Source organism: Streptomyces sp. MA5143a (assembly GCF_900290235.1).
Classification (GTDB): Bacteria; Actinomycetota; Actinomycetes; order Streptomycetales; family Streptomycetaceae; genus Streptomyces.
The window spans coordinates 1-57,671 of record NZ_OLMK01000061.1; the positions used below are offsets into that span (position 1 = coordinate 1).

The 57,671-nt window shown below is 72.2% G+C and carries 36 protein-coding genes and 6 pseudogenes (1 of these 42 running past the window's edge); 16 read left to right on the forward strand and 26 right to left on the reverse strand.

Annotated elements, in window-relative coordinates; genetic code table 11:
- The 3 genes from SMA5143A_RS24185 to SMA5143A_RS24195 form a co-directional block, all read left to right on the forward strand.
- A partial coding sequence (locus SMA5143A_RS24185) for a type I polyketide synthase (RefSeq protein WP_146193946.1) occupies nucleotides 1–2,858 on the forward strand: 2,858 nt, incomplete at its 5' end.
- A gap of 2 nt (nucleotides 2,859–2,860) precedes the next feature.
- Nucleotides 2,861–3,688, forward strand: coding sequence for an arylamine N-acetyltransferase family protein (locus SMA5143A_RS24190; protein WP_181361990.1), 828 nt, complete (start codon nucleotides 2,861–2,863; stop codon nucleotides 3,686–3,688).
- 83 nt (nucleotides 3,689–3,771) lie between these two features.
- The gene (locus tag SMA5143A_RS24195) at nucleotides 3,772–6,408 is read left to right on the forward strand and encodes a helix-turn-helix transcriptional regulator (RefSeq protein ID WP_258193706.1); all 2,637 of its coding nucleotides are present in this window, start codon (nucleotides 3,772–3,774) and stop codon (nucleotides 6,406–6,408) included.
- Nucleotides 6,409–6,479: 71 nt separating this feature from the next.
- On the opposite strand, the gene SMA5143A_RS24200 is transcribed toward SMA5143A_RS24195, so the two are convergent.
- Entirely contained in the window at nucleotides 6,480–7,238 is a 759-nt protein-coding gene (locus tag SMA5143A_RS24200) for a thioesterase II family protein (protein ID WP_107464957.1), read from the reverse strand.
- 318 nt (nucleotides 7,239–7,556) lie between these two features.
- On the opposite strand from SMA5143A_RS24200, the gene SMA5143A_RS44595 reads away from it, so the two are divergent.
- Both SMA5143A_RS44595 and SMA5143A_RS24210 read left to right on the forward strand, forming a co-directional pair.
- The gene (locus tag SMA5143A_RS44595) at nucleotides 7,557–10,256 is read left to right on the forward strand and encodes an AAA family ATPase (RefSeq protein WP_181361992.1); all 2,700 of its coding nucleotides are present in this window, start codon (nucleotides 7,557–7,559) and stop codon (nucleotides 10,254–10,256) included.
- Nucleotides 10,257–10,405: 149 nt separating this feature from the next.
- Complete coding sequence (locus SMA5143A_RS24210; protein ID WP_258193724.1) at nucleotides 10,406–11,407, forward strand: 3-dehydroquinate synthase family protein; 1,002 nt, start codon at nucleotides 10,406–10,408, stop codon at nucleotides 11,405–11,407.
- Nucleotides 11,408–11,548: 141 nt separating this feature from the next.
- Here SMA5143A_RS24210 and SMA5143A_RS24215 read toward each other — a convergent pair whose 3' ends face one another.
- The gene (locus SMA5143A_RS24215; protein WP_107464960.1) at nucleotides 11,549–12,559 is read right to left on the reverse strand and encodes an ABC transporter permease; all 1,011 of its coding nucleotides are present in this window, start codon (nucleotides 12,557–12,559) and stop codon (nucleotides 11,549–11,551) included.
- Between the two features lie 40 nt (nucleotides 12,560–12,599).
- Entirely contained in the window at nucleotides 12,600–13,640 is a 1,041-nt protein-coding gene (locus SMA5143A_RS24220; protein WP_375136538.1) for a substrate-binding domain-containing protein, read from the reverse strand.
- A 174-nt stretch (nucleotides 13,641–13,814) separates the two neighbouring features.
- Here SMA5143A_RS24220 and SMA5143A_RS24225 point away from each other — a divergent pair, with 174 nt between their 5' ends.
- Nucleotides 13,815–14,576 carry an ATP-binding cassette domain-containing protein gene (locus SMA5143A_RS24225; RefSeq protein ID WP_107464962.1) on the forward strand — a complete coding sequence of 254 codons (762 nt, stop codon included), beginning with the start codon at nucleotides 13,815–13,817 and terminating at the stop codon, nucleotides 14,574–14,576.
- A gap of 255 nt (nucleotides 14,577–14,831) precedes the next feature.
- Here SMA5143A_RS24225 and SMA5143A_RS24230 read toward each other — a convergent pair.
- The 9 genes and pseudogenes from SMA5143A_RS24230 to SMA5143A_RS24270 form a co-directional block, all read right to left on the reverse strand.
- Nucleotides 14,832–15,107 (reverse strand): annotated as a pseudogene (locus SMA5143A_RS24230) (CoA-transferase); the annotation flags it as partial.
- Nucleotides 15,108–15,525: 418 nt separating this feature from the next.
- Nucleotides 15,526–16,650, reverse strand: a complete 1,125-nt coding sequence (locus SMA5143A_RS24235) for a class I SAM-dependent methyltransferase (protein WP_107464963.1) — start codon at nucleotides 16,648–16,650, stop codon at nucleotides 15,526–15,528.
- A 59-nt stretch (nucleotides 16,651–16,709) separates the two neighbouring features.
- The gene (locus SMA5143A_RS24240; RefSeq protein ID WP_107464964.1) at nucleotides 16,710–17,948 is read right to left on the reverse strand and encodes a glycosyltransferase; all 1,239 of its coding nucleotides are present in this window, start codon (nucleotides 17,946–17,948) and stop codon (nucleotides 16,710–16,712) included.
- On the reverse strand, nucleotides 17,945–18,763 hold the full coding sequence (locus tag SMA5143A_RS24245) for an alpha/beta fold hydrolase (RefSeq protein ID WP_107464965.1): 819 nt from the start codon (nucleotides 18,761–18,763) through the stop codon (nucleotides 17,945–17,947). The genes SMA5143A_RS24240 and SMA5143A_RS24245 overlap by 4 nt, the downstream gene beginning before the upstream one ends.
- Nucleotides 18,751–19,050: an acyl carrier protein gene (locus SMA5143A_RS24250; protein ID WP_107464966.1), complete on the reverse strand. Its 300-nt coding sequence runs from the start codon at nucleotides 19,048–19,050 to the stop codon at nucleotides 18,751–18,753. Before SMA5143A_RS24250 ends, SMA5143A_RS24245 begins: the two co-directional genes overlap by 13 nt.
- Nucleotides 19,047–23,714, reverse strand: coding sequence for a type I polyketide synthase (locus SMA5143A_RS24255; RefSeq protein WP_107464967.1), 4,668 nt, complete (start codon nucleotides 23,712–23,714; stop codon nucleotides 19,047–19,049). Before SMA5143A_RS24255 ends, SMA5143A_RS24250 begins: the two co-directional genes overlap by 4 nt.
- Nucleotides 23,715–23,722: 8 nt before the next feature.
- Nucleotides 23,723–30,589 carry a type I polyketide synthase gene (locus tag SMA5143A_RS24260; RefSeq protein WP_107464968.1) on the reverse strand — a complete coding sequence of 2,289 codons (6,867 nt, stop codon included), beginning with the start codon at nucleotides 30,587–30,589 and terminating at the stop codon, nucleotides 23,723–23,725.
- 425 nt (nucleotides 30,590–31,014) lie between these two features.
- Nucleotides 31,015–31,878, reverse strand: a complete 864-nt coding sequence (locus SMA5143A_RS24265; protein WP_258193708.1) for a poly(ethylene terephthalate) hydrolase family protein — start codon at nucleotides 31,876–31,878, stop codon at nucleotides 31,015–31,017.
- Nucleotides 31,879–31,901: 23 nt separating this feature from the next.
- Nucleotides 31,902–32,564: a Tat pathway signal sequence domain protein gene (locus tag SMA5143A_RS24270; protein ID WP_107464969.1), complete on the reverse strand. Its 663-nt coding sequence runs from the start codon at nucleotides 32,562–32,564 to the stop codon at nucleotides 31,902–31,904.
- Between the two features lie 314 nt (nucleotides 32,565–32,878).
- Here SMA5143A_RS24270 and SMA5143A_RS24275 point away from each other — a divergent pair, with 314 nt between their 5' ends.
- The 3 genes and pseudogenes from SMA5143A_RS24275 (at nucleotide 32,879) to SMA5143A_RS44785 (ending at nucleotide 35,230) form a co-directional block, all read left to right on the forward strand.
- On the forward strand, nucleotides 32,879–33,631 hold the full coding sequence (locus SMA5143A_RS24275; protein ID WP_107464970.1) for a TetR/AcrR family transcriptional regulator: 753 nt from the start codon (nucleotides 32,879–32,881) through the stop codon (nucleotides 33,629–33,631).
- Between the two features lie 454 nt (nucleotides 33,632–34,085).
- A complete protein-coding gene (locus SMA5143A_RS24280; RefSeq protein ID WP_258193709.1) occupies nucleotides 34,086–34,481 on the forward strand; it encodes a hypothetical protein in 396 nt (131 codons plus the stop codon).
- Nucleotides 34,482–34,532: 51 nt separating this feature from the next.
- A pseudogene (locus SMA5143A_RS44785) lies at nucleotides 34,533–35,230 on the forward strand (transposase family protein).
- A 206-nt stretch (nucleotides 35,231–35,436) separates the two neighbouring features.
- On the opposite strand, the gene SMA5143A_RS24290 reads toward SMA5143A_RS44785, so the two are convergent.
- The 3 genes and pseudogenes from SMA5143A_RS24290 to SMA5143A_RS24300 all read right to left on the reverse strand — a co-directional run.
- The gene (locus tag SMA5143A_RS24290) at nucleotides 35,437–36,147 is read right to left on the reverse strand and encodes an SDR family oxidoreductase (RefSeq protein WP_107464971.1); all 711 of its coding nucleotides are present in this window, start codon (nucleotides 36,145–36,147) and stop codon (nucleotides 35,437–35,439) included.
- A gap of 152 nt (nucleotides 36,148–36,299) precedes the next feature.
- Nucleotides 36,300–36,479 (reverse strand): annotated as a pseudogene (locus SMA5143A_RS24295) (IS6 family transposase); the annotation flags it as partial.
- Between the two features lie 65 nt (nucleotides 36,480–36,544).
- Nucleotides 36,545–36,637 (reverse strand): annotated as a pseudogene (locus SMA5143A_RS24300) (NAD-dependent epimerase/dehydratase family protein); the annotation flags it as partial.
- A 203-nt stretch (nucleotides 36,638–36,840) separates the two neighbouring features.
- Here SMA5143A_RS24300 and SMA5143A_RS24305 point away from each other — a divergent pair.
- Nucleotides 36,841–37,749: a LysR family transcriptional regulator gene (locus SMA5143A_RS24305; RefSeq protein ID WP_107464972.1), complete on the forward strand. Its 909-nt coding sequence runs from the start codon at nucleotides 36,841–36,843 to the stop codon at nucleotides 37,747–37,749.
- 78 nt (nucleotides 37,750–37,827) lie between these two features.
- Nucleotides 37,828–38,144 (forward strand): annotated as a pseudogene (locus SMA5143A_RS24310) (IS6 family transposase); the annotation flags it as partial.
- A gap of 38 nt (nucleotides 38,145–38,182) precedes the next feature.
- Here the strand turns inward: SMA5143A_RS24310 and SMA5143A_RS24315 are convergent.
- Nucleotides 38,183–39,420 (reverse strand): annotated as a pseudogene (locus SMA5143A_RS24315) (IS3 family transposase).
- 142 nt (nucleotides 39,421–39,562) lie between these two features.
- On the opposite strand from SMA5143A_RS24315, the gene SMA5143A_RS43100 reads away from it, so the two are divergent.
- Complete coding sequence (locus tag SMA5143A_RS43100) at nucleotides 39,563–39,718, forward strand: hypothetical protein (RefSeq protein WP_181361993.1); 156 nt, start codon at nucleotides 39,563–39,565, stop codon at nucleotides 39,716–39,718.
- A 159-nt stretch (nucleotides 39,719–39,877) separates the two neighbouring features.
- Here the strand turns inward: SMA5143A_RS43100 and adh are convergent, their stop codons facing one another.
- The 5 genes from adh to xylB all read right to left on the reverse strand — a co-directional run bounded on the left by adh (nucleotide 39,878) and on the right by xylB (nucleotide 46,601).
- Nucleotides 39,878–41,401: an aldehyde dehydrogenase gene (gene adh / locus SMA5143A_RS24320; protein ID WP_107464973.1), complete on the reverse strand. Its 1,524-nt coding sequence runs from the start codon at nucleotides 41,399–41,401 to the stop codon at nucleotides 39,878–39,880.
- 193 nt (nucleotides 41,402–41,594) lie between these two features.
- Entirely contained in the window at nucleotides 41,595–42,872 is a 1,278-nt protein-coding gene (locus tag SMA5143A_RS24325) for a GAF domain-containing protein (protein ID WP_181361994.1), read from the reverse strand.
- 101 nt (nucleotides 42,873–42,973) lie between these two features.
- On the reverse strand, nucleotides 42,974–43,573 hold the full coding sequence (locus tag SMA5143A_RS24330) for an N-acetylmuramoyl-L-alanine amidase (RefSeq protein WP_107464975.1): 600 nt from the start codon (nucleotides 43,571–43,573) through the stop codon (nucleotides 42,974–42,976).
- A 282-nt stretch (nucleotides 43,574–43,855) separates the two neighbouring features.
- Nucleotides 43,856–45,064 carry an ROK family transcriptional regulator gene (locus SMA5143A_RS24335; RefSeq protein ID WP_107464976.1) on the reverse strand — a complete coding sequence of 403 codons (1,209 nt, stop codon included), beginning with the start codon at nucleotides 45,062–45,064 and terminating at the stop codon, nucleotides 43,856–43,858.
- 91 nt (nucleotides 45,065–45,155) lie between these two features.
- Nucleotides 45,156–46,601 (reverse strand): xylulokinase, encoded by a 1,446-nt coding sequence (xylB, locus tag SMA5143A_RS24340; RefSeq protein ID WP_107464977.1) that lies wholly within the window; start codon nucleotides 46,599–46,601, stop codon nucleotides 45,156–45,158.
- Between the two features lie 146 nt (nucleotides 46,602–46,747).
- Here xylB and xylA point away from each other — a divergent pair, with 146 nt between their 5' ends.
- Nucleotides 46,748–47,914 carry a xylose isomerase gene (gene xylA, locus SMA5143A_RS24345; protein WP_107464978.1) on the forward strand — a complete coding sequence of 389 codons (1,167 nt, stop codon included), beginning with the start codon at nucleotides 46,748–46,750 and terminating at the stop codon, nucleotides 47,912–47,914.
- Between the two features lie 150 nt (nucleotides 47,915–48,064).
- On the opposite strand, the gene SMA5143A_RS24350 is transcribed toward xylA, so the two are convergent.
- Both SMA5143A_RS24350 and SMA5143A_RS24355 read right to left on the reverse strand, forming a co-directional pair.
- Nucleotides 48,065–49,336 carry an SWF or SNF family helicase gene (locus SMA5143A_RS24350; RefSeq protein WP_107464979.1) on the reverse strand — a complete coding sequence of 424 codons (1,272 nt, stop codon included), beginning with the start codon at nucleotides 49,334–49,336 and terminating at the stop codon, nucleotides 48,065–48,067.
- A complete protein-coding gene (locus SMA5143A_RS24355; RefSeq protein WP_107464980.1) occupies nucleotides 49,333–52,233 on the reverse strand; it encodes a DEAD/DEAH box helicase in 2,901 nt (966 codons plus the stop codon). The genes SMA5143A_RS24350 and SMA5143A_RS24355 overlap by 4 nt, the downstream gene beginning before the upstream one ends.
- A 262-nt stretch (nucleotides 52,234–52,495) precedes the next feature.
- Here SMA5143A_RS24355 and SMA5143A_RS24360 point away from each other — a divergent pair, with 262 nt between their 5' ends.
- Nucleotides 52,496–52,684: a hypothetical protein gene (locus tag SMA5143A_RS24360; protein WP_055521015.1), complete on the forward strand. Its 189-nt coding sequence runs from the start codon at nucleotides 52,496–52,498 to the stop codon at nucleotides 52,682–52,684.
- Between the two features lie 60 nt (nucleotides 52,685–52,744).
- Here SMA5143A_RS24360 and SMA5143A_RS24365 read toward each other — a convergent pair whose 3' ends face one another.
- The 3 genes from SMA5143A_RS24365 to SMA5143A_RS24375 all read right to left on the reverse strand — a co-directional run bounded on the left by SMA5143A_RS24365 (nucleotide 52,745) and on the right by SMA5143A_RS24375 (nucleotide 54,784).
- On the reverse strand, nucleotides 52,745–53,590 hold the full coding sequence (locus tag SMA5143A_RS24365; RefSeq protein WP_107464981.1) for a hypothetical protein: 846 nt from the start codon (nucleotides 53,588–53,590) through the stop codon (nucleotides 52,745–52,747).
- 136 nt (nucleotides 53,591–53,726) lie between these two features.
- Nucleotides 53,727–54,023: a hypothetical protein gene (locus tag SMA5143A_RS24370; RefSeq protein WP_107465082.1), complete on the reverse strand. Its 297-nt coding sequence runs from the start codon at nucleotides 54,021–54,023 to the stop codon at nucleotides 53,727–53,729.
- Nucleotides 54,024–54,184: 161 nt separating this feature from the next.
- Nucleotides 54,185–54,784, reverse strand: a complete 600-nt coding sequence (locus SMA5143A_RS24375; RefSeq protein ID WP_107464982.1) for a class I SAM-dependent methyltransferase — start codon at nucleotides 54,782–54,784, stop codon at nucleotides 54,185–54,187.
- A 152-nt stretch (nucleotides 54,785–54,936) separates the two neighbouring features.
- Between SMA5143A_RS24375 and SMA5143A_RS24380 the strand changes: the two genes are divergently transcribed.
- Nucleotides 54,937–55,713, forward strand: coding sequence for an MHYT domain-containing protein (locus SMA5143A_RS24380; protein ID WP_107464983.1), 777 nt, complete (start codon nucleotides 54,937–54,939; stop codon nucleotides 55,711–55,713).
- Between the two features lie 54 nt (nucleotides 55,714–55,767).
- Nucleotides 55,768–57,671, forward strand: the 5' portion of a protein-coding gene (locus SMA5143A_RS24385) for a sensor histidine kinase (RefSeq protein ID WP_107464984.1). The gene runs 634 nt beyond the window's last position; 1,904 of the gene's 2,538 nt are visible here — the first part of the coding sequence; it begins with the start codon at nucleotides 55,768–55,770; its stop codon lies off the right edge, out of view.

Here is a 57,671-nt window from a genome sequence, read left to right on the forward strand (position 1 = left end):
AGGCGGTCCGTACCCTCGCCGACCAGGGCGTGACCACGTTCCTGGAACTCGGCCCGACCCCGCACCTGACCTCGGCAGTCAACGACATCCTCGACACGACCGCCTGCGTGCCCACCCTCCGCCCCGACGACCGCGAAGCGCGCGCCCTGTTGACCGGTGTCGCCACTCTCCACACCCGCGGCTCCAGCCTCGACTGGCCCGCGCTCCTGCCGGGCGGCAAGCACGTCGACCTCCCCACCTATGCCTTCCAGCACCAGCCGTACTGGCTGGACACGGCACCCCGGACGTTCGACGTGACGTCCGCAGGGCTCTCGGCGCCCGAACACCCCTTGCTGCAGAGCAAGCTCGACCTGCCGGGCTCGGGCGGGGCCGTGTTCACCGGGGTGATCTCCAGGAAGTCCCAGCCGTGGCTGTGCGACCACTCCATCGCGGGTACGGTCCTCATGCCCGGCACCGGTTTCGTCGAGCTCAGCCTGCACGCCGCGCAGGAGACCGGGTACGCCGGCGTCGACGAGCTCATCATCGAGGCGCCCCTCGTCATCCCCGAGCACGGTGCGGTCCAACTCCAGGTCGCCGTACAGGCGGACGGGGGCCTGACCGTCCACTCACGGTCCGAGGGGGACGACCCCGGAATTCCCTGGACCCGCCACGCGAGCGGCACCCTCACGACCACGGCGGAGCCCGCGGACTTCGACCTGGCCGTCTGGCCGCCCAAGGACGCCCGGCCCCTCTCCCTCGACGCGGCGTACGAGGCGGTCGCCGCGGCCGGGTACCACTACGGGCCCGTGTTCCGGGGGCTCACGGCCGCGTGGACACGCGGTGACGAGGTCTTCGCGGAGGCCGCGCTGCCCGAGGAACACCACGAGCAAGCCGCCCGCTACGGCATCCACCCCGCGCTGCTGGACACCGCCTTCCACGCGTCGATGCTCCACGGCGACCACGAAGGAGGGGAGGGGCGGACGGTGCTGCCGTTCGCGTGGAACGGAGTCACCCTGCACGCGGCCGGCACCCCGCACATCCGCGTCCGTGTGGTCCGGTCCGGCAGCGGTGCCACCACGGCCCAGCTCGCGGACTGCACCGGCGCCCCCGTGGTCAGCATCCGGTCCGTCGTCGCCCGACCCGCGGCCACCGACCGGCTCGCCGCGCCCGCCCCGGGCGCCGAGTCCCTCTACCGCGTCGAGTGGCACAAGGCCGTCACTCACCCCACGAAGGAGGAACCGGCCACCGTACGTGTCAGCGGCGCGCACGACATCGCCGAACTCGTGGCGGCGTCGGCCGACGGATCGCCCGTACCCGAGCTGATCGTCCTCGACGTCGCCCGCGCGGCAGCGGAGAACGACGGTGGTACGGAAGGCCCGGCAGCCGTACACGCGCTCACCTCGCACGTCCTGTCCGTCGTGCAGACGTGGCTCGCGGAGCCCGCTCTCGACGGCACCCGGCTGCTCGCCCTCACCCGGGGCGCCGTCGCCGTCGACGCCCACGACCCCGTCAACGACCTGGCCGCCGCGGCCGTGTGGGGCCTGCTGCGGGCTGCCCAGTCGGAGCACCCGGGCCGGGTCGTCCTGGTCGACGTGGACGACGAGTCGGTCGACCAGGTGCCGGCCGCGTTGTCGAACGGAGAACCCCAACTCGCCCTGCGCGGCGGTACCGCGTACGTCCCCCGGTTCGTCCGGGGTGCCACGGACGCCGGGGCCGGCCGCACCGGCGGCGAGCGGGACACGACACCGAGGACCCTCGATCCGGACGGCACTGTCCTCGTCACCGGCGGCACAGGCTCCCTCGGGGCACTCGTCGCCCGCCGGCTGGTCACCGAACACGGCGTCCGCCACCTCGTCCTGACCAGCCGCAGCGGGCCCAACGCCCCCGGAGCCCCCGAACTCGAGGCCGAGCTGACCGCACTGGGCGCATACGTCCGCGTCGAGGCCTGCGACGTCACCGACCGCGCCGCGCTCGCCGCGCTGCTGGACACCATCGCGCAGAGCGCGCCGCTCACGGCCGTCGTCCACACGGCGGGTGTGCTCGACGACGGTGTGCTCACCGCTCTCACCGCGGAGCGGCTGTCGACCGTCCTGCGGCCGAAAGTCGACGCGGCCTGGCACCTCCACGAGCTCACCAAGGACCTGGACCTGGCCGCGTTCGTGCTGTTCTCGTCCGTGTCCGGGCTCATGGGCGGCGCCGGGCAGGGCAACTACGCCGCAGCCAACGCCTACCTCAACGCCCTCGCCCACCGTCGACGCACGGAGGGCCGGGCCGCGCTCACCCTGGCGTGGGGACTGTGGGACCAGGCCGGCGGGATGACGTCCGGGCTCACCGAGACCGACCGCAAGCGGCTGTCACGCGGCGGACTCGCGCCGCTCGGCCCGGACGAGGGCCTCGCCCTGTTCGACGCGGCGCTGGCCGACGCGGCACTGCGCGGGGGTGACACCCTCGCCGTGCCCGTACGGCTCGACTACACGGCCCTGCGCGCGCAGGCGGCCGACGGGACGCTCCCGCACCTGCTGCACGGGCTCGTCCGGCGCGTCCGCCGGGCCGCGACCGCGCCCCTCACCGGGACGGAGGTCGAGGAACCCCTCGCGGCCCGGCTGGCCGGGCTGTCGGCCGACGAGCAGGAAGAGATCCTGCAGGCGCTGATCAGGAGCACCGCCGCCCAGGTCCTCGGACTGCCCGCCGCGGAGAGCTTCCCCGCCGACGCGTTCTTCTTCGAGGCGGGCTTCGACTCGCTGACCGCCGTGGAACTGAGGAACCGGCTGAGCGAGGCCACCGCCGTACGGCTGTCGTCGACGTTCGTGTTCGACCACCCGACCCCGCAACTGCTCGCCGAGCAGCTGCGGCTGGAACTCACCACACAGGAGGCATAGGCGTGTTCGACGTGGATCGGTACCTGCGGACCCTGGGTCACGCGGGACCGGCGACGGCCACCCTGGAGACGCTCACCCGGCTGCACCGCGGGCATCTGGAGGCCATCCCCTACGACAACGGCCATGTCGCCGAGCTCGACCTGGACAACATCGCCGTCCTCGACGTCGACGAGACGTTCGAGACGGTGGTGTGCGGCAGGCGCGGCGGAATCTGCACCCAGCTCAACGGCATGTTCCGGCGGCTGCTCGCGGAGCTGGGCTTCGAGACGGACCTCATCGCGGCCAGCACACTGTTCCCCGGCAACGTGTTCGGTCCGCCGATCGAGCACATGCTCGTCCGGGTCCGGCTCGACGGTGACGACTGGCTGGCCGACGTCGGGTTCGGCGGGCTGTCCTTCGTCGAGCCCCTGCGGGTGTGCGACGAGGTGCAGACGCAGGACGGCACCGACTACCAGCTGGTGCGCGAGGGCGAGTACCACGTGCTGCGGTACCGCAACCGTGACGCGGACTGGCGGACCTCGTACCGGTTCGTGCCGAAGCCGCGCACGGTGGACGAATGGGAGGGCGCGTTCGACGCCATGGTCGGGCCGGACGCACCCCGGGGAGCGGTCGAACCGATCATCCGGAGGCGGCGCCTGGTCGGTGATGAACAGCTCACCCAGACCGGCAAGTTGTGCTCGACCGTGCGGGACGGGCGGGAGCGGATCGCGCACGCCATGGTGCACCGCGACGAGCACGAGAGGGTCGTGGCTGCCATCACGGCCCCCGCCAACCCTGGGCAAGACCTTTCTTGCAAAAGAAAGGACCAAGAAACAATGGATGTTCGGTGATCGCTTTGTCAAAAGGGTTAGGAAAGCATTAAGACACAGCGACAGTGTGCGCTTCTGCACGGCGCGGGCTCATAGGCTCGTGGGTGTGGAACAAAGCTGCGATAGCAGCCTTCAAAGGTGTTTCTGCGTGTAAGGAAGAGTCGGCGCACGGTTCCGGTCTCAGCAATGTCCTTCAGGCCAGGGTCGCGCGAAGCGGCCTCCTCGGCTCGCTCATCGAGCGCACGGACGCCGTGGCCGAACTCAACCGGCTCCTGGCCGACGCCGAGGCGGGCCACTCCAGGCTTGCCGTCATCCAGGGCGCCCGTGGTACGGGCAAGAGCCGACTGGTCCACGACTACCTCGACGCGGTCTCGGGGCCGGGTGTCCGCACCGTCGCCATGACAGCCTTACCGGACGACGCCGAGGTGCCCTTCGGGGTGCTGAGGCAGGTCGGCGTCGGCACCCCGCTGCCCACCCCGCTGTGCGACCGGCGGGAGGCGTGGCCCGAGGAGGAGGCGGCGGCGGACGCGCACCGTGTCGCCAGGGAGATCACCGCACTGGCCGAGCACGAGGTCCTGGTGATCTCGGTCGACGACATCCACTACGTCGATCCCGAGTCCCTGGACTACATCGTCCACGTCATGTCCCGGCTGAGGTCCGCCCGCGTCCTCGGGATCGTGACCCACGACGCGGGCCGCGGTCCCGCGGTACAGCGGCTCCTCCCGCTGTACCGCACGCCCGGTCTCGGACACATCACCCTGCACCCACTGTCCCTGGACGGGGTGGCCAGGCTCGCCGCCCGCCACCTCGGCGACACCACCGCGTACCCGCACACGGCGGAACTCTTCCTCCGCAGCGGCGGCAACCCGCTGGTCCTGCAGTCCCTCCTGCTCGGCCGGGGCGAGGCGGAGGGCGACACCGTGTCGATACCCGGCGGTGGCCGCGAGGCCGCCACGCACGGCGACCGCGTCGCCGCACCACAGGACGAGAGTCTGCCGGCCTCCGAGGCGGCGGCCCTGCACGTACGGATGGCCGAGTGCATGTTCGAAGGTGGGGCGCCGGCCCGGTGCATCGCGAAACATCTCCTCAGCGCCGCCTGGTCGGACGCCCCCTGGGCCGTGGCCAACCTCCGAGCCGCGGCGCGGGACGCGGTCCGGGAAGGGCATCTGTCCCAGGCCCTGCGCTACCTCGACCTGGCGCTCGGCGGCACCACCGACGCGCGGGAACGCGCCGCCCTCCGTGCCACCGCCGCCCGGCTCGAATGGTGCCACTCACCCGCCTCCGCCGCCCGTCATCTCGCCGCCCAGCAGGCCGACTTCTTCGCGGGGCACCTCGGGAACACGGAAGTGAGCGACCTTGTCTGGCGGCTGGCCTGGTACGGGCAGGTGGACGACGCGGTGGCGGTGCTCGCGGCGCTGCCCGGCACGCACCCGCAGCACCGGGACCTCGCCGACTGGCTGGGGGCCGTGTACCCGGAGCACGCCGTATCCATCGAAGCACCACCACCACCGACGCCGCGGTCGGACGGCGAGGAGACCGGCGATCCGTGCTTGGCGCTCGCCGCCGACCTGGTCCGCATCCTGGCGACCGGCCCCGACCGGCAGGCGGCCTCCGCTGCCGAACTCGCCCTCCAGACCGGCTGCCTCGACGCGGACTCGGTGTGGAGCGGTGTGGTCGCGCAGACGGCGGTCGTGGTGCTCATCCAGGCCGACCGCCTGGACACCGCCCAGGCATGGTGCGACAAACTGCTCGGCGACACGGCGCTCGACGGCACCGGCCTCACCTGGCGTGCCGTGTTCACCGCGCTGCGCGGCGAAGTGGCCCTGCTCCGGGGCGACCTCACCACCGCGCATGACGACGCGCGCCGCGCGCTCGACCTCGTTCCGCCCCAGGGATGGGGCGCCACGATCGGCCAGCCCCTGGGGTGCGCCGTCCGCGCGGCCATCCGGCTCGGCAGGATCGGCGACGCCGACGCGTACATGAAAACCGGGGTACCGGACGCGATGCTGCAGAGCCGCTACGGGCTCTGCTACCTGTACGCGCGCGGCGAGCACCGCCTCGCGACCGGCCGGGGACACGCCGCACTGGCCGACTTCCGCGCCTGTGAGGCGCTGCCCACGCGCCTGGGCCCCGGCCTCACCGGACGCGTGCCCTGGCAACTCGGCGCCGCTGCCGCGTGGTTGCAGCAGGGCGACAGGAAGGAGGCCCGGCTGCTGCTGCGGCCCCTGCTCGACCGCCACACGCTGAGCGGAAGGGACCGAGGCGCCGCCCTTCGGCTGCTCGGCCGTGCCACCCGCCCCGAGCGCGGCGTCCATCTGCTCGCCCAGGCAGTGGAGACCCTGGAGGACTACGGGGACAAGTACGAGCTGGCCGCCGCCCTGGCCAACCTCAGCGAGGTGCACGAGCGGCTCGGCAACCAGCGCGCGGCACGGGACACCGCCCGCAGGGCCTGGCTGTTCGCGAGGGAGGCGGGCGCGCTGTGGCTGTGCCGCCTGATGATCCCCGAGGGCGCACCACCGGAGCCGTCCCCGGGCCGGGCCGCGGCGCTGACCGAACAGGAACGCCGGGTGGCCGCCCTCGCCGCGGTCGGCTCCACCAACCGGGAGATCTCCGAACGCCTGCACATCACGGCGAGCACGGTCGAGCAACACCTGACCCGCGTCTACCGCAAGTTAGACGTCAGCGGGCGCCGTGAACTGCCCCCGTGGCTTGCGGCGGACAATGGCGCCGGGCCGAGGTGAGGCGGTAGCGGGTGCCGTTCGGACCACCTCGCGTCCCGAGCCGAGCTGGTCCGAACGGCACCCCCTCGCGGTCACGAGCCCGTCGATGCGTCCTGACCTCCGCGAGCCGCCCGCTCGACGAGCGCCGCGATCTCCCTGAGGTGCGGCGCCAGGAAGAAGTGCCCGCCGCGATACGTCCGCACATCGCACCGCGCCGTCGTGTGCGTCCGCCACGCGGCGGCCTCCTCGGCCGTCACCTTGGGATCCCGGTCGCCGGTCAGCACGGTGATCGGGCAGGACAACGGCTCGCCCGGATGGTGCCGGTAGGTCTCGGCGGCCTTGTAGTCGCTGCGTATCGCGGGGAGCGTCATCCGGACCAGCTCCTCGTCCGGTATCTCCATGTCGTCGCCGGCCAGCCGGAACACCTCGGCGATCAGGGCGTCGTCGTCCAGCAGGTACGTCGACTCCTCGCGGTGCGTGGAGGGCGCCCGGCGGCCCGACGCGAACAGCTCCAGCGGTACGACACCCCGTCGCCGCAGTCGTGTCGCCACCTCGAACGCGACCGTCGCCCCCATGCTGTGCCCGAACAGCACCAGCGGCCGGTCGAGCCACGGCACCAACTCGTCCACCACGAGGTCCGCGAGCTTGCCCAGTTCGTCCACACACGGCTCGGCACGCCGGTCCTGCCGCCCCGGATACTGGACGGCCAGGACCTCCGACGACGGCGCGAGCGCCCGTGACAACGGAAAGTAGAAACTGGCCGAGCCTCCGGCATGCGGCAGGCAGACGACACGCGCCGCCGCCCCCTCAGCCGGATGAAACCTGCGAATCCATGGTGATCCTGCCGACATGACCGCCCTCACTCCCGGGTGCAACCGCGTCAGCCTTCACCAAGACCACCGTCCGCCGCCAGCGGATCGGACCGAATTCTCGGGTGGTTAGGGGGGTGTTCAAGGGACGGCGTCCGAAACCGCCAGCGATATAGGGCGGTGTTGCGGAGGGCGGCGTGAATCACCGGCACATAGGGGTCTATTAAGGGGGGTGCAAGGGCTTGAGTAATGCGAACCTGGCGGATGTACCCACTCGGTGGAAAGCGGCGGAGACAGTGCGGTCCCCGTTGCCGCCGAGCGTCGGTGAGCTCGTTTTGTGAATGTCTGGGCAGGTGGCACATGAAACTGGTCGAGCGGGACGGAAGCGTCTTGCGGCTCCGTACCTTCTTCGAGGAGTGCGCGAGAGGGCAGGGACAGCACGTCCTGCTCGACGGTCCCCCGGGCAGCGGCCGGACCGGGCTCCTGCTCGACCTCGTCCGGTACGCCGAGCAGTCCGGCGCGCTCGTGCTGCGCGCCGAAGCGACACCCGTCGAGAAGACCCTCCCCTTCGGTGTACTGACCCAGCTGTTCGACAGCCCCGGAGTGCCCGCGGACATGAACGCCCTGCTGGCCGCCCTGTCGGGGCTGCCGGACACCCCCGAGAGCCACAACGAGATCCACCACGCGTTCCGCCGCCTCGTCGGTGACGGCCACCCGATGGTGATAGCCGTCGACGACCTCTCTGCCGGCGACGAGCCCTCGTTGCGCTGCCTCTCCCATCTCGCCCGCAGGATGAAGGCGCTTCCCATCCTGCTGCTGGTCACCGACCACGCCGAGACCCACGGCACCCAACCGGTGCTGTGCGCCGAGCTGTACCGGCAGCCGGCCTTCCACCGCATCCCCGTCAGGCCGCTCACCCGCGAGGGCGTACACCGGCTGCTGGCCGCTGAACTGGGCGAGCACGCCGCCGACCGGTTCGCCGCCGACTTCGGCGATCTCAGCGGCGGCAACCTGCGGCTGCTGCACGCGCTGATCCACGACGCACGGGCTGGGAGCGCTCCCCATCAGGCCTACGCCCGCGAGCTGCTGCGGTGTGTACGCCGCGGGGAACCCGAAGTCCTCGCCGTCGCCCGCGCCCTCGCCGTCCTCGGGGACAGCGCCCGTCCCCAGCACATCGCCCGCCTCACCGGTCTGGGCACCGGCACCATCACCGGCACCCTCGACACACTGACCACGGCCGGACTTCTCGACGGCACCCGCTTCCGGCACCCCACCGCCGCCCGCGCGATCATCGACGACCTGCCGGTCGACCAGGCGGGCGACCTGCACCGCCGGGCCGCCGAACTGCTCCACCAGGACGGCGCGCCCGCCACTGTCGTCGCGGACCGGCTCGCCCGCGCCGGGGAGGCCCAGGAGAGCTGGGAATGCGACGTGCTGCGCGAGGCCGCCCGCCAACTCCTCGCCGAAGGCAGGGCACGCGAGGCCGTCGACCACCTGACGATGGCCGAGGGATCCTGCCGAGAACCCACCCTGCGCGCGACCGTCCGGGCCGAACTGGCCGACGCCCAGTGGCAGGTCAACCCGTTCGCCGCGGCCGGGCACCTCGCACCGTCGGTCGCCGCCGTGCTCGCCGACCGGCTCGGCACCCGCGAGTGGACCGACGTCGTACGCCGCCTCGCCTGGCACGGCCGGGCCGACGAACTGGCCCGCGTTCTCACCCATCTGAAAAGCCGCCAGATCGTCGCCGAGAAAGAGGAGTTCCGCGACCTGTCGACCTGGCTGGCCTGCACCCACCCGGGCCTCGTCCACCCCACCCAGCCCCGGGTGACGGCCGACACCAGGCGCTTCACCACCGAACCCTCCCTCTCGGCCGCCGCCGAGGTCGCCGGGCACCTCATCAGCGGACTCGGCCGGGACTCCCTGCCCCGCATCCACGGCATCATCGGCGACTTCCGCTGGTCCGGCGACTCACCCTGGGGCGGCGAGGCCTGCCTGCTGGCCCTGCTGGCGCAACTCTACGGCGGGCAGGCCCAGCAGGCGCTGGACTGGTGCGACAAGCTCCTCGCCGACCCGCGCTGCGCAAACACCCCCGCCTGGCAGGCGGCCCTCACCGCCGCCCGCGCGGAGGCCTGTCTGCGCCTGGGCCACCTGGTCCAGGCCGCCGAACAGGCCGAGGAGGCGCTGTCCCTCATCACCCCGGAGAGCTGGGGTGTCGTCATCGGCCTGCCGCTGGGCACCGCGATCACCGCCGCCGTCCGCATCGGCAGGCTCGAACTCGCCGCACGCCACGTCAACCGGCCCGTGCCCGACGCGCTGCTCCAGACCCGCTACGGACTTCACTATCTGCACGCCCGCGGCGAGTACGCGTCCGCCGCGGGCCGCCACCGGGCCGCGCTCGCCGACTTTCTGCTGTGCGGCGAGCGCATCCGGGCCTGGGGACTGGGCGGCGCCCAGATCGTTCCCTGGTGCACCAGCGCCGCGGAGGCCTGGCTACGGCTCGGCAACCGCGACCAGGCCAAGTGGCTGCTCGACGAACACCTCGCACGGCTCGGCGGCGGTGACTCCCCGCACCGCGGCCTCGCGCTGCGCGTGGCCGCCGCGCTCGGCCCGGCGGGCCGCCGTACGAAACTGCTCGGCGAGGCCGCCGACATCCTGAGCCGGCACGGCGGCCGGTACGAACTCGCCCTCGTGCTCACCGAACTGGCCGACGCGCACACCACGGCGGGCGAACGCCGCAGCGCCCAGCGCGTCGTCCGCCGTGCCTGGCACGTCGCCAAGTCCTGCGGCGCCGAGCGGCTCTGCGAGCAACTGCTGCCCGAGGGCAACCCCGCACAGCTGGAGCGGTCCGCGGCCACCTCACTGACCATGGCCGAGCGCAGGGTCGCCGGGCTGGCGGTCGTCGGGTACACCAACCGGGAGATCGCCGCCATGCTTCACGTCACCCCCAGTACCGTCGAACAGCACCTGACCCGTGTCTTCCGCAAACTCGATGTCAGGCGCCGGGAGGACCTGCCCGCCGAACTCCACGCCCGCCATCCGGACACCCGCCTGGTCGGCTGACCACCACCGAGCCACCCTCGTCACCGCACCCCCCGGCCCCAGGAGCACCCGTGCAGAGCGACACGAGAGACAACAGCAGTGAACGCGGCAAGAGCAGCGAGCACAGCAGGAGCGACCAGGGCGGCGGACCCGGCCGCGTCCGCGTCGAGCTGGGCGAGCGCTCCTACGACGTGCACATCGGCGCCGGCGTCCGCCACCGGCTCGCCGAAACAGTGGCCGAACTGGGCGCGGGCAGGGCCGTGATCGTCTCGGCGCGCCCCGCCGACCTCGTCCCCGACCCCGGCGTCCCGTACCGGCTGATCGAGACGCGGGACGGGGAACCGCACAAGACGCTGGCCACGGTCGGCGAACTGTGCCGCCGGTTCGCCGACGCCGGCCTGACCCGAGGCGACGTCGTCGTCTCGTGCGGCGGCGGCACCACCACCGACACCGTCGGTCTGGCCGCCGCGCTCTACCACCGGGGCGTCCCCGTGATCCACCTGCCGACCTCCCTGCTCGCCCAGGTGGACGCCAGCACCGGCGGCAAGACCGCCGTCAACCTGCCCGAGGGCAAGAACCTGGTCGGTACGTACTGGCAGCCCAAGGCGGTGCTCTGCGACACCGACCACCTCGCCACCCTGCCCGAGCGCGAATGGCGCAACGGCTACGGCGAGATCGCCCGCTGCCACTTCATCGGCGCCGGCGACCTGCGCGGCCGTACCACCGTCGAACAGATCACGGCGAGCGTGCGGCGCAAGGCCGAGATCGTCTCGGCCGACGAACGCGACACCGGACCGCGCCACCTGCTCAACTACGGCCACACCCTGGCCCACGCGCTGGAGACGGAGACCGGCTTCGACCTCCGCCACGGCGAGGCCGTCGCCATCGGCACGGCCTTCGTGGGGCGGCTCGCGGGCGCCCTCGGCCGCATCGACCAGGCCCGGACGGACGAACACCTCGCGGTCGTACGGCACTACGGGCTGCCCTGGCGACTTCCGGGCTCGGCGGACATCGACCGCCTCATCGCCCTGATGCGGCTCGACAAGAAGGCCGCGGGCACCGCGCCCGGCCGGCTCGCCTTCGTCCTCGACGGCCCGGACGGCGCCGAACTCGTGCCCGACGTGCCGGAGGAGGCGGTGAAGGACTGCCTGGCCGGCATGGACCGCGACTGAGCCGTGCGCCGGCCCGGCTTCCTCGGGGATGCTCGGCTCACCTCGGCGGGGCCTCACCAGTCGCGTGGTGACGGCCTTGTGTGGAGACCGCGTCCGAAGAAGGACAGGGGAGCCACGACAGGCACGGCCTGGACCCCGGCATCAGCGTGAACCGCTTCGCCGCAGGACCTGGTCGACGCCGACCGCGACGACGACGAGGGTCCCGGTCGCGACATCCTGGTAGAGACTGTCGATGCCCGCCTGAGTGAGGCCGGAGCGGAGCACAATGACGATGAGGGCCCCGATCAGCGTGCCGATGATGCTGCCCCGGCCGCCGAACAAGCTGGTGCCGCCGAGCACGACGGCGGTGATGCTCTCCAGGTTGGCCGTCTGGTAGGCGTTCGGGTCGGCGTTGGCGATCCGGCCGAGGGCCTGCCAGGCGGCGATGCCGTAGAGGAATCCGGCGGTGACGTAGACCGAGAGGACCGTGCTCCACACGTTGATGCCGGTCAGGCGGGCGGACTCGGGTGCGTCGCCGACGGCGTAGACGTGCCGGCCCCAGGCGGTGTTGGCGAATACGTACCAAAACAGCCCGTAGAGGCCCACGAGCAGGAACGTCCCCCAGGTGAGGCGCATCGCTCCGAGCTGGATGCCGTACCCCCAGAACAGGAGCAGATCAGAGGTCACCTGATAGCTGCGCGAATCGGAGTAGAGCCTGCTCACCGCGAAAACGACGGTCAGGGCGCCCAGGGTCACGATGAAGGGGGGCAAGCCCAGCCGGGCGACGAGCAGGCCGTTCACCAGTCCCAGGAACGTCGCCACGGCCAGGCCGAGAAGCAGAGCCCCCCCGGGGTTGCCACCTTCGAAGGCGAGTTTGGCCATGACGATCGTGCCGAGGACCGCGATGGCGCCGTTCGAGAGGTCGATGCCGGCGGTGAGGATGATCAGGGACTGGCCCAGTGCCAGAGTGCCGATCACGATGGACTGCTGGAGCACCAGCGAGAGGTTCTGCGACGTCAGGAACGTATCCGTGATGATCGAGAAGACCACCACGGCAATGACCAGAGCAGTGAGAGGGCCGATGGCCGGCGTGCGCAGGGCGTACCGGAGTCTCTCCCGGAGCCGGGCGTGCCGTTCACTGCCGACGGCGTGGCCGGTGACAGATGTTCTCATCGGTCAGCCTGATCCCCTTCGACCGCTCGACGTCGGTACGTCATCCCCAGCAACGCTTCAGTCCCCAGTCCGTATTCTGAGACGCCAGTCCGTCCACCGGCTTGTCGGTGATGAGCACGGTGCCCGTGTCAGAGAGTCCGTGCGGCTTCTTGCCGCTCTTGGCGTACTCGATGACCGCGTCGACGCCTCGCGTGGCCATCCTGACCGGGAACTGCATGACCGTGGCCGCGTACTTACCGGACCGGACGTCGCGGACGCCGTCGCACCCACCGTCGATGGAGCCGATGGTCACCTTCTGGGTGAGGCCGCGGGCCGCCATGGCCGCGGAGGCGCCGCCCGCCACCGGCTCGTTGATCGTGTAGACCGTGTTGATGTCGCTCGTGCGCTCCAGAAGGTTCTCCGTCGCAGCCTGTGCCGGATTGCGTTCTCCATTGGTGTTCGCCTGTCCGCGAATCGCCGGGGAGTCGCTCGCGATGCCGAAGCCCTTGAGGAACCCCTCGTGACGCTGCTCGCTGACGGTGGAGTCGTCAGTGCCGTCGAGCATGATCACCTTGGGCGGCCGACCGGCGAGAGCGGCCCTGAGGTAGGCGCCCTGGAGGCGTCCCGCCTCGACGTTGTCCGTCGCGTAGGTGGCGTCGGTCGCGCTCGGCGGCTCGGTGGTGGAGTCCAGCGCGATCACCACAATGCCCTGCCGACGGGCCTCCGCGATGGTGCTCAGGAGCCCCGTGCCGTTCGAGGGGGTGATGAGGATGCCCTTCACACCGCTGGAGATGAGACTCTCCATCGCGGCGACCTGGCCCTCGTTGTCCCCGTCGAACCGGCCGGCCAGGGCGATGAGCTCGGCGTCGTTCTCCGTCGCCGCCGCCGCGGCGGCCTCGCGCAGAGTTACGAAGTAGGGATTGGTCTCGGTCTTGGTCACCAGGCCGATCTTGACCTTCCCTGACCCCGCGCCACCGCTGTCGCTCTGCCCCCCGCCGCATCCGGCGGCCCCGAGAAGGAGACCGCCCGCCATGAGGAGCGCCGCTCCCCGTCGGCACCGCCACTGACATGCGCGCTCGCGGCTCGAACGGTCGTGTGTCATGGTCACGCCCTCCTCTGGCCGGTCCAACGCCCCACGATCCCCATCTCTGCCTCATGTGTCGAGATTATTCTGAAAGGTAACGTAAGCGTGCTTTGGCCTACCGTTGGCCACGGGGCGGATTTCCGCCGAGACCTTGCACTCTCAGCGCCGCCGCACGGAGGAGGCGAGGTACGCGTGACCGGTTCGCCGCTGCTCGCACTGCATGGCATCTCCAAACGGTTCGGTGCCGTGCAGGCCCTCAAGGACGTCGAGCTGGAGGTCCACGCGGGCGAGGTCGTCGCCCTTCTGGGGGACAACGGCGCCGGCAAGTCCACTCTCGTCAGGATCATCGCGGGCGTCGCAGCGGCCGACGCCGGCGTCATCGAGTGGGAGGGCCGGGCGGTGCAGATCAGGACCCCTCAGGTCGCCCAACACCTCGGTATCGCGACCGTGTACCAGAACCTGGCACTGTGTGACGGCCTCGATGTGGCCGAGAACCTCTTTCTCGGCCGGGAGCGGAGACGTCCCGGTGTCCTGGGCCGCCTCTTGCGGCACATGGACAAGAACAGCATGCGCGAGGAGGCACGTCGGCAGTTGGACACACTGGGCATTCGCGTCCCCGACGTGCGCACCCCCGTTGCCGCGCTGTCGGCGGGCCAGCGGCAGACGGTCGCGATCTCTCGGGCGCTCCTGGGCAAACCGAAGGCCGTCCTACTCGACGAGCCCACCGCGACACTCGGCGCACAGCAGGCGGGCCATGTCCTCGACATGGTCGACGAGCTCCGCGAACAGGGGGTCGGGGTGATCCTCATCAGTCACAACATGGGCGACGTCAAGGCCGTCGCGGACCGGGCCGCGGTGCTGCGGCTCGGCTGCAACAACGGCTTCTTCCATGTGTCGACCGCATCTCAGGACCGGATCATCTCCTCCATCACAGGGATCTCGAGCAGCCCCTGACCCGCGCAGGATCCGCAACCCCGCGCGGGACCGGAAAGCCGGTGCCGAACTTGTTTCCCACCCGGTTCCCTCATCACTCCGGGCCGGTGGAGCTCGAGCGTGGGCAGGGACGCGGGCCCCTTCGAGACCAGTCCTGCCTCACCCGCTTGGCCCACTCGCGCCGCCGACGCCGCACCGAGCGTGCGCTCGCCCGATGGCCCTCGGTCATCACCACCGAGATCGTCTCGTTCGACCGCCCGGTCTCGGCCGCTCATCATTCTGAGCGGTGCGGTCGAACACCAGGTTGCCGTGCCGGTCCCCGCGTGCGGCGGCGACCAGGGCGTAGTCGGTGGTGATCGACTCCTCCGGCACGTACTCCTCGCCGCCGAAGCTACGGACCTCCGTCGGTGGGGAGGCCAGTGCTACGGCGCCGGGCGCGTCGTAGCGCCAGGGAATGCCACCGTCGGCGATCGGAGTGCCGACCCCGGCCGGGGTGTGGAAGGCGGGAATGCCGCACGTGCCGGCCCGCAGCCGCTCGGCCAGAGTTCCTTGTCCGTCCCGCCCCAGGTCAGCTCGATGAACGCGCCGCGCTGACGCTGCTGCGGGCCGGAGATCGTGCCGGACCGAACAGATCCCCGGTGCGCGCCGAGGCGCCGACGTGACATCTGAGGTGCTTCTGCCGCCGTGCACCGGCGAGGAGTCTGCGTGGACGGGAACCTGACGCGACGGGCATCGCGGGGCTGCTCCGGCGATGCCCGTCGCGCAGTGGGACAAGGTGCCCCGGCAGAATCCGTCTGTGCAGCTCGTGCCGATCAATGCCGTTTCCTGGCTCGCATTCCCTGATGTGCTCTTGGGGCCCGCTCACCAGAGGGCGCCCTGCTCGGCTGACGGGCTGGGCGTCGGAGGTGTCGCGGTCAGGTGCACGCGCGGCGTCTTTCATCTTCTCCAGTCCCAGCTCGTGCTGGGCTGGTCACTCCTCGCGGCGGGCGATCACCCGGAAGGCGTTGGAGAAGCGGCTGCGGCGGATCAGTGGGGCGAGGAGCCGGTCCAGGGCGTACATCGGGAAGCAGAACGGTATGCCCGCCCGGAAGACCGTCTTCGTGACCGCGGCGCCGAGACGGCCCGGGGGCTCGGGCAGCCAGGGCTCGTCGCGGAACGGCAGCAGCCGCAGCACGTACAGCCCTACGAGCGCGGTGAAGTCCACGGGGATGTGGGACTCCTCACGGTCCGTCGCCACCACCGTGAAGCCCAGCTCGGTGAGGGCCCGGCGCAGGTTCCTCATGGTCACGAAGTGCTGGTGCTGAGGCTGGAACCACGGCAGCCAGTACCGGCCGAAGAGGCGGCCGAAGGGCGACTCTGGGTTGGGTACCTCGATGATCAGGTGGCCGCCGGGGCGGAGCACGGTGTGAACCGCGGCCAGTTGGGCCCCCGGGTCCGTGGTGTGCTCCAGGCAGTGGAACATGCTCACCGCGTCGTACTGGCCGGCGAGTTCGTCCGCGAGGTCGGGGAGAAAGCCCTGGTAGGCCCGCTCGATGCGCCCCGACTGCTGCGCCCCGAGCACATGGGCGCCGATGTCGAGCCCGTCGAAGGCGGTGCCGGGCAGTGCTTCCTTGGCCGCCAGGCAGAAGTCACCGCCCGCCGTGCCGACGTCCAGCCAGCGTTTCGGCTGGGCGTGCCGCCGCATGGCCACGGCCCGGTCGCGGTTGCGTTTCCTCGCGGCGTCGCTGTCCAGGGCGCCGCCGATCTTCTCGGCGTACAGGCCGTCGTAGAAGTCCCGGTAGTAGAAGTCCAGTCCGGCGGCGCTGAGCTGCGGGTTCTGGAAGGTGTGTCCGCAGTCGCGGCACTGGTCCAGGGTGAAGGTGCCGGGCTTTCGCTGCAGGTGGTCCTTGGTGCGCAGACGGCGACGCAGCTGCCGCGCGCCGCACCAGGGGCAGTCGGTGCGGCGCGGCTCGAAGAACCGGTCTATGCCGTCGGCCAGCTCTGCCTGGTACGCGGGGCGCAGGCGGGCGACGCGTTCGGCGTCGGAACCAGGGGGCGGTGGGGCGGGTGGGGCGGGTGTGTCGGGGGTGTCAGGGGGCTGGTTCGTGGTGGCCATGTCCGTGGTCTCCTCTCGTTCCACTCTTCGGCACAGCGGTCGCCCTGCCGATCGGTCGCTCACCGCTCCCGTGACTCCTGCGGCTCCCGTGACTCCTGCGGCGCCCGTGACTCCTGCGGCGCCCGTGACTCCTGCGGCGCCCGGGGCTTCTGTGCCGCGAACTTCTCCAGGTACGCAGCCGCGGCCGCCGCCCCGCCCGCCGCACGGAAGGAGTCCCCGACGCGCCGGGCCGCCGCGCGGTAGGCGGGCCCGTCGAGTACGGCGTCGAGGGCGGCACCGATCCGTCGGCGGTCGGCGCGCCCGAAGCGCACCCGCACTCCGGCGCCGGCGCCGGTGACCTGGGCGGCGATCAGTGGCTGGTCGTCCCGGATGGGCGCGACCACCAGCGGTACGCCGTGCCACAGACACTCGGCGACGGTGTTCTGCCCGGCGTGGCTGACCATCGCGGACGCCCGGCGCAGGAGCGGCAGTTGGGGGATCCGGGGCAGCACCAGGAGGTCGGCGTCGGACTCTTGGTCGAGTACCCCTCCGGGGTCGGCGAGTACCGCCTGCAGCCGCCGCCCGCGCTCCCGCGCGGCGGCCGCGCACTCGGCGAGGAAACGCGCCCCCAGGTCGGTGTTGGCAGTGCCGAGTGAGACCAGGACGGTGGCCCGGTGCTCGTCGAGCCAGTCCCAGGGGAAATCGGCGGCCGGGCGCCCGGTGAACGCCGGACCGACGTACCGCAGCTGCGGCAGCTGAGGGCCCGGGCCCGCGAGTTCGGGGGTGGTGAAGGAGAGCACCAGGTCGGGGGAGAAGCGCGGATCGTGGGTGCGCCCCGGGTCGCCGAGGCGGGCGCGCAGCTCCGCGACGAGCCCGGCGGTCCACTGAGCCACCTTCGGCATGCCGTCCAGGGCGTCGCTGAACTCCGCCGGGGTGGTCGACGCGGTGGCGTACGGCACCCCGAGGCGCTCGGCGACGAGGGCACCGGCGAGGGTCTGCTGGTCGGCGACGACGACATCGGGCCGGAACCCCTCGACCGCGCGGCGCACACCGGGCGCCATCGCCCCGGCGAGCGGCACGAGGAACTCCTCCCACAGGAAGCGCAAGGCTGCGGCACCGCGCAGGGCAGCCGGACGTTCCGGGAGCGTGGGCACGTCGCACGGGTACACCTCGGCGTCGGGCCCGGCCAGTTCCCCGACGAACCCGGGCAGTCCGGCCCAGGCGGCCCGGTGCCCGCATCTGGTCAGCTCGGCGGCCACGCTGACCGCCGGGTTGACGTGCCCGACCAGGGGCGGCACGACGAACAGAAAGCGGCTCACGGCGCGACCAGCTCCCGGTGGCCGTCCCGTAGCCAGTCGAGCAGCAGCGGGACGACCGTCTCGGGGGTGCCGACGAGCACGGAGTGCCCGTGCCCGGGCACCGTCACGGTGCGGCAGCGGGGCAGCAGCGATTCCAGCCAGGGTGCCGTGTCGGCCAGGTCGGAGGTAGCGCCGTACACCGCGCAGACCGGCACGTGCAGGCTCTGCCAGGACTCCTCGGCGGGGACGGGGCAGGACGCGATGTCCTCGGCGATGGAGGTGCCGTGCAGCAGCCGGGTGGCCCAGCGCACCAGGCGGGCCTCGTGGCGGCCGTAGGTCTCCTCGATCCACGGCAGGGTGCGCTCGTCGTGGAGCTGGTGGGCGGAGCCGGCCAGGATGCCGCTCATCTTCTTTGCCCAGGCGGCGGTCGGAGGCTCGGACTCGAGCATCAGGATGCCGGCGACCCGCTCCGGGCGGCGCAGCGCGTAGGCGAGGGCGACGGTGCCGCCGAAGGAGTTGCCGATCAGGTGGACGGGCCCTTCCAGGGCGAGGGCGTCGAGGAGCGCGTCCAGGTCGCCGCTGAAGTCCTCGATGCCGTAGCCGCGCGGGGGGCGGGAGCTGCGGCCGTGGCCGCGCTGGTCGTACATCACGACGTCGTGTCCGGCTGCGGCGAGCGCGGGCGCGATGGTGAAGTAGTAGCTGGTCAGGTTGTCGGTCGCGATGCCGTGCACGAGGACGACCGTCTGGGGCGGGCCCGGTGCCGGGATGGGTGCGCCGTTCAGCCGCTCCACGTTCAGCCGGATCCCGCCCGCCTCGATCGTGGTCACCGCAGGCATCCCGCGATGTACTGCACGAGTTGTCCGACGGTCAGTCCGATGATGTCGGAGAGTTCGAGCGAGGCGAACCAGGCGGGGAAGTCGACCCGGTCGCCGTAGCGCCCGCCCAGCTCGGCGGTGAGCGTGACCAGGTCGATGGACTCCAGGTCGAGGTCCTCCACGAAGCGGGTGTCGGAGGTGATCGGGGTGTCGTCCAGTTCGAGGTCGTCGAGGACCGTGCGCAGAGCGTCGGTGATCTCGGCGAGGACCGCGGCGTACGCGGGGCCGGTGGTGGTGGGGCTGGTCATGATGGGCTCTCCTCGGTCCAAGCGACGGCGTAGGTACGGGTGGGCAGCCCCGGCGGGTTGGTCACATCGGCGAGCCGGATGCGCCGCAGTCGGCCGGAGGGCGCCCGGACCGTGAGGGCACGGGCGCCGTCTTCGACCTCGACCGCCGTGAAGTCCCGCGGTCGGCCGCCCAGTCCGGTGCCCTCGGCCTTGGCCGCGGCTTCCTTGGCGGCCCAGAACCGGGTCAGCGGGCCGGGGCCGCCGCCGAGCCCGGTGAAGAGCGCCCGCTCGGCTGGGGCGAGGACGGCGTCGTAGGTCGTTTCGGGGCGCTCGACGATCTCCTCGATGTCGATGCCGGTGCCGGTGCCAGGGCTGTCGGCGGCGGGGTGGACGAGTGCGACGGCGGCCTCCCGGCAGTGCGCCAGCGACAGCTCCAGAGGCGGGAGTTCTCTGCCGTGTACGCCCTCGGGGCGCGGTCTGCCGCCAGGGTCGTTGGCGACCCGTATCTCGGCGGGGAAGACGGGGCCCGCGCCGTGCGCCCACAGGTGGCGGCGTACGGCGTCCTTGGCGGCGATACGGCCGAGCAGCCACTGGCGCCGGCCGCGCGGGGGGTGCCCGGCGTACTGCTCGCGCTCAGGGCCCGCGAGCTGGCTGCGCATGTATATCTCGCGGGATGCGGGGTCGGGCCAGCGTTCGAAGACCAGCTGCCAACCGCCCTCCTGGGTGACCGACAGAGTGTTGTGCTCGGGCCATCGTTTGACCGGATCGACCTCGGGCGGCGAGTCGAAGCGCCGGTCCCGCCAGCCACGGATCTCGGCCCAGACCTCGCCGTCGCGGGCGAGCTGCGCGTCAGCCACCAGGGCGGTGTCCGTCACGGTGGTGACCCTGATGTGGCAGTCGAGTGCGGTGCCCTGTTCCGGTGGCGGGCCGTGGAAACGGATCTCCTCGACGCCCGTCGGGAAGACGATGGTGCGGTCGGAGTGCGTGGCCATCAGCCAGTAGCCCAGCAGCTGACCGACGTTGTCGAGGAGCGCGCCGGGCGCGGACGGGGTGGTCAGGACACCGCGGACGTGCCGCTCGCCGAGCGCTCCGATCTCGGTGATGCCGCGGAACCGTGGCCCGTGGAACATCCAGCGGTCGTCGTACATCTGCCGCGCGGACACAGCCGGACGGCTCTCCGGGGCGTCCGGCCGCCACGGCCGTGGGCGGGGCGCGGTGTCGTGCCCGTGGGCGGTCTCGACCGTGGCGCGGGCCTGGCGCCCGAACTCCACGGCGTAACGCCCCTGTCCCTCGGGCCGGACCGTGACCGTGGCCTCGGTGGGCGGGGCGGCGACGGTCCACTGCAGGAACCGGGCGTCGTGCACGGCCACGGCCCTCCCTGGGCCGGGCACGGCGTCGATCATGTGCTGCACCAGGGTGGTGGCGGGCACCACGGGCCAGCGGTCGGCGATCTCGGGCCAGTGCGCGGGCTGCCGGAAGAAACAGTGGTCGGCGAGGTACGGCATGGTGTCGAGTGCGATGCGCAGGGTGATGGCGCAGGGGGTGACGGCAGGCGGCGGCACCGCCCTGGTCGCCGCGGGCCCGGGGGGCGGCGCCGCGGGCGCGGTGCGGCGCGGGGCCGCTGCCGCGGCGAACAGTTCCGCCAGTTCCGCTGCCGTGTCCGCCGTCTCGCCGAGCAGCGAGCGCAGTTCGGCCGCCACGGGGCTCCGCGCGGCCACGGCCGCGAGCCGGTCCATCCCGGGTGCGGGTGCCGCGCGCAGGGTGCTGCGGAGCCGGTCCCGGGTGGCGGCGTCGAGCGAGACCAGCCCGGAGCCGAGGGTGAGGGGGACGACGGTGACGGGGGCGGGGACGGGGACGGCTCGCGGGCTCTCCGCGGCCGTACGGACGGTCTCCGCCGCAGGGTCGGTCTCCGCCGTACGGGCAGGCGCCGCCGTCGACCGAGGCATGGCCCCCGCGCGCAGCGCCGCGAAGTCCGGCTCGGCACCGTGCGACCAGAGTCCGGCCGCCACCCGGTACAGCTGCGAAAGCCCGCTGTGCCGGGGCGTGTTGGCGCTGAGCGTCAGGCACGCGCGGCTGGTGAGGGTGTCGTCCACGAGAGCCGGCAGCTGGCCCTGGCCCAGCTGTACGAAGGCCCGGAACCCGGCGTCGTACAGGGCCGTGGTGAGCTGCCGGAAGCGGACCGGTTCGAGCAGGTGGCGCACGAAGAGCGCGCGCGCTGCGGCCTCGTCGGCCGGGAAGGGCGCGGCGGTCGTGGCGGACCAGACGGGCACCCGGGGCGGGTGCAGCGTGAAGCCGCGCGCGGCCTTCTCGATGGAGGTGAGGTACGGGGCGAGCATCGGCGTGTGGAAGCCGGACTCGAAGGGCAGCAGCCGACCGAGCACTCCCGCGCCGCGCAGCCGCCCGATGAGCGCCTCGACCTGGTCGTGAGGCCCGCAGACGACAGTCTGGTGGGGCGCGTTGTCGTGCGAGACGACGACGTCCGGGTACGCCACGAGCTCGGCATCCACCTGGTCCGCACCGGTGCCGAACGCGGCGAAGGCGAGCCCCGGGACGCGCAGCGCGGCCGGGTCGAAGTCCCGCAGGAAGGCGTCGACCTCGGCGTCCGCGTACATCCCGGCGACCGCCATCGCCGTCCACTCCCCCACACTGTGCCCGGCCAGCGCGTCCGGCCGGACGCCGATCCGGGCGAGCGCTCCGGCGAGCAGCCGGCCGAGGCCGACGACGGCCGCGCCGTGCCGGGCGACGTCGCCCACGCGGGCGTCCGGCCAGTGCGGCGTCGGCAGGTCGAAGTGGCGGGCGACGTCCTCGGCCCGCGGTTCGAACTCGGCCTCCAGCCCTGGGCAGAGGAAGGCGATCTTCCCGCCGCCCATGCCGAGCACCGGCCGCGGCGCGCACCAGACGTCGCTCCGGCCGCCCCATGTCCGGGCGCGGGCGACTGCCTTGCGGGCCAGGGCGAGGCGGCGGTCGGTGGGGTCCAGGACGGCGACGCGGGCGCCTCCGGCTCCCCTCGCTCCGCCCTCGGCGGCGGCCGCGCGCAGCTCGGTGTCGTCGGCGTCGAGCAGTTCGGCGAGGTCCTGCGGGGTCGCGGCGGCGAGCCGCAACAGCCGGGGCGGCTCGGCCACTTCGGCACGGCCCGAGGAGGCAGCAGGCCCGGCGCCCGGGCCGCCGGGTGCCGGGGCCGCAGGCGCGACGACCGGAGCCGATGCCGGTGCGGGAGCCGACGCCGGGGCAGGCGCCCATGCCGGGGCGGGCACGGGCTCCGGTACCGACTCCAGGACGACGTGGGCGTTGATCCCGCCGAAACCGAAGGCGCTGACCGCGGCACGTCGGACCTCCCCGTCCCAGGTCCGGGCCTGCTGGGCCGGAGCGAAGCGGGTGACGCGGAGCGCCGGGTGCGGGTCGTCGCAGTGCAGGGTCGGCAGGAGCATGCCGTGGTGCACCGCCAGGGCCGCCTTGACGAGGCCCGCCACACCCGCCGCCGGCATCGTGTGGCCGATCATCGACTTCACGGAGCCGATCACGGCGTCGGGCCCGGCGTCCGGGTCCGGCGGCCCGAACACGTCGGCCAGCGCGGCCAGTTCGGCCCGGTCGCCGCCGGGGGTCCCGGTGCCGTGCGCCTCCAGGAGGCCGAGCGACCCCGGTGCCGCCGGGTCGAGCCCCGCTTCCGCCCAGGCGAGCCGGACGGCGCGGGCCTGGCCGCCGGGGTCCGGATTGACCAGGGAGCCGGCCCGTCCGTCGCCGGCCACGCCGACGCCGCGGACCACGGCGTAGATCCGGTCGCCGTCGCGCCGCGCGTCCGCGAGCCGTTTGAGTACGACCACGCCGGTGCCCTCGCCCATCAGCACGCCGTCCGCGTCCCGGTGGAACGGGCGGATTCGTTGGGACGGCGACAGCGCCCGCAGCCGGCTGAAGACGGACCAGATCGTGATGTCGTGGCAGTGGTGTACGCCGCCCGCGAGCATCACGTCACAGCTGCCCGCCGCGAGCGCGCCGACGGCCTGGTCGAGTGCGACGAGCGAGGAGGCGCAGGCCGCGTCCACGGTGTAGGCGGGGCCACGCAGATCGAGCCGGTTGGCGACCCGGGACGCCGCGAAGTTGGGCACCAGGCCGATCACCGACTCGGGGCTCTGCTCCGCGCCGAGCGCGGCCGTGAACGCCATCCGTACCGCGTCGAGCCGCTCGCCGTCAAGCTCGGGCAGTAACTCGTGCAGGGTGCGCACCAGTTGGGCGGACGTACGCATCCGCTGGTCGAGTCGGGCGAGCCCGTCGCTCAGATAACCGCCGCGGCCGAGCACGACACCGACCCGGGAGCGGTCTTCGGGCAGTGCGGCGTCCCCCGCGTCGGCGAGCGCGGCCGCGGCGGTGCGCAGTGCGATCAGCTGGTCGGGTTCGGTGCCGGGCACGGAGTCCGGCATGAGCCCGAAGACGGTCGGGTCGAAGGCGGCGAGCGCGTCGAGCCCGTCGACGAAGCCGCCGCGGCGGCAGTAGACGCCATCGAGGCCGCGCCGTCCGTCCGGGTCGTAGTAGGTGTCCGCGTCCCAGCGGGCCTTGGGCACCTCGGAGATGGCGTCGGCGCCGGTGACGAGGTTGTGCCAGTACGCGGCCAGGTCACAGGCGCCGGGCAGGGTCACCGCCATGCCGACGATGGCGACGGGCTGCCGGTGCCGCGGGGCGGTCGGTCGCATCGTGGGGCTCACCGGCCCGACGCCGTCAGGACGACCTCGTCGGTCTCCGGCTCGCCCCAGGCCAGCTCCCGCAGCAGCGCGAGCACTCCTTCCTCCGGGTCGATCAGCTCGATGCCGCGGCGCGCGTACTCCCGGCCCAGCTCAGGGCGGACCATGCCGCCGTGCGCCCCGGCCGGTGCCCACGGGCCCCAGTGCACGGTGACGGTACGACTGCCGGTGCCGGCGCGCCAGAGGCGGCCGAGGCGGGCGAGTGCGTCGTTGGCGGCGGCGTAGTCGGCCTGGCCGCGGTTGCCGTACACCGCCGAGACGGAGCCGAACATGACGGTGAAGGCGGGCAGTTGGGGAAGTCGCCGGAGAGCCGAGAGCAGTGCGCGGGCGCCGTCCACCTTGGTGCCGTAGACCCGTTCGAAGGAGACGGGGTCCTTCTCGGCGAGCAGCCGGTCCTCGATCACTCCGGCGGCGTGTACGACCCCGTCGATCCGGCCGTACGTCGCGTACGTCTCCTTGACCGCCTGCTGCACGGCCTCCGCGTCCCGCAGGTCGAGTGCCCGGTACCTGGCCCTGCCGCCCGCGTCGTGTACCTCGGCCAGGGTCGCGGCGATCTCGCGGCGGGCCAGGACGCGGCCCGCTTCGCGGTCGATCTCTGCGGTGCTCAGACCGCCCCGGGCGGCGAGCGCCGCACGCAGCGCGGGCAGGTCGGTGGCGTGGGCCAGCTCGTGCTGGCCGCCCGCGCCGTCGTCGAGCGGCGTACGCCCGAGCAGTTCGACCCGGCAGCGTGCGGCGGCGGCAAGGGCGAGGGTGAACCGGGCTGTGATGCCGCGCGCGCCGCCCGCGAGGACGACGACCGACTCCGGGCCGAGCCCGAGTGCCGCGACTGCGGCGGCGCCGGAGGAGGCGGGCCCGGCGCCGGAGGAGACGGGCGGGCCCAGAGGGCTCTCGTACGGTACCGGGGCGCGGCGGAGCCCGCAGGTGCGCAGCACGACGGGCTCCCGGTCGGGCGCCAGCAGTTCCCCGACGAGTGCCTCGGCCTGCTCGGTGGCGGGCTCGTCGGGGTCGAGCTCCACGGCGCGGACCACGGTGTCGGGGTATTCGCGGGCCGCGGTGCGCACGAAGCCGTCGAGGCCGCTGGTGTCGTCGGGGAGGCGGGGACAGAGCAGTCGGCGCGGGCCGCGCAGCAGCAGTTCCTGGAGCACGGTGAGCTTGGCGGGCAGCAGTTGCTGTTCCGCACCCGCGAGAGCGCCCAGGTGCAGCACTCCGTCGACCGGGCCGGTGTGCCCGGCGAGCTGTGCGGTGTCCGGGCCGCCACGGGCGGCGAGCGCGCCGAGTGCGGTGAGCCGGATGACAAGTGCCCGTGCGAGTGGCGTGTCGTCCGCGACGATCAGGAACCGTTTCCCGCGCAGCTGTGCCGCGCCTTCGGCGCCGGGCACGGGTGCCGGGTCGAGCGGGGCGGGCCGCAGCAGATAACGGTGGGGAGCCCGGCCGGTGAGCGGGTCGGGGGACCCCTCGGCGACGGGGGCCGGGGTGGCGAGGGCGGGAGCCGGGTCCGGGTCGGCGAGCGCCTTGACGCGGGCCCGCAGCCAGTCGGCGATCCCGGCGGCGGTGCGCTCCCGGGTCAGCTCCTCCAGGTCCGCGTCCGGCAACGACCGCAGATCCGCACCCGAGCCCAGCAGCCGCCGTCCCAGCTCCCCGGCGATCTCCGTCCGCTTGATCGAATCCACACTCAGATCCGCCTCCAGATCCGACTCCGCCCCCACCATCTCCACCGGATATCCCGTACGTTCCGCGATCACCGCCAGCACCTCGGCCAGCACATCCACTCCCACCGGAGCGGGAGCGGGGGCCGGAGCCGCAGCGAGAGCGGCCGGAGCCGGGGCCGGAAGGGGTTCGGGGGTCGGCAAAGCCGCCTGCGGCGCGGGCGAAGCCCCGAGGTAGCCGAGGAGCACGTCCCGTTGTGCGGCCAGCATCTCCCGGCTGTTGCGCAGGAACTCCCGGAGCAGTTCTTCCCGTTCGCCCATCGTCGTCGCCTCACTGGTCCGCTCTCCGGCCCGCGGGATGCCCGAGGTGCGCCGGGCCGGGCGCAGCGCTCCCGGCACCGGCCGGCCGTCCGCCGTTCGTACGAGGTGGCCGTCGACCGTCCAGCCCGGCCGCTCCGGCACGGCGGCCGGGTCGGCGAACGCCGTGTCGCGTCCGCTGAAGAGCCGTGCGGGCGCCACCGGGACACCGGCCGCGGCGAGCCGGGCCAGGGCCTCGAGGTGACCGCGCAGGCCCGCGTCGGGGCGGGGTTCGAACGGGACGGCGACGTGCGGTCGGTCGCCGAGGATCTGGCCGACCAGACCGGTGAGCACCGTGCCGGGCCCGCACTCGACGAAGATCCGCGCCCCGGCGTCGTACATCGCCTCGATCTGCTCGGCGAAACGGACGGGGGCGGCGATCTGCTCGGCGAGGTCGGCCCGTACCCGGGCGGGGTCCGAGGCATAGCGGGTGCCGGTGAGATTGGCCCAGACCGGGAACTCGGGGGCGCGCACGGCGTACGCCGTCAGGGTCTCGGCGAAGCGGGACACGGCCCCGGCGACCAGCGGGCTGTGGAAGGCACAGGCGACGGGCAGCGGGCGGACGGCGAACCCGGCGGCGGTGAGCGCGTCGACGGCTTCGGCGACGGCGTCCCTCGGGCCCGAGAGCACGCTCTGCGTGGGCGCGTTGTGGTTGGCGACGACGACCCGCTCGGCCAGGCCCGCCCCGGCGAGCACCCGGGTCACCTGCTCGGCGGAGGCCACGGCGGCGGCCATGGTGCCGGGATCGGACCCCTGTGCGCCGATCGCGGCGAGGATCGCCTCGGCCCGCTCCCGGCTGAGGTCACCGAGCGTGTCGGGGTCGAGGGCACCCGCGGCGCAGAGCGCGACGAGTTCGCCGTAGGAGTGCCCTGCGGCCATGTCGGGGCGGACACCGACCGCGGTGAGGGTGTCGTACGCGGCGAGGCCGACCGCCCCGAGCGCGGGCTGGGCGTGGCGGGTGTCGGTGAGCCGGGCGACCTGTGCGGCGCGTTCGGCGGCGTCGAAGGCGGCGGGCGGGAAGAGGGCGGCGGCCGGGGCGTGGTACAGGTGGCGGCCGAGTTCGGGGAAGGCGGTGAACAGCTCGGCGAACATGCCGGGGCGCTGGCTGCCCTGGCCGGGGAAGAGGAACGCCACCTTGCCACCGTCGTCGCCGTCGGCCGCCACGGCGGCGGCGCCTGTGGCCGGGAACACTCCGCTTCTCCCGGGCGTGCCGTCGAGGAGGTCCCGTATCAGGTGCGGGAGTTCGGTGACGGACCCGGCGACCACGGCACCGAGGAGCGGGCCCGGGCCGGTCTCCGCGCGTTGTGCGGCGGTACGCGCCAGGTCCCGCAGCCGCCAGTGGCCGCTCGCCGCGAGGCCGGCGAGTTCCTCGGCCGCCGCGCGGGTGCGGAAGACGAACAGCTCGGCGGGCCAGACGTCGTGGCCCTGGCGCGGCGGCGCTCCGGCGTCGGCGTGGGCCCGCAGCACCACGTGGAAGTTGGTGCCGCCGAATCCGAAGGCGCTCACCCCGGCGACGCGGCGGGCGGCGGGCTCGGCCCAGGGCCGGGCCTCGCTGTGGAAGACGAAGGGGCTGTCGGGGCCGGTCCAGACGGGGTTGGGCACGTCGATGTGCAGGGTGGGCGGGCGCACCCCGGTATGCAGGGCGAGCGCGGTCTTGATCAGTCCGGCGAGACCGGCGGCGCACTTGGTGTGCCCGATCTGGGACTTGACGGAGCCCACGACGCAGTTGCCGGGCGCGGCCCCGGCGTCCTCGAACAGCCGGGTGAGCGTGCTGAGTTCGGTGCGGTCGCCGACGACGGTGCCGGTGCCGTGGGCCTCGATCAGGCCGACCTCGGCGGGCGAGACGCGGGCCTGCGCGTAGGCGCGTTCCAGGGCGGCGCGCTGGCCCTCGGGGCGCGGCGCGGTCAGGCCGAGGGAGCGGCCGTCGCTGGCGCTGCCGACGCCCTTGATGACGGCGTAGATCCGGTCGCCGTCCCGCTCGGCGTCGGTGCGGCGCTTGAGTACGAGACAGGCGACGCCCTCGCCGAGTGCGATGCCGTCGGCGGCCGCGTCGAACGTGCGGCAGCGGCCGGTGGGCGAGAGCGCGTGCGCGGAGGAGAAGAGCAGGTAGTCGTTGATGCCGTTGTGCAGGTCGGCGCCGCCGCACAGGGCCACGTCGGCGGCGCCGAAGGCCAGTTCCTTGCAGGCGGCGTCGACGGCGGCCAGGGAGGAGGCGCAGGCGGCGTCGACGGTGTAGTTGGCGCCGCCGAGGTCGAGCCGGTTGGCGATCCGGCCGGCGATGACGTTGGCGAGCATGCCGGGGAAGGAGTCCTCGGTGAGCTTCGGGAGCTGCTCCTCCAGGTCCTCGGGAAGACGGCCGATGTACGAGGGCAGGACGCTGCGCAGCGTCGCGGCGCCGGAGATGTCGCTGCCCGCCTCGGCACCGAAGACGACGCAGGTCCGCTCGCGCGGGAAGGACCGGCGGTCGAGCCCGGCGTCGGCGAGCGCCCGCCTGGCCGCCTCCAGGGCGAGGAGCTGGACGGGTTCGATGGCGGCCAGGGAGGCGGGCGGGATTCCGTAGGCCAGCGGGTCGAAGGGGATCAGAGGCAGGAAACCGCCCCACTTGGACGCGGACACGTCGTCCGCCTCGGCGTCCGCGCCGAAGTGCAGCGCGGGATCCCAGCGGGTGTCCGGGACCTCGGTGATCGCGTCGGCGCCGGCGAGCACCTGGGCCCAGTAGGCGGGCAGGTCGGCGGCGCCGGGGAACATGCCGGCCATGCCGACGACGGCGATGTCGAGCGGTTCGGGAGTGGGGGCCGGGTTCCGTGCGGGTACCGTACCGCCCGCGTCGCGTACGTCTGCGGCGAGTTCGGCGGTGCGGCGTCCGTAGAAGTCGGCGGCCCCGTCGGTGACCGCGTGGTGCAGGGCGTCCACGGTGGTGACGGCGGAGCGGAGCACGGCGACCTCGCCGGCCATGAACATGCCCGCTTCGCGCTGGCGCTCCTCGTCGACGTCGAGCAGCTCGTGGCCGACCCGCTCGACGCCCTTGCTGGCGATGCGCAGGCGGCCGACGTTGAGCCGCTCCAGCTCCTGCCAGACCTGCCGCTCGGGTATCCCCTGAGTCCGCAGCTCGTCCTTGACCTCCTGATACGTGTCGCTGAACGCGCTGGGCAGACAGCGGGTGGCGTGGCCGGGCGCGGTGCGCAGGAGCGTGGTCGACCTGGCGTCCAGGGCCGCGCGCTGGAACAGTGGCCGGATGGCACCGCACTCGACGGCCTCCTCGGTGAAGAGGTAGCCGGTGCCCATCAGAACGCCGAAGACGGCACCGCGTGTGGTGAGCGGGGCGGCGAGCGCGGCGACCATGGCGGCGGAGCGCTCGTCGTGGATGCCGCCCGCGAACAGCACCTGTACGTCCTGTGGGTCGGCGGCGGCACCGCCATCGGCGTGACCGTCGTCGGCCGCCGCGTCGAGGAAGTCCTCCAGGACGGCCAGTTGCGCCTCCCAGAGCGGGAAGCTGTTGCGCGGCCCGATGTGCCCGCCGCACTCGGCGCCCTCGAAGACGAAGCGCCGGACGCCGGCCGCCAGGAACTGGCCGAGCAGCCCGGGCGACGGCGCGTGCAGAAAGGTACGGATGCCCTCGGCCTCCAGAGCGGCCGCCTGGGAGGGACGGCCGCCCGCGATGACGGCGTGGCTGGGGCGCAGCTCACGGACGGCCTCCAGTTGGGCGGTACGTATCTCTTCCGGAACGAAGCCGAGGATGCCGACGCCCCAGGAGCGGTCGCCGAGCGCGGACCTGGTCTGCTCGAGCAGGGTGCGGGTCTGCTCGGGCCCGGCCAGGGCGAGCGCGACGAACGGCAGTCCGCCGCCGTCCGCGACGGCCGCCGCGAACCGTGCCTGGTCGCTGACCCGGGTCATCGGGCCCTGGACGACCGGCAGTGTGGTGCCGAGCGCCCGGCACATCGGCGAGCCGCCGCGCAGCACGGCGCCGTCGTTCGCCACGGCGGCGTCGATGCCCTCCCTGACGGCGGCGAGGGCGCGGTCCACGGTGCCGTACCGCTCGGCGAACCGGGCGGCGAGAAAGGCATCCTGGCCCAGCGGCAGGGGCCGGTCGCGCAGGACGGCCGGGAGACCGGGGCGGCTTCGGTCGAGCACCCGGCAGCCGTCGACGACGACGGTCTCGGTGCCGTCGGCGGCGCGCAGCAGACCGGCGACCGCGGGGGCCGTACCGGCCTCGTCGAGCAGTGCGAGCTGGATGTCCAGCACGACTCCGCGGGCGCCCGCGAGCACGGCGGCGGCCGCGGTGTGCGGCCCGATGCCGCCGCAGGCCCACACCGGCAGATCGGCCGGTACGGCGCCGAGGACGCGCTGGAGCAGCACGAAGGTGGAGTGTTCGCCGCAGGGGCCGCCGGACTCCTCGCCGCGCACGACGAGCCCGGTGACACCGTCGGCCACGGCCCGGACGGCCTCGCCGGGGCCGCGGACCTCGGCGAGCACGGCGGGGTCCGCGGCGGCGGCGCGGGCGGTGGCCCGGACCTCGGCGACGGTCCAGGGCGCGTCGGGGGCGAGGAGCACGGTGCACGGTCCGGCGGCGGCCGGGTCCGCGGCCCGCCGCGTTCCGGCGGGCGCCGGGGCCCACAGCTCTTCGGGGCGCAGCGCACAGTCGGCGGGGACCCGCACGCCGTGGCGGCCCGGGGCCCACTGCCGCAAGAGGGTCAGGGCCTCGCGGGCGGCGCGGGCGCCCGGGCCGAGGTCGAGGACACCGGACCCACCGGCCCGGCATACGGCGGCGGCGAGGCGGGGGTCTGGTGCACCCAACGGGCTGACACCGATAACGGTGTGCGTCATGGGGGGAGGCTCCTCTGTGCGATCGAGGGGGTGTGCGATCGGGACGAGCGGATTGGTGCACGCCGCGCCCTTTGGAGCTGATGACCCGTCAGATACTAATGGGTAGTCAGTTATCTGGCTGCACCCCTGACACCGATCGATGAACAGGAACCGCAATGAGTCGGACTCGGTCGCCGCAGAGCTCGGCCATGTCGTCGATGTCGGAAATCGGCTTGACCGCCGGCCGTGACCGCACGCCTTACCGCGCGGACTCTCAGCCTTGATTCACCGATCCACGGCCGGTCCGGAGCCTGGACATGAGGGTGAGCAGCCGTGGGTGTCCGATTCGCCCCTGCCTGCCGCGGTCCTGGTCGCGTTCGCGGCAGGCACGGATGACCGTGGGGGCCCGTGCCTGCCGCGCTTCCGCTGGGTTGCGTCCGCTGAAGTTACAGCGGGCAGGTGATCTGGAAGACGACCGTGTGGGGGTCGTTGGGGGTGGGGCAGAGGAACTGGTCGTAGCGGGTGTCGTTGTCGACGAAGCGCTTCAGCCAGGAAACGCTGTACTGGGCGATCGTGGTGTTCGGCTTGGCGAAGGTGAAGTGGTCGGTGTCCTTGAGCACGATGAGTGACTTGTCGGGGGCGTTGGCCAGCCCGTTGTAGAAGGGCAGGGCGAAGTCGTCGACGGAGGCGACGGTGTCACCGTCGGCGCCGAAGATCATGGTGGGGACCGTGATCCGGCTGGAGACGTTGCTGAGGTCCCAGGGTGCCAGCGGGATGGCCGCCTTGAGCGACGGGGTGCTCGCCGCGCTCTGCAGCGAGCCGCCGCCGCCCATCGACCAGCCCATCACGGCCAGCCGGGCGGGGTCGATCCGGTTCTTCACCGTGCTCTGGGCCGTCAGATAGGTGAGTGCGGCGAGTTGCTGCCTACTGCGGTCGGTGGGGAAGTCCCACAGCGCGTTGGTGTTCAGGGTCATCACCACGAAGCCCTGGGAAGCCAGCCGGGGTCCGTACCAGGCGATGTCCGACTGCGAGGCGAGGAAGCCGGGCATGATGGCGATGGCACCGAAGGTGCCCTCGCTGGTATCGGTCGGGTAGTAGACGGTGCCGCTGTTGAAGCCTTGGCCGCTGCCTGCCGGCACGGTGACCGAGCCGATGTCGAAGGGACCGGTTTCGGCGGTGATGCTCTCCAGGGTCGGGGCCGGGCCGCGCTCGTAGGGGTTCTGCGAATCAGCCTGGGCCGGGGTGGCGAGGGCGGTCGCCATGACGACCGCGACGATCGCCGTGAGCGCTCGGAACGGGAGCAGTTTCACGGGGGGTCCTCTCGGACAGGCTGTCAGTTGGTGTAGATGACGGGAGAGTCGCTGACGCTGCTGTCGACCACGGGGGCGTAGGTGGCGGTGAAGTAGCCGTTGGCCGTGCACAGCGCCGAGCCGGAGACCTTGATGAACCTCTGGTTGGTGAAGGTCAGACTGTTGTCGCTGTTGGAGCTCACTGCGGAGAGGCTGGGCGCCTGGTAGACACAGGTGATGGAGCCCAGCAGAGTGGAGAGCGCCACCGTGGTCTGGATCGCCCTGCCCGGGGCCGCGGTCACCGTGACGGTGCCGTCGGAGGAGGCGGCTGTGTTGTAGGGCAGGCCATCGACGGTGATGCTCTGCACCCCGAAGACGCCGAAGACGTTGCTGGTGCAGCCGTTGAAGGTCTGTGAGGTCGCGGACTCGGTGGCGGTGCCCGGGGCGGCGGGGTTCGCCGTCACCGTGGCGGAGAGTGTCGATTCGGCGCAGGTGATGCCGGAGGTGCCGTTGCCGCTGGTGGCCAGGGTGGCGTTGGTGCCGCTCGCCAACGATGCGGTGAGTACGTCGCCGACGGAGACGGCGTTGCCGTCGGCACTGCCGTAGGTGAGCACGGCGGTGTCCGCCGGGGCGGCGGTGGCCGGGAGGATGGCCAGGGCCGTCGAGGCGGCTGTGGCGACCAGGGTGGAGACGGCGTATCTGCGCATGCGGGTTCCTCTTCCACTTGCATGGGTGACGAGCAGGGTCGGGCCGCTGTCCCGGGGGAGTGGGGGGCAGCGGCTCGCGCATTGCCGTTCCCGGGTGAGATGGAACGGCCGGACCGGCCCGGTCTCAGACCTGGCGTCAGAGACTCGGTGCACTTGTTGCGGCCTTGCAGGGTGCGTGACACTTTCGGCCCCGGCTGCTCTACGACCGCGGGCCGCACGAGAAGAAAACCTGTGAGAGTTGTAAACCTGACGGGTATTCAAGTCAAGGCACGCGCACAAGAGGGCGCGCGCGCAAGTTCGAGGAAGGATGCGGAATGGCAGCAGGCTCGTCGGCACGGCCTCCGCTGGTGCTGCCCGGTACCCGCACGGGACGCGATCCGGAGCGTTCCCTGCGGCGTGGACCGCGCCGCACCCCGCCCGAGGTGGTCGCCGCCAACCAGCGTGACCGGCTCCTGGACGGTTTCGTCCGCACCGTTGCCCAGGTCGGCTACGCCCGCACCCGGGTCAGCGACATCTGCCAGGCGGCAGGCGTGACCAGGCCGGTCTTCTACGAGCTGTTCAAGGGCAAGGAGGACGCCTTCCTCGCTGCCCACCAGTACGGCACCTCCCTGGTCTTCAGCGCCATGGAGGAGGCCCACGCCCAGGCCTCCGACTGGCCGGGTCGGGTGCGCGCCGGGCTCGGCGCGCTGCTCGGCATCCTCGCCAACGCGCCCGCATTCGCCGTCATGGCCATCGTGGAGATCGACGCGGTCGGCCCGGCCGGGCGGGAAGCACGCGAGGAACTGTTGGCCCGGTTCCGGGACTTCTTCACCGACCTGCACGAGGTCGAACTTCCCGTCCCGACCGAGGAGTTGGTCGACATGGTGATCGGCGGGGTGTACTCCGCGATCTACCGGCGGATCGCCGCCGACCGAACCGCCGAGCTGCCCGGCCTGCTGCCCGGCCTGGCCTTCTCCGTACTGGCCCCCTTCCTCGGTCCGGAACGCGCAGCTGCCGACCTGGCCGACCTCGCCGACCCGGCGCCCTCCGCCAGCCCCGTCCCGGCCTGCCTGGCCCGGGAGACCTGATTCCGAATACAGCGGAAGATCGCGTCATCGCCCCGGAAGGATCCACTCCCGTCGCACGTGCAAGCTGTGGCACGCGTCCACCGGAGCGATGGCGTACCAGCCATCCCAAGGCCCCGCACCCAATGAGCGACTCCTCATCAACGCTCCCGGACACCAGCCGCTGTAGCCTGGCGTCGACCCAACGGTGCCGCCAACATCACCGAGGCGACCCGGCTGCTGCGGGAGACGCTGACCATGGCGCTTTGTCGACCCGCATGACGCGCGGCACCACGTGGCGCGGCCCTCGCCCACTCGGCGGCGTCTGCTCCTGACCCGCTGAGAGGGCCTGCACGCAGGCGACCCGGGAGGCCAAGATCACGGCGGCGAAGATCCGCCATCGCCCCGCGCTTCGACTGGGGTGCAGTCGTGGGAGGAATCGGGAGTTGGCGCGCAAACCGGGCCGGGAACGGAGCGTGTGAGCGAAGGGCGCCTGGCCAAGCAGCTTCAGGAGGTCCAGGTCGAGCGGGACGAACTGGCGATCGCGGAACGGGTGTTGAACCGCCTGGCCGAGCAGGTTCAGGCCGAGGCTGTCGCTCCGGCATCGGCGAAGGTGGCCGGGCGGGCAGTCCTGCTCATCCCGCACCGCAGCGATGCGGCCGACGAGGGGGCGCTGCCCGGCGACTACCGCAAGATCCTGGCGATCGTGCGGGAGGCCGACGGCCCGGTGCAGGTCAGGGCGGTCCGCGAGCGGATGGGCCTGGACGCCTCGGTGCGCGGGAAGCTGGAGCCGCTGCGGGCGAAGATGACCAAGCTCGCCGACCGCGGCTGGCTGCATAAACGGGGCGACGGGCGGCTCACCGCGCGTCCGTGACCGCGCGAGCCGGCTGTAACTGGCGCGCCGCCGAAGGCAGTTGAGTTTAGTGTGAAGAAAAACAACGGTCTCGCCGAGGGCCCTGACGGCCTCGTTTACACCGCCCGCCTGCCGCTGTCGAGCGCGACCTTGAACTATCTCGCCGGCCTGATACGCGGCCACCTGAAGAAGATCGGCTCGCGGTGGCGGGCGCTGCCCGCCGGGAAGATCGCCGGCATCGTGCTGGCGGTGCTGCGCTGTGACCAGCGGTCTGGTGATCTGGCCGGCGGGAACGGGGTGCACCGCACCACCGTGAGCCGGTGGGTGCGCGAGGTCGTCGGCCTGCTGGCCGTCCGCGCCCCCGCCTGGACCGCGCGTTGAAGAAGATCACCCGAAAGGGCGGTGGCGTCGTCCTGCTGGACGGCTCCCTGATACGCACCCGTCGGCGCACCGGGGCGGACAACCGGCCGAACTACTCGGGCAAGCACAAATGCCATGGCCGACCTGGGGTTCGTCGGCCTCGACGACGGTCCTCCTGACGCCGATCCGGCGGTAATCTGCGGCTACAAGGCGGCCCGGAACCGGCTCCTGACCCGCGGCCAGAGGCTGTCCAACAAGGCACTGGCCGCGGTGCGGGCCCCGGTCGAGCACGGCTTTGCCCATCTCAAGAACTGGCGCGTCCTCACCAAGTGGTGCGCACCGACCCGAAGTGGGCGACCGTGCTGGTCAGGGCCCTGCTCGTGCTGACGAACCGGGAAGTCACCCGCTGACTGACTACCTTGTCGCTGGACTATCGCCCCGGACCTGCCCGGGCCGCCCGACGCCTACGCACACCAGACCATCTGACGTGCAGCTTTCACGATGCACCGGGCTCACTCAGAGCTGGAGACGAGATGACCACGGGTTTCCCGCTGACCGTCGGGCGTGCTCCGGTCCTGCGGAGTTTCTGACCCGTGGTCACCATGCGGACTGCTGCCTAGTGGGCGGTCCCGGCCAGCTGCGGGTAGAGGGCTGCAACGCCTTCGGCCAGCCTGGACTGCACCTGGCGGCTGAAGTCGTCCGCGATGATCTCGTGGGCGTCGGCGGCGATGCCGTCGACCGCGATACGGGCGATGTCGGCCGGGTCGGACTTGGGCTCGCTGCTCTCCTTGGTCAAGTCGGTGTCCATGTAGCCGACGTGCAGTCCGGCCACCCGGATGCCCTGCTGCGCAAGGTCCATGCGCAGGGAGTTGGTCAACGACCACTGCGCGGCCTTGGCGGCGCTGTAGGCGCCGACCTGCGGAAAGCTGAGCCAGGACAGGGCGGAGAGGATGTTCAGGATCGCGCCGCCGCCGTTGGCCGCGATCTGCGGGGCGAAGCCCCGGACCACCGAGAGCGTGCCGAAGTAGTGGGTCTCCATCTCCAGGCGGATGGCGTCCTGGTCGCCGGCGAGCAGGGTGGCGCCGGTGGAGATGCCGGCGTTGTTGATCAGGACGGTGACGTCGCCGGTGGCCCGGACCGCGGCGGCGACGGAGGCGGCGTCGGTGATGTCGAGCGCGATCGGCTTGGCGCCGGGCAGGTCGACCTGGTCGGGGTTGCGGGCTGCGGCGTAGACGGCGGCGCCGCGGTCGAGCAGTTCGGCGGCGAGGGCGCGGCCAAGACCCCGGGTGGTTCCGGTGACGAGAACGGTGCTGGTGGACAGGTCCACGGACGACTCCTGGTGCAGGTTGTGGTGTCGGGGGATGGGGGTATCGGTCAGGCGGACAACTGGTTGAGCTTGCGGATCTGCCGGTCGAAGGCGCGGGAGGGCGTTGTCACGTTGTTGGCTCTGTGACTGCCTGACGGCGCGTGGGGGCAGGGTGGGCCGAATTTCACACACCAGCGGCGGACCGTCTCGTACGAGACGACGACACCGCGCTCAAGCCTCAGTTCCTCGACCTCGCGGAACGACAACGGGAAACGGTGGTACAGCCACACACAGTGGGAGATGACCTCTACCGGGTACCGGTGCCCCTTGTACGACGGCGACGCGCCCCCCACGGACGACCCTTCCCAGGCTGATCAACCAGAAGATCACCCCGCCGGTCAGCCAACATGACAGTGCCGGCAAGACCGACGACCTGATGCCCGGCATCGATGAGTTCGCGGACGACGGTGGAACCGATGAATCCGGTTGCGCCGGTGACGAATACGCGCATGGTGCAATCCTTCGGTGAAATGACATGGTGCGGCCCTGGCGCCGTATCGAAGGGGCGCCGTGAACCGGTGATTCCATCGTCCGAAGGGGAAGCGCTCCAAGTCCAAAGCCTGTTTCGCAACGGGCAATGCAACTCAGGCATCACCACACGTCAGAAAGACTTTCAGAAGCGTTCCCACGTCGCTGCGGACTACGCTTGCGGGCATGCCCGACTCAGCTCCCGCGCCGGACCTCGATCTGCGGCTGGTGCGGTACTTCATCGTCGTCGCCGAGCACCGGCACTTCGGCCGCGCCGCCGAGGCCCTCTACATCACCCAGCCGTCCTTGAGCCGTCAGATCCGCCGCCTCGAAGAGCAATTGGGCGCTCGCCTGCTGGACCGCACCCCGCAGGGCAGCCAGCTCACCGAGGCCGGGGAGGTCTTTCTGCCCCGTGCCAAGGCGCTGCTGCGCTCGGCCGCCCAGGCCGCGGCCTACACCCGTGCCGCCGCCGAGCCCAGCCGGATCACCATCGGGTACACCATGGGCCTCATCGTCACCCCGGCGGTGCGCGAGCTGCGGCGCCGGCACCCGGACGCCGACGTGCAGGCCTTGCATCTGGCCTGCAACGAACCGCGCGCGGCCCTGCTCGATCACCGAGTGGACGCGGCGGTGACCCGGCTGCCGTTCCCGACCGACCAACTGCACGTGACGGTCCTCTACGACGAACCCCGCTTGCTGCTGGTACCTCTCGGCCACCGCCTGGCCGGCAAGGAATCCGTCACCCTCGACGACATCGCCGACGAACCCCTTCCCCGGGTGCGGCGATCCGACCCGGTCTGGAGCGCCTTCTGGCGCATAGACCCCCGGCCCGACGGAAGCCCGGCACCCGATGGCCCGCTCGTCGAGGCCGTCGAGGACAAGTTCGAACTCATCGCCGCCGGGCAAGCCGTGGCTATCGGCCTCCGCGCCCCCGGCCTCCGCCCCGACGTCACCGCGGTCCCCCTGCACGGCGTCGAGCCGAGCCACGTCGTGCTGGCGACCCGGGCCGGCGACCACAACCGCCTGGTGGCGGCCTTCCGCAAGTCCGCCCAAGCCCACCTCACGGGCGACCTCAGTGAGCCCGGTGCATCGTGAAAGCTGCGCGTCGGCGCTGTCACGTTGGTTAGCCGGGTGGGATGATCTTCTGGTTGATCGTGCTGGAGGGGGCTGTCCGTGGGGGCCGTGTGGCCGTCGCACAAGGGGCACCGGTACCCGGTCGAGGTCATCTCCCACTGCGTGTGGCTGTAATTCCGCTTCCCGCTGTCGTTCCGCGAGGTCGAGGAGCTCATGCTCGAGTGGGGATCGTCGTCTCGTACGAGACGGTGCGCCGCTGGTGCGCCAAGTTCGGGCAGCGATACGCAGGCGCGCTGCGCCGGCGGCAGCCCCGGCCGGGTGACAAATGGCACCTGGACGAGGTCTTCATCAAAATCAACGGCGAGCAGCGGTACCTGTGGCGGGCCGTCGACCAGGACGGCAACGTCCTGGACATCGGGCCTTGCCCCCGAAGAGTGGACACCCGTTCGTGTTGTTATGCGGCGAGTGTCAGGGTAGCTGACTGCTGTTCGTAGACGTTCGGTGCCTGCTGTCCGTTCGCCGAGTGCCGTCGGCGGGTGTTGTAGCGGGTGGTCCAGAGGAAGACCGCCAGGCGGCAGGCGTGGGCCCCGTCGAAGCGGCGGGCGCCACAAAGCGTCTCGCGTTTGAGGGCGGCGTTGAACGACTCGGCGAGTGCGTTGTCCGCAGTCGTGCCGACCGCTCCCATGGACTGCCGTACCCCCAACTCTGCGCAGACATCGGCGAATTCACGAGAGGTGTACTGCGCCCCGTGATCACTGTGGAACGCCGCGCCGGCCAGGCTGCCGCGGGTCGCCTCGGCGGCCCGGAGCGCGTCGGTGACCAGCTCGGTGCGCATGTGGTCGGCGACCGACCAGCCCACCAGACGGCGCGAGAAGCAGTCGATCACCGTCGCCGGATACAGGAACTCGCCGTCGCCCACCGGCAGGTAGGTGATGTCCCCGACGTACTTCATGTTCGGTGCGCTCGCGGTGAAATCGCGCCGCAGCAGGTCCGGCACCGGGGTGGCGGACGGTTCGGGCACGGTCGTGACCTGGCGCTTGCGCAGCCGCAGCCCGGCGATGCCGAACTTGCGCATGACCCGTCCGACGCGCTTGTGGTTCACCGTATCGCCGTCGTCGCGCAGCTCGGCGGTGATACGGGGGCGGCCGTAGGTGCCGTCCCACTCGGCGTGCACGGCCCTGATCCGCTCGGCGAGAACGGCGTCGGCCCGCTCGCGCGCGGCCCGTGCCGCGCGGCCGGCCCGCTACTTGTAGAAGCTGGAGCGGGCCACCCCCAGCACCTGGCACAACCGCTTCACGCCCCAGGCGTGGTGGTGGTCCTCGACGAACTGGAAGCGGCTGGTCACCAGGTCATCTCTTGTGCGAAAAACTTCGTCGCCTTGCGCAGGATGTCCCGCTCGGTGGCCAGTTTCTGGTTCTCCTTGCGCACCGTCGCCAGCTCACGGCGCAGGGCCTCGTTCTCGGCCTGAAGCTCTTCGGCCGTCGGCGGGGAATCCACCGTGTTCTTCTCCGTGCTCGTACTCGTCGTGCCGCCCCCGACGTGGCGGGCCCGTTCGGTCCGTACCCAGTTGCGCAGCGTCTCGCGACTGATCCCCAGATCCTTGCCGATGCCCTCGAAGGTGTGGCTCGGGTCCGACAGGTACAGCGCGACAGCGTCCGCCTTGAACTCGGGCGAGTAGACCTTCATCACCATAAGAGATCCCTCCTCCCCGGCCCCTGGCGGGGCCGGGCTCAGAGGTGTCCACCACTCGGCGACAGGTCCCCACGACCCTGGGCATCCCGTGATCACCGGTGCCTTGTCGAGAACGACACAGTCCTGAGGCTAACGTGAACGGGTGAATCAGCTCTGGGCATCGTTGATCGGTGTCGTACTCGGCGGAGGCATGTCCTACCTGGCCCACTTCACCACCGCACGCCAGGCCGCCCGCACCGAGGACAGCGCCAGGCTACGCAACTGGCCGAGGCCCGCCGTGCCGAACGGCTCGACGTGATCGGGCCTTGGCCCGGAAATGCCCCGGAACAGCTGGTCAGAGGTGGGATAGCAGTGGGACATATCAGGAGTTACTCTGCACTTCACCCCGCGGCTTAGATGCACGCCGGGAAGGGCGCCTGGCAGGTGAAATGCCTGGTCAGGCGCCCTTCTTTGGCGTCTAGAAGAAGCCCAGCCTCTTCGGCGAGTACGACACCAGAAGATTCTTCGTCTGCTGGTAGTGGTCCAGCATCATCTTGTGGGTCTCGCGGCCGATGCCCGAGCCCTTGTAGCCGCCGAACGCGGCGTGGGCGGGGTACGCGTGGTAGCAGTTCGTCCAGACGCGGCCCGCCTGGATCGCACGGCCCGCTCGGTACGCCGTGTTGGCGTCCCGCGTCCACACACCGGCCCCCAGCCCGTACAGTGTGTCGTTGGCGATCTTGATCGCGTCGTCGAAGTCGTCGAACGACGTGACGGACACGACCGGCCCGAAGATCTCCTCCTGGAAGATCCGCATACGGTTGTGGCCCTCGAAGATCGTCGGCTGGACGTAGTAGCCGCCCTTCAATTCACCATCGTGCTCGATGCGTTCACCGCCCGTGAGGACCTTGGCCCCTTCCTGCCTGCCGATGTCCAGGTAGGAGAGGATCTTCTCCAACTGGTCGTTGGACGCCTGTGCCCCGATCATGGTGTCGGTGTCCAGCGGGTGCCCCGTCTTGATCTGCTCCGTGCGGGCCACGGCCGCCTCGAGGAACTCCGCGTAGTGCCCACGCTGCACCAGCGCCCGCGACGGGCACGTGCACACCTCGCCCTGGTTGAGCGCGAACATCGTGAACCCTTCGAGGGCCTTGTCGCGGAAGTCGTCGTTCGCCGACCACACGTCGTCGAAGAAGATGTTCGGCGACTTGCCGCCGAGTTCGAGCGTCACCGGTGTGATGTTCTCCGAGGCGTACTGCATGATCAGACGTCCGGTCGTCGTCTCACCCGTGAACGCCACCTTCGCCACCCGCGGGCTCGACGCCAGCGGCTTCCCCGCCTCCACCCCGAACCCGTTGACGATGTTCACAACGCCCGGCGGCAGCAGGTCCGCGACCAGGCTCAGCCACACATGGATGGACGCCGGAGTCTGCTCCGCCGGCTTGAGCACGACCGCGTTGCCCGCCGCCAGCGCCGGCGCCAGCTTCCACGTCGCCATGAGGATCGGGAAGTTCCACGGGATGATCTGCGCGACCACCCCCAGCGGCTCGTGGAAGTGGTACGCCACCGTGTCGTCGTCGAGCTCCGCCAGCGAACCCTCCTGCGCACGCACCACCCCCGCGAAGTACCGGAAGTGGTCGATGGCGAGCGGGATGTCGGCGGCCAGCGTCTCGCGCACCGGCTTGCCGTTCTCCCAGCTCTCGGCGACCGCCAGTTTCTCCAGGTTCGCCTCCATCCGGTCGGCGATCTTCCGCAGGATGTCCGAACGCTCCGTCACCGACGTACGACCCCAGCCGGGCGCGGCCGCGTGCGCCGCGTCCAGCGCCCGTTCCACGTCCTCACTCGTACCGCGCGCGATCTCCGTGAACGGCAGCCCGTTCACCGGACTCGGGTTCTCGAAGTACTGCCCGCGCGCCGGCGGCACGTACTCACCGCCGATGAAGTGGTCGTATCGCGCCTCGTAGGAGACGACCGCGCCATTCGTACCAGGTGCTGCGAAACGGGTCATGGAATACCTGCCTCCCCAGAAGCGCCACCCGCCGTTGGGCGGCTCTCGTGTGGAGGCTAGGAATCCGACGGTTGCAACGACGTTGCGCCGCGACCCGTGGCGAGGACACCTCCGGCCTCCCGCATGCAGCGCCGTCCCCTCCCCTCCCTCCCCCCTCCCCTCCGTCCAGTCCGCCCTTCCGTCCCGCCGTTCCTCAGGGACGTCTCCGCTGTGCCCATCCCTTCGGCGCCCTCAGCTCCCTCTCCAGTTCCCGCAACCGCGCGCGTACCGCCGGGGTGGGGCGTACGGCCGCGAGGGCGCGCCATACGTCAAGGTCATCCTCGCCCCAGGGCGCGTGTGCCCAGTCGGCCAGCAGGTCGGGATCGCGGCGGGCCATGAGAGCCGTGCGCAGCCCCTCGGCGAGCCTGTGACGCAGGCGGACGACCGCCGGGGCCTGCGAACCAGGCAGCAGCGGACCTGCGTACCCCGTCGCGGCCGACGTCACCGCACCCGTCTCCAACCTCCTCTCCACGACCGCCACATCGGACTCCACCGGAACCATGAGCCGATACGGACGCGAACCGAGCAACCCGGGGCCGAGCAGTCTGCGCAGCCTCGCCAGCTCGGCCCGCAACGTCACCGGCGTCACCGACTCGTCCTCATACAGGGCACAGAGCAACTCGTCACCGGAGAGCCCTTCCGGATGCAGGGCGAGCAGCACCAGGATCTCGCTGTGCCGTCGGCTGAGCCTCACCTTCCTTCCCGCCACCAGCAGTTGCGCCTCGTCCCGACCCAGGGCCGTCAGCTCCAGCGCGTCGGCAGGGGCGCCGGGCGGTGCGAGCAGGGCCAACTGGGACTCGGCGGCCCTAGCCACCGCCTGCACGAAACCGAGACTGTGCGGGTGTGCCAGCCGGTCGCCACCGGTGATGTCGATCGCGCCGAGCACCCGACCGGTGCGCGGATCGTGCACCGGCGCCGCCGCACACGTCCACGGCTGCACTTGCCGTATGAAGTGCTCAGCCGCGAACACCTGCACCGGCCGGTCGACGGCGACGGCCGTACCCGGCGCGTTGGTCCCGACCTCGGACTCCGCCCAGCGCGCCCCGGGCACGAAGTTCATCCCGTCCGCCCGGCGTCTGGTCGCCGGATGTCCCTCCACCCACAACAGCCTGCCCTGCGCGTCGCACACGGCCAGCAGATGCTCGCCGTCCGCCGCGAACGTGCCCAGCAATTCCCGGACCAGCGGCATCACCCTGGCGAGGGGATGCTCCGCGCGATAGGAACCGAGGTCACCGTCCGTCAGCTCCACACGCGCGGTGCCCTCCGGCCCGACGCCGGCTTTCGCGGAGCGCCGCCATGAATCGGCCACCACGGAACGGACCGGCTGGGCCACCGCGCCGCCCTGGGTGAACGCCTCGTGCGCACGGCGCAGCACCCGCACTCGCTCGACAGGGTCGGCTCCCGCCTCCAGAGCCACCCATGGATCGGTCAACTCGGCCTCCCGGCAGTCCGTGCATGGCAGGGTCCATCGTCAACCTCGTGCCCGCGCCCGACAAGCCGTCAGACGTACCCGGCGGTTCCGCCTTCACGGCCTCAGACGGCGTTGACCAGACGTATGTACCGGGCCCAGTCCCAGTGCGGCCCGGGATCGGTGTGGTCGGTGCCCGGCACCTCGTGGTGGCCGATGATGTGGTCGCGGTCCTTGGGGATGTCGTATCTGTCGCAGACTTCCGAGGCGAGGGCCGCCGACTGCTCGTACAGGGCGCCGGTGAAGTACTCGGGGCGCTCGACCCACCCTTCGTGTTCGATGCCGATGCTGCGTGCGTTGTAGTCCCAGTTGCCCGCGTGCCAGGCGATGTCCCGTTCACGGACGCACTGGGTGACTCTGCCGTCGGCCGATCGCAGGACGTAGTGCGCGGAGACCTGCTTCGCCGGGTCCCAGAAGACGGGCATCGTGTTCTTGTAGGTCGTCTGCGTCACATGAATGATCACCAGGTCGACGGGGTGGCTCGTCGGGCGGTCCGCCGCCGTGTAGTTGGCCTCGCTCGCCGGCTCCCACAGGGCGAACGCGTGGTCCACGGGCGCTGGGTGGGCATCCGCGCGAGGACTCGGGAGCAACGCGTAGGGGATCGCGGCGAAAGCGGTGCCTTTCAGCAGCCGCCGCCTGCTCGGCAACGCTTCGGCTCGCTCCATGGGGTCTGCCTTTCAGAGGGGGCTGAATCCGAACTGCGGGGAGGGGCGCCCGTGTGTGAGACGCATCCGCAGGTCGAACGGCTGCGCCTCACGTGATTCACGGTACGGCGATCAGCCCGTGCGCCGTCGAGGCGTGGGAAAAACGGTGGAAAAGCAAGCCGTTGTGGACAACTCCGCCACCCTCAGGGGTGAGATGGCCGTGACCGCCCGCGACTGGAGGACTGCTCCTCCCTCTTCGGCGCACCCGCGCACTGTGCGCGTAACGCCCGGGGACCTCTGCGGTTACGCCCGCACCCCGACTGTCGCCGGGTCGTCGAGCACCGCCCGCACCACCGAATGGGCCGCGCCCAGCAACGGTCCCTCGGAGCCGAGGCGCGACACGGTCACGGCGCACGCGGGCCCCGCTGTCCGCCGGGCCAGCTCACGTTCCAGTGACGGGACGAGCCAGGGTGCGAGAGCGGCCAGAGCACCGCCCAGGACCACCGTCTCGGGGTCCAGCAGATTGACCGCGCCGGTCAGCGCGATACCCAGCGCGGTACCGGCGCCGCGCAGCGCCCGGCGTACCTCCTGGTCCCCGGCGGCGGCCCGCTCGGCGAGCTGCTCCACCCGGTCCTCGCCCGGCTCCAGCCCGGCCGCACGCAGCACGGCCTCCTCGCCGGCGTACTGCTCGAGACAGCCACGCCCCCCGCACGCGCACTGCGGGCCCTCCGGCCGTACGGGGACATGGCCCAGCTCGCCCGCGAAGCCGCGGGTGCCTCGCAGCAGTCGGCCGTCCACGACCACCGCGCCACCGATACCGATCTCCGCGGAGACATGCAGGAAGTCGCGTGGCGTCGCGGCGCCGAGCCAGAGCTCGGCGAGGCCGCCGAAATTGGCCTCGTTGTCGACGGTCAGCGCCAGACCGTCGGGGAGCAGTGCACCGAGGTCCGTGTCCTGCCAGTCGAGGTTGGGGGCACGCACCACGGTGCGGGCGTCCCGCGCCACCAGTCCGGGCACGGCGACCGCGAGGCCCGCCGCCCACAGTCCCTCCTTCTCGGCCTCGGCGACGACCTGCCGTACGAGCGCCGTCAGCTCGTCGATCACCGGCTCGGGGGAGCGGCCGCGGTTGGTCCCCTGCCGCACCGCACGCGCGCGTACCGCGCCGCGCAGGTCCACCGCGCACACCGCGAGATGATCGACGCCGATCTCGGCGCCGATCCCGGCGGGACCGCGTCCGCTGAGAGCGAGCGCCGAACCGGGACGGCCGACCCGGCCGGGACGCTCCGGACCCAGTTCCTCCAGGAGCCCCGCCCGGATCAGCTCGTCCACCAGCGTGGACACGGCAGCCCGGGTGAGGCCGATGTGCGACGCCACCGCCGCGCGGGAGAGCGGGCCCTCGGCGTTGACGGTGTGCATCACCCGGGAGAGGTTGCGGCGACGCATGCCCTGCTGGGTGTCGGGCAGGCGGCGGCCGGGACTGCTCGGGTGCGCCTCGTGCAGCGGTGCGGTCATACCTCCCCCGGTTCCTCTCGACGTGTCGTGGCTGATGCCCCTCAGATCATGCCGGAAGCGTATCTCCCCACTTCAGGCGCCCCTTGCCCGGTCAGCGGCCGCCCGGCTCGCGCTCCAGCAGCGGCGCCGCGTCGGAGAGTACCCCCGAGATCCTGGCCAGCGTCTCCACGTCCCGCTCCACCGCCTCCAGTACCGGCCCGCGCGTGGTGTCCCAGCGGCGGGCGACCGCGGCCGGGTCCTCGCCGGTGAGCAGCCCCGCGGCCTGCGCGGCAGCGCCCAGCGCGACCAGTTCCTTCGCCTCGGGGACCTGCACCGCACGCCCCGACAGCCGTCGCACGGTCTGCTGCCAGGCCGTACCCCGCGCGCCGCCGCCGATCAGCAGCAGCGGAGCCGCAGGGTCCGCGTCCGCGTCGAGCACCAGGTCGAGGGCGCCGAGCAGGGAGTGCACGGCACCGTCGTACGCGGCCTGGAGGAGCTGTCCGCCGGTCGTGTCGTGCCGCAGGCCGTGCAGGAGACCGGAGGCGTGGGGGAGGGCCGGGGTGCGTTCGCCGTCCAGGTAGGGGAGGAGGGTGACGCCCGTGCCGGGCTCCACGGCCTCGCGGTCCAGGCCCAACAGGGCGGCGACGCGGTCGACGGCCTGGGTGCAGTTCAGGGTGCAGGCCAGCGGCAGCCAGTCCCCGTGGGCGTCCGCGAAGCCCGCCACCGTGCCGGTCGGGTCGGCCGGGCGGTGTTTCGACACGGCGTACACCGTGCCGGACGTGCCGAGGCTCAGCACCGGCGTGCCGGGCCGCAGGCCGAGACCCAGCGCGGCGGCCGCGTTGTCCCCGGTGCCCGGGGCGACGAGGGTGCCCTTCGCGAACGGCAGGTCGTGGGCGTCCCGCACGGTGCCGGCGACCTCGCCGGGCCGGACCACACGGGGCAGCAAGGCCAGGTCCAGCCCCACATGGGCGAGGACTTCCTCGTCGTACGCCTCCGTCCCGGAAGCCCACCAGCCGGTGCCGGAGGCGTCACCGCGGTCGGTGGTGCCCTGGCCCGTGAGGCGCTCGGTCAGATAGTCGTGCGGCAGCCGGACGGCAGCGGTGGCGCGGACCGCCTCGGGCTCGTTCTCGGCGAGCCAGGCCCACTTCGTGACGGTGAAGGACGTGCCGGGGACGCTTCCGGTGCGCTCGGCCCAGGCCTTCGGGCCGCCCAGTTCCGCCACCAGCCGACGCACCTGCGGTGCGGAACGCACGTCGTTCCACAGCAGCGCGGGGCGCACAGGATCGCCCTGGGCGTCGAGCGTGACCAGTCCGTGCTGCTGACCGCCGATCGACACCGCCGCGGCCTCCCGGGCGGGCTCACCGCACTGGCGCAACGCCTCGCACAGCGCGTCCCACCACTGCCGCGGATCGCTCTCCCGGCCCGCGCCGGACGACACCGTGTGCGGGGCCTGCCCGCTCGCCACCACCCGTCCGGTGGACGCGTCGACGACCAGGGCCTTGGTGGACTGTGTGGACGAGTCCACACCGACGACGAGTGGACCCTCGGCTGCTGACATCGGGCTCTCCCTCTCACACGGGCTCGTGACTGCCGCCGACGCGGCTGACGCGTCCGGCGGGCGACATCTTGTCTTCCCGGGGACGCGTCCGCATACTAATTTGTAAATCGCCATGACGAAATAGTCGGAGCGCAAGGAGCCGCGGCATGAACTACCAGCCCACCCCCGAGGACAGGTTCACCTTCGGCCTGTGGACCGTCGGCTGGCAGGGAAGGGACCCGTTCGGCGACGCCACCCGGCGTGCCCTCGACCCTGTCGAGACGGTGCAGCGTCTGGCCGAACTGGGCGCCTACGGCGTGACCTTCCACGACGACGACCTGATCCCCTTCGGATCCTCGGACAGTGCGCGCGAGGAGCACATCAAGCGCTTCCGCGCCGCCCTGGACACCACCGGCATGACCGTGCCGATGGCCACCACCAACCTGTTCACGCACCCCGTCTTCAAGGACGGCGCCTTCACCGCCAACGACCGGGACGTCCGCCGCTACGCGCTGCGCAAGACGATCCGCAACATCGACCTGGCGGTCGAGCTCGGCGCCAAGATCTACGTCGCCTGGGGCGGCCGTGAGGGCGCCGAGTCCGGTGCAGCCAAGGACGTGCGCGTGGCGCTCGACCGCATGAAGGAGGCCTTCGACCTCCTGGGCGAATACGTCACCTCCCAGGGCTACGACCTGAAGTTCGCCATCGAGCCCAAGCCGAACGAGCCGCGCGGCGACATCCTGCTCCCCACGGTCGGTCACGCCCTGGCCTTCATCGAGCGCCTGGAGCGCCCGGAGCTGTACGGCGTGAACCCCGAGGTCGGCCACGAGCAGATGGCCGGGCTGAACTTCCCGCACGGCATCGCGCAGGCCCTGTGGGCGGGCAAGCTCTTCCACATCGACCTCAACGGCCAGTCCGGCATCAAGTACGACCAGGACCTGCGCTTCGGCGCCGGCGACCTCCGCTCGGCCTTCTGGCTGGTCGACCTCCTGGAGAGCGCCGGTTACGCGGGCCCGAAGCACTTCGACTTCAAGCCGCCGCGCACCGAGGACTTCGACGGGGTGTGGGCGTCGGCCGCGGGCTGCATGCGCAACTACCTCATCCTGAAGGAGCGTGCCACGGCCTTCCGCGCCGACCCGCAGGTCCAGGAGGCCCTGCGCGCGGCCCGCCTGGACCAGCTGGCCCAGCCGACCGCCGCCGACGGTCTGCAGGCGCTGCTCGCGGACCCCACCGCGTTCGAGGACTTCGACGCGGAGGCCGCCGCGGCCCGCGGTATGGCCTTCGAGCAGCTCGACCAGCTCGCGATGGACCACCTGCTGGGTGCCCGCGGCTGATCACGCGCGCGTGAACGAGGCCCCCGCCGCCCGGGGCGGCGGGGGCCTGCCGCCGTTCCGGGCGGCGGGTTCGGCCCGACTCTCGGGAGTGGCGGTTACCTTGCCGAGGCCCGCGCAGGTCTCCGACACGCTCACGCCTCGCAGACGCGCTCACGCCTCGGGGTCGACCGAGGCCAGTGCCGTCGCCGGATCGTGGGCGGCCGGGCCCGCCGGTGCCCAGCGGCCCCGCTCCTTGCGGTACGGCCACCAGCGGCCGTCCCGTCCGAGGCGCAGCTGGGCGGAGCCGCCGACCACGGTCCAGCGGTTGTGGGCGGGGCGCAACCGTGGCCGTTCGTCGTCGTCCCAGGCCACTTCCAGGGCGGCACACGCGCGTGCGAGCGGTTCCGCCGGGACGGTCCACTCCTCGTCGAGGACGGCGAGCCCGGCCGCGCCGCCGTACCGCCAGGCGCGGACCGCGAGCGCCAGCCCTTCCCGGCCACGCCCGGAGCCCTCCGCGAGCCGTGCCGCCACGCTCGGCTCCGGGGCGCCGGCGGCCAGGCGCACGGCGTCCTGATCCGGCGTGGGTTCTGCCGCGACAGCCTGCTGATCATGTCCGTCGCGCAGGGCCTCGGCCAGCAGCCTGTGGGCCTCCTGCGCGGTCCGGGCCGCCAGGAACTCCAACGCGCCCGGGTCGACGCCGGGCCCTGGCGGCACCTCGGTGTCGAGGGACGGCGGCAGACCGGGCTCCGCGGGCAGCCCGGGCGGCTCCGGGAGCGGAGGCAGGATGTCGCCGGCCGCGTACGCCTCGGCGGCGTCCAGGCCGTCCTGGGGGCTCTCCGGTGCGCTCCGCCCGTCGGCCACGGGGGCGGCACTGCGGAGCTGGAGTTCGTCCAGCAGCGCCCGCTCGGCGCGGCCCCGCATCAGCAGCAGGACGAACGGATCCTGGTCCAGCAGTCGCGTCACCTGGTAGCAGAGCGCCGCGGTGTGCCCGCAGTGGTCCCAGGCGCCGCAGTCGCACTCCGCCTCCAGGTCTCCGAGCCCGGGCAGCAGGTCGACCCCGGCCGTCGCCGCGTCCTCGACGAGATGCGGCGGCATCTCACGGTCGAGCAGGGCGGCGATGTGCCCCGACCGCTCCGCGGCCATCCCGAGGAAACGGGCCCAGTGCTCCTCGGACAGTTCCTGGAGCAGGACATCGGCGCGATGGATCGTGCCGTCCGGGTCCCGGACCACGGCGGTAACCCGTCCGGGGCGCACCGCCACGGCTCCCACAGCTCCCGCGCGCGCGAGTCTGCGCCCCTCCTTGAGCTGACCCGCGTCCAGTGCCGCGTCCTCCAGCGCTTTCAGCCAGGCCCGGCCCCACCACGTCTGCGCGAATCCACGCCCGTACACCGGCGCGAGCGCGGCGAACGTGCGTTCCTCGTCCGGTCCGCTGCGTTCCGTCATCGTGCGTCCCCTCGCAGTTCCACCAGGTCGGCCAGTTCGGCGTCGGACAGCTCGGTGAGGGCCGTGTCGCCGGAACCGAGCACCGCCTCGGCCAACGCACGCTTGCGGACCAGCATGTCCGCGATGCGGTCCTCGATCGTTCCCTCCGTGATCAGCCGGTGCACCTGCACCGGCCGCGTCTGACCGATGCGGTACGCCCGGTCGGTCGCCTGGGCCTCGACGGCGGGGTTCCACCAGCGGTCGTAGTGCACGACGTGCTCGGCGCGCGTCAGGTTCAGGCCGGTGCCGGCGGCCTTCAGGGACAGCAGGAAGACGGGCACTCCTCCCTCCTGGAAGCTCTCGACCATCGCCTCGCGCTCCGGGATCGGTGTGCCGCCGTGCAGGAACCGTGTCGGAACGCCACGCGCTGCGAGATGGCGCTCCAGGAGCCGCGCCATCCCCACGTACTGCGTGAACACCAGAACGCTCGCCCCCTCGGAGAGGATGGTGTCCAGCAGTTCGTCCAGCAGTTCCAACTTCCCCGACCTGCCGGCGATCCATGGCCGCTCCTCCTTGAGGAACTGGGCCGGGTGATTGCAGATCTGTTTGAGGCCGGTGAGCAGCTTCACGATCAGCCCGCGCCGTTCCATGCCGTCGGCCCGGGCGATCTCCGCCATCGTCTCGCGGACCAAGGCCTCGTACAGGCCCACCTGTTCCCTGGTCAACGACACGGCGCGGTCCGTCTCGGTCTTCGGCGGCAGTTCCGGGGCGATGCCCGGATCCGACTTGCGGCGCCGCAGCAGGAACGGCCGTACGAGACGGGCGAGCCGCTCCGCCGCGGCGGGGTCGCGGCTGCCCTCGACGGCCTGCGCGTACCGGGTGCGGAAGGTGCCGAGCCTGCCGAGGAGCCCCGGGGTCGTCCAGTCGAGGATCGCCCACAGCTCTGACAGGTTGTTCTCCACCGGAGTGCCTGTGAGCGCCACACGCGCGCGTGCCCCGATGGAGCGCAGCTCCTTCGCCGTGGCCGAGTACGGGTTCTTCACATGCTGCGCCTCGTCCGCGACGACCATGCCCCAGGGGACGTCGCCGAGCCGAGGCGCGTCGAGCCGCATCGTGCCGTACGTGGTCAGGACGACCTCTCCGTCCGCCAGCCCGTCCAGGGTGCGTCGGGCGCCGTGGAAGCGGCGCACCGGAACGCCGGGCGCGAACTTCTCGATCTCGCGCTGCCAGTTGCCCATCAGGGAGGCCGGGCAGACCACGAGCGTGGGGCCGGCGGAGGAGGCGTCGGACTGCCTGTGCAGATGCAGGGCGATCAGGGTGATCGTCTTGCCGAGCCCCATGTCGTCCGCGAGGCAGCCGCCGAGCCCCAGCGAGGTCATCCGGGCCAGCCAGCCGAGGCCCCGCAACTGGTAGTCGCGCAGGGTCGCGGCGAGCCCCGACGGCTGCCCGACCGGTACCTGCCCCTCCGGGTCCGACAGCCGCTCCCGCACAGTGGCCAGCCAGCCCGTGGGCCGCACGTCGACCATCCGGCCGTCGATCTCGGTGGAGCCCGTGAGGGCGGCGCCGAGCGCGTGGACCGGGGACACCCTGTGGTCCCGCTGCGCGCGGGCACGGCGGATCTCCTCCGGGTCGACGAGGACCCACTGGTCGCGCAGGCGCACCATCGGGCGGTTCGCCTCCGCCAGCGCGTCCAGCTCCTCGCGCGTCAGCCGCTGGTCGCCCAGGGAGAACCGCCAGTCGAAGGCGAGCAACGCGTCGGCCGACAGGAACGACGGAGCGCCGGAGGCGGACCCGCCGGAACCGGTCGTGGCGGGGCTGCCCGTACCGGCCTTCTTTTCGTCGTGCTTTTCGTCGTCCTGTTCGTCGTCCGGCGGACCGATGACCGCGCGGGCGGTCAACGTGCGTGCCAGCTCCTTGGGCCAGTGCACGTCGACGCCTGTGGCGGCCAGTGTCCGGGCCCCCTCGCCCAGGAGGTCGGTGATCTCCTCGTCGGCGAGATCCACCGCGTCCGGTACCGCCGCCGACAGCAGCGGGCTGAGCGGGGCCCAGGCGCGAGCCGCGCGGCGCAGCGCGAGCAGGGCGTCCATCCGCGCGCGCGGGCCGAACGCCTCGACGCCGGCCCACACGGCGGAGGCGTCCGCGACCAGCGACGGATCGCTGACGCTGTGCACCTGGAGGACGGCCCGGAACGACAACCCGGTCTCGTCCGGGTCGGCCGAGGCCAGTCCGGGGACCTCCAGGCGCAGTGACAGACGGACCCCCGCGTCGTGACCGGCGGCGACATCGGCGGCCCAGGCGCGCTGCTCGGGCACCGACCGCGGCTCCCGTGCCGCGAAGGCAGAGCCGCCCGCCGCGAGGGCGGCGGCGGGGGAGCGCGGCAGCGAGTCGGCGACCGCGTCGAGGAACGCGCGCAGCAGCCGCTCGGGGTCCGGTAGACGCAGCGGCGAGGTGTGGTCGACGGGCACGGCATGTGCCTCCGGCGGCATCGCCGCCGCCAGCTCGCGGACCCGTTCCAGGTCCTCCGCCCGCAGAGGGCCGATCCGCCAGGCGTCATGGCCCGCCGCGGTCACACCGGGCAACAGAAGTCCGCGCGCGACGAGTTGCAGGGCCATGACGGCGGCGGTACCCCAGAAGACGGTCGACCGGTCGGCGTCCGCCGTCGCACGCGCGCGTGTGAGGACCGGCAGGGCGGCGCTCACCGGGAGCGACACGACGGGAACCGTCAGCAGCTCGACACCCGTCTCGCCGGGCACGACGACTGCCGACTCCCCGGCCAAGCCCACTGCGACGGGCGGCGGTGCCGCGCCGTAAGGGCGCCGGAAGACGAAATGGCCAGTGCGTGCCGGGTCGTCGGGCACGAAAGCGGCGTGACAGCGGGACAGCTCGGAGACATCGGCAGGGGACGCCGCGAGATTCATCGGCACAGTGATGCTGAACTCCTCAAATTTGACTACCGCACTGAGAATCGCCGACAGTACCTCACTTCAAACGTGCCGGGAGTGCGATCAGAGGTGACGCCGGTCACGGGGTGGGGGTGATGCCGAGAAAGGTCGAAGGCATCTCGGGGTTGCGCCGGGGGCGGAGTCAGGGTTGCGTCAGGGTCGTGGTCCGGAACTGCGGGGAGCGGGAACCCGTTTTCAGGACAGAGAGCGGCAGTGGGCCGCGAAGGAGGCGACGGAGATGTCGAAGAGCACGAAGATCGTCGCGGGGGGTGCGGCCATCGGGATCGTCCTGCTGTTCCTGTTGCCGTTCCCGTTCTGGGCCAATCTCCTGATAGTCCTGGGGATCCCCACGGCCGCGTACCTGACACTCGACCCCTCGCAGCGACGCAGGCTGCGCCGGGTCGGCCGCAAGGAGCTCGGACGCTGAGGTGTCACCGGCCCGCTGCCGGGCCGGTGACACGCGGCGGAGTCCGGGGCGAGCTCGCACTCAGTTGGGGCGTACCGCGATCTTGTCGAGGGACTCCAGAAGTCCGGGCAGTTCCTCGCCCCGCCCCACCGGGAGCACTTCCCCCGGTTCGTCGTCGAGAAGGACGAAGGCGATGTCGTCGGTCCGGGCCACCATCGACCACCCCGGGCCGTCGGCACGAAGGGTCCGCGCGTCGCCCGGAGCGAACGACGAGCGCACACGTCCGAGGGGCGGCGGCGACTCGACGTAGGCGCGTGCCTCGGCGAGGACTCGGCGGATGCCCGAGCGGACGCCGCCCTCGTCGCGGCCGGACTCGGCGGCGTCCGCGGCTGCCGCCGCGCTCGCGCCGTTCTGTCCCGTGAAGGCGGAGTCGTCGATCTGCGCCCGCCAGGTGCTCCACTGAAGCGCGATCTCATCGGCGCCCAGGCGTCGCTGTGCGGGACCCCAGACCGTGGTGTCCGGCGGGCTCAGCGGCGGCAGGTCGGAGACCTCCGGGTCCGGGTCGTGCGGAGCCGGCACACCGGGAGCGGCCACGGCCACCGCGAGGGGCCAGCCGGGCAGCGCGGCCACCATGGAGTCCTCGTCGGGCGACAGGTCGTACTCCATGCCGCAGTCCCACGAGGCGATGGCCACGGCCACCAGTGACACGTCGTCCACCACGACCGTCCACCGGGCGCCGTCGCCGTCCTGGCCCAGGACGATCCCGTATCCGTCGGCGAGCGGGGCGAGACCGAGCGCCGCGCAGGCCTCGGGGTAGTCGTCGCCCAGCACGCTGGGGAAGTTCGCGGGCGTGAGCAGCACCGCCGTCAGCACATACAGTGCGTCGTCGTCCCCGGCGGCGACGGCGTCATCGTCCGTCCCGGCCATGCCGGCCTCCCATTGGTCTCGCTCGTCCGTCGGCGCACCCTAATGCGCCCGGCGGGCCCTTGTCACGAGAGTGAAACCCACGCAGAGCTGCGGTTCCGGCCGGACAGGGGCGAATCGACCGGTGCTTCTCGCCCCTTCAGGCGGCGGGCAGCCCCAGAAGCGACCGCGCCACCGTCTGCGGCGACTCGTCCCGCTCGCGCGCCAGCGCTATGACCGCACGACACGCCAGCTCGCTCACCCCGAACGACAGCGCCTCGGGTGACACCCAGGTCACGGTCTCGTCGATCCGGTCCTGGTCGTCGTCGGCACACGCAGAGATGTAGGCGGCCGCCGCCTCGAACAGGTTGTGCGTGCGCTTTTCCTCCTGCGAGGTCGTCCTGGTGCGCGTCGAGTCGAGGAGTCTGTCGAAGGACTTACGGAGCCTGTCGAACACAAGGGACACCTTCCCCCATCTCGGCATTCACATATCGTTCACCTGTTCCTACTCAACGTAGAGACGGAGGCGCGGCGACAGAAGGGGGCCCATCCCGGGATCAGGGCCGAGCGGCGAGGTCGCGGTCCAGGGACGGTGCTGGTCAGAGGGTGTCTCGCGGTTCAGTCGGCGCGTACGGCGAGCGCCAGGAATCGGCTGTCCTCGTCGACGTACGACGTCATGCGCCAGCCCGAACCGGCCAGCAGCGGGCCGAGGTTCGCCTCCGCCCGGAGATCGGCCGGGGTGATCTGGCGCCCCTGGCGCGCAGCGAGCGCGGCCCTGCCGATCGGGTGGAACAGCGCCAACGCCCCGCCCGGCCGGACCACCCGAGCGAGCTCCCGGAGATTCCCCACCGGGTCCGCGAGATGTGCGAGCAGCCCCGCGGCGAACACCGCGTCCAGAGACCCCGTGCGCAGCGGCAGCGCCGCCACGTCCCCGAGCAGCAGCTGCCCGTCGAGGTGCCGCCCGGCTCGCACGGCGGCCTCCAGCATCGCCGGGGTCAGATCCGCCCCGAGGACCACACCGGAGGGGCCCACGGCCGTCCGCAGCGGCGTCAGGGCCCTTCCCGTACCGCAGCCCGCGTCGAGCACACGGTCACCCGGCCGCAGACCGAGGTCGGCGACGGCGGCGGCATAGGCGGGTCCGTCGTCGGGGAACCGGGCGTCCCAGTCGGCCGCCCGTGCCGTGAAGAACTCCTGGACGTGTGTGTGGTCGTCGCTCATGCTCCGCATGATCCCCCACCGTCGAGTGAGCGGGCACGGTGTGCATGTTCGAGCGCGAGGCGATCGTTCCGACGCATATATGCGCCACCTTCCACCACTTTTCGAAATGCGCCCCCTTGGTGCACCCGTGCTCCCACTAGCGTCCCGGAGCCATGGGACACCTGGACCACGCCACCTTCGGCTGGCTGACCCCCGTGCTGTCGTACGTGATGGCCTGCATGGGCGCGGCACTCGGACTGCGTTGCACCGTCCGTGCGCTGGGCGCCACCGGCCGCGCCCGCCGCAACTGGCTCGTCACCGCGGCGTCCGCGATCGGCACCGGCATCTGGACCATGCACTTCGTGGCCATGCTCGGCTTCGGTGTGAGCGGCACCGAACTCCGCTACGACGTGCCGTTGACCATCCTCAGCCTGCTCGTCGCCATGGCCGTCGTCTGCGGCGGAGTCTTCGCCGTCGGCTACAGCCGCAACCGCGGACGGGCGCTTCTTCTCGGCGGACTCACCACCGGACTGGGCGTCGCCAGCATGCACTACCTGGGCATGGCGGCGGTGCGGATGCACGGCGAGGTGACCTACGACCCGGCGCTCGTCGCGCTCTCCGTGGTGATCGCCGTTGTCGCGGCAACCGCCGCCCTGTGGGCGGCGCTCAACATCAGGTCGCCCCTCGCGGTCACCGTCGCCTCCCTGGTCATGGGCGGCGCAGTGAGCAGCATGCACTACACCGCCATGTGGGCGGTGCGCGTGGAGGTCGCTCCCTCCGGCGAGAACCTGCCCGGGGCCACGGCGATGCAGTTCATCTTCCCCCTCGCCGTCGGCCTCGGGTCCTATCTCTTCCTCACCTCGGCGTTCGTCGCGCTGTCACCGACGGCCGGGGAACGCGAGGCCTCCGCGTCGGCCCAACGGCCCGTCGGGAGCGCCGCCGCCCACTAGCAGCGCACCGCGGCGGCACGTAGGCACACCCAGACCACTCCGAGCGAGGAGGCCATGCGTACACCCGGCAGGACCTCGACCACCGGCGCCGAGACGCCGCCCCGGCCCGCGGCGCGCGGACGCCGCGCCCACGCGGGGCCACCGGCCGACGAGGGTTTCGACCCCGACGAGACCGGGGCCCCCACGACCGGCCCACCCAGACGCGAGGGCCGCCCGCACATACGCCCCCGCACCGTCCGAGCCAAGATCATCTGCCTGTTGATGGTGCCCGTCGTCTCCCTGCTCGCCCTGTGGGGGTACGCCACCGTCACCACCGCCCAGGACGTCGCCCGGCTGCGGCAGCTCCAGCGTGTCGACGCCTCCGTGCGCGCCCCGGTCGCCGACGCGGTCGCCGCGCTCCAGGCCGAGCGTGCCGCCGCCGTGCGGTACACCACGAGGCCCTCCGACGCACACGGGAGTGACCTGAAGACGCTCTCCCGGGCCTCCGATCGTGCGGTCGCCCGACTGCGTCTGGGCGGCCGGCACACCGTCGCCGACGGTATCGACCTGCCCGCCGGGGTCGCCGAGCGGCTCGCCGCCTTCGTCTCCGGTGCCGAGCAACTGCGCCCCCTGCGCGCGTCGGTGCTGGACCGTCGCAGCGGCTGGGCGCAGACGTACCGGACGTACACCACGACCATCTCCACGGCCTTCGGTGTGGGCGGCGCACTCAGCGGCATCCAGGACGCGGAAACCGGCTCCGACGCGCGCGTGCTGCTCGAGTTCTCCCGGGCGGCCGAGGCCCTCGCCCAAGAGGACGCGTTGCTGGCCGGCGCACGGCTCTCCGGCACCCTCGACGGCGAACGACTGCGTCTGTTCAGCGGCGCCGCGGGTGCCCGCCGCACGCTGACCGAAGCGGCTGCCGCCGACCTCCGTGGCCCCGAACGGGCGGCATGGGGCGACCTCGCCGAGGGCGACGCCTACACCGGCCTGAACGCCGTCGAGGACAAGGTGCTCGCGAGCCGTCCCGGCACCAAGGCGCTGACCGCCGCCCCGGAGGATGTCTGGGAGTCGGCCCACGCGCGCGTGCGGGACGGGATGCGGAAGATCGAGGTCGACGCCGGACGCGACGTGGCCGAGCGGGCCGACCCGTTCACGCGCGCCCTCCTCACCCCGGCCGGTGCCGCCGTACTCCTCGGTCTCGCCGCCGTCGCCGCGTCGCTCGTGATCTCCGTACGCATCGGGCGCGGACTCGTCGTCGAGCTGGTGAGCCTGCGCAACGGTGCCCTGGAGATCGCCCGCCGCAAACTGCCCCACGCCATGCGGAAGCTGCGGGCCGGAGAGGAGATCGACGTCGACGCCGAGGCCCCGCCGGGGCCCGCCGCAGAGGACGAGACCGGCCAGGTCGCCGAGGCGCTGCACATCGTCCACCGGGCCGCCCTCCGCGCGGCGGTCGAGCGTGCCGAACTGGCCGGCGGTATCTCCGGGGTGTTCGTCAACCTCGCCCGCCGCAGCCAGGTCCTCGTCCACCGCCAGCTGAGCCTCCTCGACAGCATGGAACGCAGGTCCGAGGACCCCGACGAGCTCAGCGACCTCTTCCGGCTCGACCACCTCACCACCCGGATGCGACGCCACGCGGAGAGCCTGATCATCCTGTCCGGGGCCGCGCCGGGCCGCGCCTGGCGCATGCCGGTCTCCCTGACGAACGTCGTCCGCGCAGCCGTCTCCGAGATCGAGGACTACGCGCGCGTGGAGGTACGGCAACTGCCCGAGGCGGGGATCGCCGGAGCGGCCGTCGCCGACCTCATCCACCTCCTCGCCGAACTCGTCGAGAACGCCGCCCAGTTCTCACCACCGCACACGCGCGTGCGGATCACCGGGGAACCCGTCGGCAACGGGTACGCCGTCGAGGTCGAGGACCGCGGACTCGGCATGGGCAAGGAGACCCTCGACGAGGCCAACCGCAGGATCGAGCAGTCGGA

Coding starts and splice junctions, on each gene's coding strand:
- SMA5143A_RS24200 (WP_107464957.1), bottom strand. CDS start 7,238: ATGTCGGCAGGATCACCATGGATTCGCAGGTTTCATCCGGCTGAGGGG.
- SMA5143A_RS44595 (WP_181361992.1), top strand. CDS start 7,557: ATGAAACTGGTCGAGCGGGACGGAAGCGTCTTGCGGCTCCGTACCTTC.
- SMA5143A_RS24215 (WP_107464960.1), bottom strand. CDS start 12,559: ATGAGAACATCTGTCACCGGCCACGCCGTCGGCAGTGAACGGCACGCC.
- SMA5143A_RS24220 (WP_375136538.1), bottom strand. CDS start 13,640: ATGACACACGACCGTTCGAGCCGCGAGCGCGCATGTCAGTGGCGGTGC.
- SMA5143A_RS24235 (WP_107464963.1), bottom strand. CDS start 16,650: ATGGCCACCACGAACCAGCCCCCTGACACCCCCGACACACCCGCCCCA.
- SMA5143A_RS24245 (WP_107464965.1), bottom strand. CDS start 18,763: ATGCCTGCGGTGACCACGATCGAGGCGGGCGGGATCCGGCTGAACGTG.
- SMA5143A_RS24250 (WP_107464966.1), bottom strand. CDS start 19,050: ATGACCAGCCCCACCACCACCGGCCCCGCGTACGCCGCGGTCCTCGCC.
- SMA5143A_RS24255 (WP_107464967.1), bottom strand. CDS start 23,714: ATGCGACCGACCGCCCCGCGGCACCGGCAGCCCGTCGCCATCGTCGGC.
- SMA5143A_RS24260 (WP_107464968.1), bottom strand. CDS start 30,589: ATGACGCACACCGTTATCGGTGTCAGCCCGTTGGGTGCACCAGACCCC.
- SMA5143A_RS24270 (WP_107464969.1), bottom strand. CDS start 32,564: ATGCGCAGATACGCCGTCTCCACCCTGGTCGCCACAGCCGCCTCGACG.
- SMA5143A_RS24275 (WP_107464970.1), top strand. CDS start 32,879: ATGGCAGCAGGCTCGTCGGCACGGCCTCCGCTGGTGCTGCCCGGTACC.
- SMA5143A_RS24305 (WP_107464972.1), top strand. CDS start 36,841: ATGCCCGACTCAGCTCCCGCGCCGGACCTCGATCTGCGGCTGGTGCGG.
- adh (WP_107464973.1), bottom strand. CDS start 41,401: ATGACCCGTTTCGCAGCACCTGGTACGAATGGCGCGGTCGTCTCCTAC.
- SMA5143A_RS24330 (WP_107464975.1), bottom strand. CDS start 43,573: ATGGAGCGAGCCGAAGCGTTGCCGAGCAGGCGGCGGCTGCTGAAAGGC.
- SMA5143A_RS24335 (WP_107464976.1), bottom strand. CDS start 45,064: ATGACCGCACCGCTGCACGAGGCGCACCCGAGCAGTCCCGGCCGCCGC.
- xylB (WP_107464977.1), bottom strand. CDS start 46,601: ATGTCAGCAGCCGAGGGTCCACTCGTCGTCGGTGTGGACTCGTCCACA.
- xylA (WP_107464978.1), top strand. CDS start 46,748: ATGAACTACCAGCCCACCCCCGAGGACAGGTTCACCTTCGGCCTGTGG.
- SMA5143A_RS24350 (WP_107464979.1), bottom strand. CDS start 49,336: ATGACGGAACGCAGCGGACCGGACGAGGAACGCACGTTCGCCGCGCTC.
- SMA5143A_RS24355 (WP_107464980.1), bottom strand. CDS start 52,233: ATGAATCTCGCGGCGTCCCCTGCCGATGTCTCCGAGCTGTCCCGCTGT.
- SMA5143A_RS24360 (WP_055521015.1), top strand. CDS start 52,496: ATGTCGAAGAGCACGAAGATCGTCGCGGGGGGTGCGGCCATCGGGATC.
- SMA5143A_RS24365 (WP_107464981.1), bottom strand. CDS start 53,590: ATGGCCGGGACGGACGATGACGCCGTCGCCGCCGGGGACGACGACGCA.
- SMA5143A_RS24375 (WP_107464982.1), bottom strand. CDS start 54,784: ATGAGCGACGACCACACACACGTCCAGGAGTTCTTCACGGCACGGGCG.
- SMA5143A_RS24380 (WP_107464983.1), top strand. CDS start 54,937: ATGGGACACCTGGACCACGCCACCTTCGGCTGGCTGACCCCCGTGCTG.